The sequence below is a fragment of the Actinoplanes sp. G11-F43 genome (genome assembly GCF_050589265.1).
Taxonomy (GTDB): domain Bacteria; phylum Actinomycetota; class Actinomycetes; order Mycobacteriales; family Micromonosporaceae; genus Actinoplanes.
In genome coordinates, this window is record NZ_JBNZCE010000037.1 from 1 (window position 1) to 56,529 (window position 56,529).

The following is a 56,529-nucleotide window of genomic DNA, read 5'->3' on the forward strand; positions in this document are numbered from 1 at the left end:
CACGGTCGTTTCAACATCATCCGGTGAGGCCGAGGATGGTGAATGGCCTTGTCATTTCGCGGTTGGCCCAGCGGGTTGCTTCGGTGATGTCGGTGCGGCCGGCCAGGCGTAGGGCGTTGATGGCGAGGTTGCGCAGTGAGGCCAGGACGCGTGGTCCGGAGCGGGTTCGGACGCGGGAGTGGTCCTCGCGGTAGCAGGTGTCTCTGATGAAGTGCAGGGTTTCGATGGCCCACTGGCCACGGTTGAATGCGGCGATCTCGGCTGGTCCGGCGGTTTCGGCGGGGTGGCTGGTGATCCCGAGTTGCGCGACCGCGGACTGTTTACCGTCACTTGCGGTGACGTAGCGTTCGATCAGCCAGACCTGGTTGACGTGCGGGAACGGCAGGCCGGAGGGTGTGGGCAGGATCCGGATGGTGCGGCGGGTGGTGCGTCCGTGCCCGGTCTCGGTGTTCTCGTGACCGATCGGCGTGGTGGCCCAGGGCAGGGTGTCGAGGGCGTCGAACAGGGCGGCCCGGTTCTGCTTGACCGGGAACACGAAGTGGCCCCCTTGCTGGTGGATGAGCTCGGCGGTGGCTTTGACGGTGTGCAGGGCGTCGGCGGTGACGGTCACGTCGCGCAGATCGAGGGTTTCCAGGAGGGCGCGGGCGGCTTCGGGTTCGCGGGTCTTGGCGCCATCGGTCGGGGTCTGGGCGATGATGACGGCGGCCGGGTCCGGTCCGGGTGCGCCGGTCAGGGCGGACAGCAGGTGCAGTTGTTCGCCGCCGGGAGCGGCGGAGCCGCGGATGGTCTTGCCGTCCAGGCGGATCTGTGACGGTGTATCGCTGCCGGTGGGAGCCTCCTGACCGCCGCTGGCGGCGTGCTGGGTGGTGGTCCACGCGGTGATCACCGCGTCCAGGACGTCGCCGTCGGTGTCGGTGCAGACCCGCCACAGCGTGGAACGTGACGGTCGTCCGGCCGGCCGGGCCTCGGCCCGCAGGTACAGGCTGTCGAGGATGTCGGTGGGCACGTCGGCGACCCAGCCGCTGATCGCGGTGTAGCCCTTGAGCCCGGCGACGGTGGCCGCCGCGACCAGCGCGAGCACGACCGCGACCGGATGATCACGGCCCTGATCGGAGCGGCTGTCGCCGACGGCGAGCAACAGGTCGAGCAGACCATGACACGAAGGCGTGAACGAGACGTCCCCGGACGGCGGCACGAAAGACGGATCGGTGATGAGGATGGCAGACTGCGGCACGACGAAGCTCCGTTTGAACCAGATCCTTGAGAAGACCTGGACTCAACGGAGCTTCGTCCATATCCGACACGCCAACGCAGGCACCGTCACTCACCGCCACTATCGATCATGAAACGGCCGTGATCTCTGCTGAGCGAGTCGCCCGCGCGAGGGATTGACCGCAAGTGATCAGGCAGCCGAGAACAAAACTCTTTTCCGGTGGTAAAGCCTCCAAGATCGGCTACGGGAGAGGTTCCTATCGGGCAAATCGGGCGCGAGTGGTCGTCGATCGATGAGAAGAGGGCTCAAGGCGGTGGTGAATCGGCCAGAGGCGGCCAGAAAGTGATTGCTCGCGCGGGAAAGGAAGCCGCGAGCAGGTCGTAGGCCAGAGGGGAAGCTCGACATCCGGTCAAGCGCCGGGGCGACCTGACGCTGTAGACCGGATCGGTCGATCGAGGTCGGGCCGGAGCGTGTCGTGAAGCCGCTGCCTCGGGCGTGTCCGGTGCACCGTGACAGCTCGGGTGTGCCTGGGCCGTGGGTGTTTCCGGTGTGCTGCGACGGCTTGGGCGTGTCAGGTGTGCCGGCGCCCTGGGTTTTTCCGGTGTGTCGTGACGGCTCGGGCGTTTCCGGCGTGCCGGGGTAAAAGGTCGAGCGAGTGCCTGAAGTCCGGAGGTGTGCCGTGAGGCCGCTGGCTCATGCATGGGCGGTGCGGCGGGGCAAAAGGGGTAAACGAGTAGTGCGAGTGCCGGGTGGTGCGAGTGCCGGGTGGTGCGAGTGCCGGGTGGTGCGAGTGCGAGGTGGTGCGAGTGCCGGGTGGGTGGGTGAGTGGTGGGTGGGACGGAGTGAGCGTGGGTGGGGTGGGGTGAGCGCGGGTGGGCGAGTGGTGGGCCGGGCGGATGTGCGTCGGCCCACCGTTCGCTGGGGGTGGCCTGATCGACCCGGCTGGATGGGCCAGCCGGGTCGATCAGAGTGCGGGGCGCGGCTTGACGGCCAAGGCGTTCGCCGCGGACGTCTCGTTGATCTTTAGGCGGTTACCGTCGGCGACCACGTGGCTGTTCGGGAAATTCGCGGAACGTAACGCCAAGGCGGCGCCCTCACGAATAGTCACCGTGCAGAATGTGGCGTCCTCTCGGAATAGACGGGTGCGGTCGATACGGTCGAGACGAATTTCGAAGTTGCGGTGTCGCAGATAATACCCGGGAAAGTTTACAGATTCGAAGGACACGCAGCCTTCCCGGGTGAGGCCGGATCGAACCCGGAAGTTCGAGTCAGCTCTGGCGGTATCGCTGCTCGTCGATCCTATCCGGTCCAGGCGGCCACGGTAGTCGTAGTGCCGCACTCTTTCGCCCGGTTGGTCGACGGATTCCAGGCCGACCGTGGTGCCGACCGTCAGGGACACCGGCGGGGCGGCCGGCGCTGTGGTCCCGGTGGGTTCGGGCTTCGCCGGGGCGGAGGTCTTCTTCGATGTGGAGGGGCTGGGGGCGGCCTTCGGCGACTGGCTGATGCCAGGCGTCGAGGTAGCGGAGAGTGAGGTCGCGGAGGGTGACGGTTCCACGCTGACCGGCACGTCAGTGGGGGTCTGGCCGGCGGCGGGGGTCAGCTCCAGCGGGGGCGGGGGCACGTCCTGGGGGAACGTGAACTCCGCGGCGACGGGGGCGGGCTTGCGTGCGGCGTCGATGACGACCGCTACCGCGGCGGTCGCCGCACAGGCGAGGCAGAGGGCCGCGACGAGGACGAGGCGGGGACGCATCGTCCCGGACTCGCGGACGCGGGCGAAATGGTCACGTGGTGTGGGGCGCCCGCTGAGAGCGGGTTGTGCGGTCGGCCGGATCGGTGCGGTGGTGTCGCCACCGGCCGAATACGGCGGAATCCAGCCGCCTACCCGCAAGCTGTTACGGGTGTTGTCTTCCGGCATGTAATTCGCTTCCTGGGGAACGTTCACATAGGTACTTAATTGTTCGATAAGGATCTACCCGACCAGCGGTCTCCGGGGCAAGTGGAAACGCTGTACCAATTGGCGTGGGAGCGCTACCAAATGAACCGCCCGGCGTTCGCGTCCGTACCTCCCGGGAGCCCTGGAGGAGAGCAGCGTGGACAGTCCAGCCGTACCGGACGCCGGTCGCACCGGTACTGACGTACCAGATAAGCCAGAAATGCCTGATATCTCGGGATTCTGGCCGGATGCGCCCCACCGGGTGGGGCCGCCCGCCGACCACTACGAACTGGAGGGTGCGGAGGCGACCCGGACCGATCCGGCCTGGCAGCCCAAGGTGGACAGCCGGCCCACCGTCGAGCTGAGCACCGGGCGCCCGACCATCGAGTTGCACATGCTCGGCCGCCCGCCGGTCAAACCGCGCCGCCCGCTCGGCCGGACCGTCGCCGCGGTGGCCGCCGGGCTGGTGGCGGTCGGCCTGGCCGCCTGGATGGCGAAGGGGTCGCCGTCCACGCCGTCGGCCGCGCCGGACCCGGGCGCACCCACGTTCGTGGCGCCGGACCCGGAGAATGGCCCGGACCAGGGGAACTCGCCGGTGGAGATCGAGACCACACCGCCCGCCCCGGCGGCCCCGGCGGCGGCCACCTTCGAGCTGGTCGACGGCACCACCGACCTGACCGTGACGATCGGCGACACCGGCGAGGCCTGGTTCACCGCCACCGCCCCGGACGGCGGCGCGGTCCGGCCGCGGGCCGAGTTCGGTGACAGCGGCGTACGCCTCTTCGTCGACAAGATCAGCGAGACCGGCCCGGCCCGGGTGGACGTCAAGCTCAGCCCCGAGGTGGCCTGGTCGGTGCTGATGCGCGGTGGGGTGCGCACCGGCTCGTTCGATCTGACCGGCGGCCGGATCGACCGGATCGACCTGCTCGGCGGGGCGGCGGCGATCGACATCGCGCTGCCCGAGCAGAACGCCGTCGTGCCGGTGCAGATGTCCGGCGGGGTCAACGACTGGCGGATCAGCACGGCCGATCAGATCCCGGTGCGGGCCACGCTGCGCAACGGGGCCGGCGCGGTGGTGCTCTACGGCGACCGTACCCAGGGGGTGGATCGGGGCAAGGTGCTGACCGCCACCGACGGCACCGGTGGGCTGGACGTGATCGCCGACGAGGGAGTCGGCACCCTGACCGTGACCGCGGCCCGGGCCACCGGGACAATCGGCGGGTGACACGAGCAGCAGGCGACGCCGTACCCCCGGAGACCAGTGTCTCCCTGGACCACTTCACCGGGCTCTACCTGGCGAAGGACGACCCGTGGGACATCGGTGTCAAGTGGCACGACCTGCGCAAGTTCGCGGTCACCATGGCCAGCCTGCCGCGGGAGCGTTACCGGCGCTGCTACGAGCCGGGTGCCTCGATCGGCACGCTGAGCCGGATGCTTGCCGCGCGCTGCGACGAGGTGCTGGCCACCGACAGTGTCGAGGAGGCGGTCCAGCTGGCCCGGGAGAACACCGCGGATCTGCCGAACGTCACCGTCGAGCGGGCCGAGCTGCCGGCCGGCCTGCCCGGCGGTGAGTTCGACCTGATCGTGGTCGGCGACCTGCTCTACTACCTGTCCGCCGACGATCTGGCGGCCACCCTGACCGGGCTGACCCGGTGCCTGGAGCCGGGTGGCGACCTGGTCGCGGTGCACTTCCGGGACCGGGAGAACGGCGGCACCTACGACGGTTTCAACGCGCACGCCGCGCTGGCCGCCACCCCGGGGCTGGAGCCGGTGGTGCACCACGACGACGAGTGGTTCGTGCTGGACGTGCTGCGCCGTCACCCATAGGGGTGATAGCGCCCGAACGCGCGGTGTGCTGATAAAAGATCAAGTATGCCGGGCCGGGTACCGTTTGCCCGGATGAGAAGGTTACCTGCGCTCTGTTTTCTGGCAGCGATGGCCGTTCTCGGCGGCTGCACCTCGGACAAGAAGCCACCGGCACCGGTGGTGACTCCCGCGCCGCCGCCGGATGCCGCCGGCTTTTTTGTGGAACCCGACGCCCCGGCCGTCCAGCAGGTGGCGGTCTGGGAGGCGGAGGGCCGCAGCACCGACGCGGCGGCGCTGCGCCGGATCGCCGAGTCACCGGTGGCGGTCTGGTTCGCCAACGCCGACCCCGGTTATCAGGACCGGGCCCGGCGGCTGGTGAGCACGGCTGCCGCACACGGCCGGACCGCGGTGCTGGTGCCCTACTGGGTGCCGCAACGCGACTGCGGTGGGCATTCCGGCGGTGGCGCACCGGACGCGGCCGCCTATCGCGCCTGGATCGGCGAGCTGGCCACGGCCGTACGCGGCAATGATGTGGTGGTGATCCTGGAACCGGACGCGGTGCCGCATCTGATCGACGGGTGCGTGTCCGGCCCGGTCGCCGAGGAGCGGTACACGCTGCTCGGCGAGGCGATCGCGGCGTTCAAGCGGGAGCCGCGGGCGAAGGTCTACCTGGACGCGGGCAACCCCGGCTGGATCAAGGACGTGGACCGGGTGACCGCCACCCTGGAGCGGGCCGGGGTGCGCCAGGCCGACGGGTTCAGTCTCAACGTGGCCAACTTCGAGACCACCGAAGCCAACATCGCCTACGGTACGGCCATCTCCGACCGTCTCGGCGGACTGCCCTTCGTGATCGACACCAGCCGCAACGGCAACGGGCCGGCGCCGGTCGACGCGCAGGACTCGGAAGGTCACTGGTGCAATCCGCCGGGCCGGGCGCTGGGCCCGGCGCCGACCACCGATACCAAGACGCCGAGGGTCGACGCCTACCTGTGGATCAAGCGGCCGGGCGAGTCCGACGGGGCCTGCCTGCCGGACGCGCCGCCCGCCGGTCAGTGGTGGCCCGAGTACGCGCTCGGGCTCGCCACCAACTGACCTATTTGACGCGGACCCAGCGCGCCCGGGAGGGCGCGCCCTTCTCGTCGACCAGGAAGAGCATGTACCACCCGGAGGGGACCAGCCCGGCCTTCTCCGGGACGGTCACCGTCACCCCGCCCGGCGCCCGGCGTACGTCCAGCTCGATCGACCGCTGGTCGACGTCGGTGCCGTGGGTGACCGCACTGGGCCGGACCAGGCGGGCCGCGCTGATCCGGGCGGCGTCGCCGGTCGCGTACTGGGCGCTGCGCCCGCGTTCCACGGTGCGCGGCCCGCCGCCGAGGGCCGGACGCCGGCCCTGGAACAGGTACGGCGGGCTGTAGATCTCGATCCGCTGCTCGAACTTGCCGGGGTTCTTCCCGGTCACGTCGTAGATCGGGTCGCTGCCCATGGTGACCACCCGGCCGTCCGGCAGCAGCAGCGCCTCGGAGTGGTAGTTGCGCCCCACCGACGGTGCCGCGGCGGTGCGGAACTGCTCGCGTTCGGGGTCGAAGATGTGCGCGGTGAGCAGGTCACTGCGGTTCCTCCCCTGGTACGGCCCACCCCGGTACCCGGACGAGCCCCCGCTGGTGAACACGGTGTCGTCTGGCAGGACCACGGTGTTCAGGTACCGGGTCGGGGCCGGCAGATCGGGTCCGGGCCGGTACCGCGGCTGTCCGGCGTTCAGGTCGGCGATCGCGGTCCGGGCGGTGGAGACCGGCGAGTCCCCGACCGCGCCCCCACCGAGGATCATCACCTTCTGGTCCTGGGCCGGTGGCAGCATCACCGAGGCGCTGGTCTCGGTCATGTTCGCGTCCTTGAGCCCGGGTACGGTGCGGAACCGGTTCTTCTCGACGTCCCACAGGCCGGGGGTGCGGCCCTCGGTGTCCGAGCCGTAGCCGGCGTTCGAGCCGGAGAAGAAGAGCCTGTCGTCCTCGGTGAGGAACAGTGCCGGATAGGTGGGGAAGACCCGGTCGAGGCCGGGCGCGTCCACCCACTCACGGTCCTTGACCCGGTAGCGCTCGTTGTCGCCGGGCAGCATCCGGCCGAACTCGTCGAGCCCGGACACGGCCAGGATGTCGCCGTTCGGCATCGGGGACAGCGTCGGATACCAGCGGTGCTCGACCATGTCGCCGGTACGGACGTACCGCTCGGCCACCGGATCGAACTCGTACGACGTCCGGTCCCCGCCGTACTCCTGCTTCTCCCGGGTGATCTTCTCGGCGATGCCGTAGAGGTTGCGGGCGTCGGCGCCGGTCAGGCCGTCGATCGAGTACTGGCCGGGCTTGTCCACCACCGGCGTGTCCCCGGCCTCGGCGGCGTCCACCCACACCTCGACCTCACCGGCGTGCACCATGGTGTGCGCGCCGTGGGTCACCTTGCGGGCGGCCGGCACCGACACGTCGGCGCGGGTGACGTACACCCGGCCGTTGCCGCCCTGGAACCGGGTGCCCTTCGGGAAGGCGCGCGGCCCGCCGTCCGGGGACTCGTTCTTGATCTTCATGACCCCGGCGGCGAACTTGATGTCCGCCTCCAGCACCTCGTACGACTTGGTCCCGCCGGCCACCAGCAGATTGCCGTTGGGCAGGAAGGTGTGCCCGGCGCAGAACAGGTCGGTCGGGGTGTGCACGTCCTTGAACGTGTCGGTGCGCGGATCCCACAGGATGCTACGGAACGTGCCGGCCTCGAAGTTCTCCCGGTTGTTGCCGGAACCCGCGATGATCAGCACCTTGCCGGTCCGCAACATCGCGGCGTGGATGGCGTTGACCTTGAACGCGCTGGGCACCCGCAGCATCGACCAGTGCCCGTACCGCTGCTTGTACTCCTCTCTGTTGATCGTGAATTCGTGATAGCGATCGGCGGCGAAACCCACCAGCGGTTTGTTGACGATCACGACAGCGGCCATCAAGGGCACCGTCACCAGCATGGTGAGCACCCGCCGGGCCAGCGACGGCCGCCTGCGCGGGCTCATCGGGCCAACTCGATCATCAGTGGTTCCTTCTCTTCGGGGACTGCTTGCGGGGGAGTGCCCCGGCGTAGCGTCTGGAGCGCCCAGATCGCCGGGGGAGTGAGGCAGAGGGCCAGGTTGAGCGACGGCCACAGCCACATGAAGCCGTGCGCGTTGCCGGTCAGTGCGGCGACCACCAGCAGGACGGCGTAGAACAGCGCCCATTTCAGATGGGTACGGAAGGTGAGCAGGCCGTCCGGGCTGGCCGAATCACCCTTCGGGGTGACCACGAACCCGGCCGTACGGCGCAATACCGCCTGCAGGAACGAGGTGACGTAGATCGGCGCGCACAACGTGGACAGCAGCATCCCGGTCAGCCCGGACGATCCGGCGTCCTCGTGCGGGCTCACGTTGTGGGTGCGGTTCCACAGGTAGAGGCCGACCTGGAACAGGGCGGCGTCCACGTACAGCATCAGCCAGACCTGCTGCGGCACCTCGATCCCCTTGACGCCGAGCGCCACGTGCAGGGCCGCGGTCGCCGCGCCGAGCAGCCAGGCCACCGCGGTCAGCGGGTAGTACGCCATCAGCAGCAGGTAGTGCAGGGTCCGCCGGACGCCCAGCCTCGGCACCATCCGCAGGAACCCGGCGACGAACACCTCGTCGGTGCCCCGGGACCAGCGGTGCTGCTGACTGAAGTAGTCGGTCCAGGTGGACGGGCCCTCACCGACGGCCAGCACGTCCGGGGTGTAGACCGACTTCCAGCGCCGGCGGGTCAGCGGGTTGCGGGCGCTGTGCTGGGCCAGGCTGGTGGCCATGTCCTCGGTGATCGAGTCCTGCAGACCACCGATCGACTTCAGCGCGCTGATCCGGACCGCGTTGTTGGTGCCGACCAGCATCGGGATGCCCAGCTTGTTGCCGGCCCGCTGGAGCAGCGAGTGGAACAGGTACTGCTGCGACTCGGCCCACTTGGTGATGACGTTGTCGTAGTTGCCGTAGATCTGCGGGCCGATCACGAACGCCACGTCCGGGTCGCGGAAGTATCCGAGGAGCCGTTCGCAGAAGTTCTCCAGCGGCACATGATCGGGGTCGACCGAGACGAAGACGTCGTAGTCGTCGCCGTGCCGGTCCATCCAGGAGTTGTAGTTGCCGTGCTTGGTCTTGGCCTTGTACGGGCCGGCCATCATGTTCCAGTCCGGCACCCCGCGACGGCTGAAGTGGTGCGCGCCCACCCGCCGGCACATCGCCTTGACCTCGGGATCGTCGCCCTCGTCGAGCAGCCACACGTGGAACCGGCCGGGATGCCGGATCCGGCCGGCCGCCCGCAGGGTCCGCTCCACCATCTCGATCGGTTCCTTGCCGGGCACGATGGTGGTGAGGAACGCGACCCGCAGCCGGCCGTCCGGTGGCACCGGCACCGGGTCCCGGGCGCGCAGGGTGGCCAGGCACAGCGTCACCACGTTGACCAGCCGGAACAGTTCGATCAGCACGGTCGCGGCGATCATGACGACGGCCACCGGGGCCATCCGGTGGCCGGACAGGTCCACTTTGGTGAGCAGCCATCCGAAGAAGACGCTCTCGAACATGAAGGCGAATGCCGCTATCAGAGTCGACCGGATCGGGCGTCTCCGGGACAACGGCTTCAACCGGATCTGGTACTCCCCCTCGGGGGCAGGTTCGGGATCACCGGCCAGGCGGCTGAAACCTTGATAATCCGGCAGACGGGATACAACACGCTTTCCGGTCACGGAGGCAAGATAGCCGGAATTCGTAAAATCCGGGCATATGTCGTACGTCGTTCGTGTCGTGTCTCAGCGCCGCGCCCAAAATTTCGTAGCGGTCAGTAACAGAAATCGTCGAACCGACGCGCCCCGTCATCCGTTCTCTCTGTCAGGCGGGGCGGAAAAGTCTCGTGGTCGACCCGACAAGGCGGTGGCAATGCTGATCCTGTCCCTTCTCATCCTGGTTCTCGCCGCCGCCTGCGTGCTCGCGGTGCGCGGGGTGCGGGCGGACGTGTCCGCTGAGGTGGAGGAGCCGGCCGTGCCGGAGGTCCTGTACGCGCCGGAGAGCCTCGAAGGTGTGCTCTGTGCTCAGCTGATGGACGGAGACATCACCCGCGGTCAGTACATGCGGTCGATGGCCGGCATCGCCGCACGGGACGAGGAGCGGCACCCGCTCGCCGTCCCCGGCTACGACAGCTGACGTTGAGTGATCGCCCGGTGCCCGCGAGGGCGGGCACCGGTGCTCATCCGGCCCGGACCGCGTCGTCCTCCTTGGCCATCGCCTCCTGCCGGGCCGGCTCCTCCCGCAGGATCGCCGCGTTCAGCCACTCCTCCGGCACCGCGAACGCGTCGACAAGCGTCCGCATGTGCGGCCGCAGCTCACGCAGCAGATCGTTGACCACCGCGGTGATCGCCTTGGACCGGGCCGGGGTCAGCCGGCCGTGCTCCAGGAACCAGGCCTTGTCCGCCTCGATCGTGCTCAGCGCGTACAGATCACACACCTTCGCCAGCAGCGCGCGCGCCTCCGGGTCGGTGGTCCGGTCGATCCCCGCGACGAACGCCTCCAGAGTGACCCGGTCGATGTGGGCGAGCGCCGTCGACAGCACGTGATCCTGCACGTCGTTGAAGATCGAGAACGGGTCGTCCTTCTTGACCGCCGCGCCCTTGCGGAGCCGGCGGATCGCCCCGTCCAGCAGGTGCCTCTCCCGGTCCTCGAAGACCGCCAGATGCCAGCCCCGGTCGGTGACCGCGACCTCCTCGTCCCGGCCCGGAGCCGCACTGACCAGCCGCTGGATCAGCGACCGGGCGGCGGTGCGCTCCAGCATCATCTCCCGCACCTGCTCGGCGACGAACGTGGCCCGGCCCCAGCCGTCCAGCGACCCGAACGCGTCCCGGTAGCCGGTCAGCAGCCCCTTCGCGACCAGCTGCAGCAGAACCGTGTTGTCACCCTCGAACGTGGTGAACACGTCGGTGTCGGCCTTGAGCCCCGGCAGCCGGTTCTCGGCGAGATACCCCGCCCCGCCGCACGCCTCCCGGCACATCTGGATGGTGGCGGTGGCGTGCCAGGTCTGCACCGCCTTCAGCCCGGCGGCCCGCGACTCCAGCTCCCGCTGACGGTGCTCGTCGACCGGGTCGGTGCTCGTCTGCACCTCACCCATGGTGACGGCGAGCTCCTCCTGAGCGAAGGCGTAGGCATATGACCGGGCCAGCGCCGGAAGCAGTTTGCGCTGATGGGCCAGGTAGTCGTTGAGGACCACCTCACGGTCGTCACCGGGCCTGGTGAACTGCCGTCGCGTGTCGCCGTAACGCACCGCGATGGTGAGCGCGCTGCGGGTGGCCGCTGCCGCCGCCGCGCCGACGGTGACCCGGCCCCGGACCAGGGTGCCCAGCATGGTGAAGAAGCGGCGGGTGTCGTTCTCGATCGTGCTGCTGTACGTGCCGTCCGGGGCGACCTGCCCGTACCGGTCGAGCAGCATCTCCCGCGGCACGGTCACGTGATCGAACGAGATCCGCCCGTTGTCGACACCGAGCAGCCCCGCTTTCGCCCCGGCGTCACCGATGGTGACACCCGGCATCGGCTCGCCGTTCTCGTCACGGATCGGCACCAGCCAGGCGTGCACGCCGTAGCGTTTCCCGCCGGTGATCAGTTGCGCGAACACGACAGCCATCCGGCCGTCCTTCGCGGCGTTGCCGATGTAGTCCTTGCGCGCCGCCTCATGCGGGGTGTGCAGGTCGAACGTCTCGGTGGCCGGATCGTAGACACAGGTCGTGCGCAGCTGCTGCACATCCGAGCCGTGACCGGTCTCGGTCATCGCGAAACAGCCCATGAGATCGGCGGAGATGATGTCGCGCAGGTAGAGCTCGTGATGCCGGTCGGTGCCCAGTGACACGACGGCGCCACCGAACAGTCCCCACTGGACCCCGGCCTTCACCATCAGTGACAGATCGACCTGCCCGAGCATCTCCGCGGCCACCGTCGAACCGCCCGGATCAGCGGAACCGCCGTAGGCGACCGGGAACGCGGAGGCCACCCCGATGTCGGTCGGCAGCTCCCGGACCAGCCGGGTGATCCGCTCCCGGGCCTGCTCACCGGTCTCCCCGGGCACACTGACGAACTCGGCGCCGAGCCGCTCCCGCATGCTCCGCCGGATGTGCCCCCAGCGCCCGTCCAGCGCTTCGGTGAGCGAGGCGGTAACTCCGTTGATCATGCAACCCATATTACCCGCCAGTAACCTAAGCTGAACCCACCTGCGGGAAGGACCACAAAAACCATCCGCCGGTACGCCTACACCTCCCACCGAAGCCGACCCGTCCCGTGCCTACCCCGCGAGGCGACCGGTCCGTCCGGGCCGTGCCGCGACCGCCGGGCGTGAGCGATCCGTCACCGCTGGACCGCGCGCTCGTCGTGCGGGCCCGGTGACGGCCTCTAGGATGCGCGGATGGCCGTCATGGATGTCGAGAACCGGTCCGCGGGCCGGCTGGTGCTCTGGCTGGAACCGCTGGGCGAGGACTTCTGGCTGAACCCGGGCGAGAGCGTCCGAATCCTCTCCGATTACCGGGGTGAGGAGTCACCGTTCACCGTCGTCTACTGGGCTGACGAGAAGGACCGCGCGGCCGGCGTCGAGAACCTGACCGTCTCGATCGACCAGGGTGACTGCCGGAACACCACGGTGACCGACCGGTCAGGCACCACGTTGGACTGCGGCCACCAGCGTCCCGACGTGGGCGACACTCGATGACCCGAACGACTGACGGGACGTACATGCGGTTCAGAGGCGGCGTTCTTCTCCTGGCGACCCTGCTGCTGGCCGGCGCCTGCCGGGAACCGGATTCGTCCGGCTCTCCTCCGCCGGCCGGATCCGCCCCGCCGGCGGTTCCCGTCGATCCCGCCGCCTCCGCCCTGGTGAGTGCCGCCCCCAACGGCATCGAGAAGCTCGGCGCGGCGACGATCCTGAAGCGTGCCAAAGCGGCCCTGCGCGCGGCCCCGTCGTTCCGGTTCACCAGCGAGGGGTTCAGCGAGGAGGGCGGCCTGCGGCTGCCCCGGACGACGGACCTGCGGGTGTCCGGTGAGGACGTCCACGGCACCGTCACGCACGGCAGCCATCGGATGGAGTGGCTGTTCGTGGACGGCAACCGGTACGCGCGAGCGGACGCGGCGTTCTGGACCGCGACCTTCGGCGAACGCGAGGGCCAGATCGGCCGGGAACTCGTCGGCGACCGCTGGATGCTGGTGCCCCCGTCCCTCGACGGCCGGGTGATCACCGCGGACTTCGGCATCGGCGGCCTCCTCGACGACGCGTTCGACCCGGCGGGTGATCTCGGCACCGGTCCGCGGACCCGGGCGGGGGGAGTCCCGGTGATCACTCTGACCGACAGCCGGGACCCGGCGTCGGCGGTGCACGTCGCCACCGCCGGCAAGCCGTACCCGATCGCCTGGTCCGGCACCGGCGAGACCGGCCGGATCACCGAGATCGGCGTCCCGTTCCCACCCCTCGTGGCTCCCGCCGAGGACAACGTCTTCGAGTTGACGACCCTGACCGAGTCCGGCCGCCTGACCACACTGTGAACGCCGGCCACCATCTGCCGGTTCATCCCCGCGCCGCCGGTTCGTCGCGGCGCCATCGGCCGGGGTGGACCGTGCCGGAGGCTATCGCGGTCAGCTTGCCGGGGTTCGCCACGTTGTGGATGGCGCTGATCCGGCCGTCCGCATCCAGATCCAGGACCACCGTGGCGAGCACCCGCCCGGCCCCGGAGAAGACGATGCCGGAACCGCCGTTCACCCCGGCCACCACCGCTGACATGCCGGCCGCGGCGACACCCTCGTAGGACCGGCCGCCGAACGCCGCGAACCACGCCCCCACCCGGTCCGGCCCGGTGACCGGCCGGAACGCCTGCCGCACCTTGCCGCCGCCATCGGTCCACAACGTCACGTCCGGCGCGAGCAGTTCCATCAGGGTGTTGAGGTCCCCGCCGCCGGCCGCGGCCAGGAAACGCTCGGTCACCCGCCGATGCCGGTCCCGGGTGGCCGGGAACCGCGGCCGCCGCGCCCGCACGTGCTCCCGGGCCCGGTGTGCGGCCTGCCGGACGGTCTCCTCCGAGCGGCCCACCGCCGCGGCGATCTCGGCGTGACCGAACCCGAACGCCTCCCGCAGCACGAACACCGCCCGCTCCAGCGGGGTCAGGCTCTCCAGAACCAGGAGCAGGGCACTCGACACGGCCGTCACCGAGCCGGATCGTGCGGGCGGTCGCGTCGATCGTGTCCACCCGGGCGGTGACCAGGCTCGGACCCAGCACCTCCGGCAGGCTCCGGTGCTCGACCGGCTGGCCGGTGACGGCCTGGTGCAGCCGGAGCCGCTCGGTGAAATGCTCGTTCGCCTCCACCACGGTGATCCGCACGCCGCCGGGCCGCCGCCCGATCAGGCTGGTGGCCGCGGTCAGGCCGGCATATCCGGCTCCCAGAACGACGATCTCGTGCATCGGCGGCCACTCCTTCTCCCGGTGATAACCACGAGACGAGGTGAGGGCGCGAATCCGTGAACTGGAGTGGCACGGGTCACGTCTGAAGGTTCGCCGGGACGTAGCGGGCGTCCGGCGCCGTGGCCGTCTCCGGCTCGGTCAGCTCGGTGAACGCCGCCCACGGCATCCGGTCGACGGGTTCGGGACTGCCGGTCTCGGCGATCGCCCGGTAGGCGAGTGACGCGGCCCGCATCGCCGCCAGCAGCGCCGTCATCGGATGCAGCACCAGGCGGACCCCCGCGTCGGCGAGGTCGGCGTCGGTGGCCGGTTCCGGGCGGGCGGCGGTTCCGCTGCGATCCAGGACCAGCGGTACGCCGGGAAGCGCCGCGTGCACCTTGGCCAGGTCCGCGAGGGTGTCCACCCCCTCCGGGAAGACGGCGTCGGCGCCGGCCTCGGCATAGGCGCGACAGCGCACGATCGTCTCGTCGAGCCCGCGGGCCGGGTGGATCCTGGTTCGCGCGATGATCACGATCTCCGGCGCCTGCTCGGCCAGAGCCCGGATGGCCTCGGCCGTAGCGGTGATCCCGCCCGTCTCGGCGACTCCGGCCGTTGCGACGCTCCCGGTCAAGGTGCCCGACATCTCCCTCTTCTCGCTGGATCTCCGGCCGGGCCGGTCGGACAGGATCAGCCCTGAGACCCCGGCGCGGGAATACGCCAGAGCCGTCCACACCATGTGCGCCGGATCGCCGTAGCCGGTGTCCGCGTCGGCCAGCAGCGGCACACCGTCCAGTGCGGACGCCAGCGTGGACGCCCGGTCGGCGACCCGGGCGCCATGCGTGTGCTGCACGTCCGGCCGGCCCAGCATGGTCGCCGCGACGGCCGTGCCGGACAGGTGCACGGCCCGGTGCCCGGCCCGCACGGCGAGAGCCGCGGTGATCGGGTCGTGCACACCGGGCACATGAAGAACCCGGCCGGAGGCGAGGAGCGCGCGCAGTGCGGAAGCAGTCATGATCGGCTGTGTACCCCGATTCCGCCCCGGCCGCCACTCAGGCGTTGCGGGACAGCGTTTCGCACCGCGAAATCGCAGGCTAGAGTTCGGAAAAGTCCGTTCCGGTCGTGTTCCACGGGGGTTTCGCTGTGACAACGGGTGTCCTGAGAGAGGACGAGAGCCAATCCCGCTCCATCGCCGCCGTCGAACGCGCGATGGACGTCCTCCTCCACTTCGGCCGCACCGACCAGCCCGACCTCGGCGTCACCGAGATCGCCGCCGCTCTCGGCCTGACCAAGGCCGCCGTGCACCGCATCCTCACCGCGCTGCGCAGCCGCGACCTGATCACCGTCGACCCGGCCACCCGGCGGTACTCGCTGGGCCACGCCGCCGTCGCCCTCGGCCGCTCCTACCTGGCCCGCACCGACCTGCGCGCGCTGGCCGCCCCGGAACTCAAGCACCTGTCCGGGCGTGCCCGGGAGACCGCCGTCCTGTCCCTGCGGCGCGGCGACACCCGCCTCTACGTCGACCAGGTGGTGCCCGACCAGGAGTTACGCGTCGAGGTCAGCCTCGGCATCCCGGCCCCACTGCACGCCGGCGCCGCGGCCAAGACGTTCCTGGCCTTCCTGCCCGAGTTCGAGATCGACGGCTACCTGTCCCGGCAGGCGCTCCCGGCGATCACCGAGAAGACCGTCACCGACCCGGCGAGACTTCGCCGGGACCTGACGACGATCCGCAAACGTGGGTACGCGACATCAGCCGGCGAACGCCAGCCCGGCACCGCCTCGGTGGCCGCCCCGATCCTCGACCACGACGGGCGGGTGGTCGCGGTGCTCGGCCTGGCCGGCCCGGCGCCACGGTTCCGCCCGGAGCCCGGCACTCCCGTGATCACCGATCTGCTGGAGTCGGCGGCACGGGTCTCCGCCCAGCTCGGATACCGCCCGGCGTAGCCGTCCCGGGGCGGTGGCATGCTGGCCGGGTGACGTTCCGTGGCTGGCCGAGTGAGGCCCTGGAGTTCTACGAGGGTCTCGCCGCCGACAATTCGAAGACCTATTGGACCGCGCGTCAGGCGTTCTACGAGGAGCAGGTGCGCGGCCCCGGCCGGGAACTGCTCGCCGAACTGGAACCCGAGTTCGGCCCCGGCAAGATCTTCCGGCCGTACCGGGACGTGCGGTTCAGCCATGACAAGACCCCGTACAAGACGCATCTGGGGATCTGGCTGGAGTCCGGCTACTACGCGCAGCTCTCCGCCGACGGGCTGGCGGCGGGCGGTGGCATGTACCGGATGGCCCCCGACCAACTGGACCGATATCGCCGTACGCTCGACGACCCCCGCCTCGGCCCGGCCCTCCCCGACCTGCTCGCCGGTCTGGAGAAGGCCGGTGTCCGGATCCACGGCCACGACAGCCTGAAAACCTCCCCGCGCGGTTTCCCGAAGGACCACCCGAGAGCCGACCTGCTCCGGCACAAGGGCCTGACCACCTGGCAGGAGTGGGAGCCGGCCGCCTGGATGGGAACAGCAACCGCCAAAACCCGCCTGGTCGACTTCTTCCGAACCAGCCGCCCCTTGATCGACTGGCTGAACCACCACGTAGGCCCAGCCGCTAAGTAGCGAGCGCGCCGCCCCGGCGGCTGGACCGGCATGCAGGCCCGGCCGCCGGATGACGATCTCGGCGACCCGGCCGGACACCCTCACATCCGGCCGGACACCCCCATATCCGGCCGGGAGCCCCCGCACCCGGCACCGGGGAGCATCACATTCGGCCCGGAGAGCACCACTTTCCGGCCGGTGGCCTCGCGCTCGCCCGGCAACCACCACATTCCGGCCTGGAGCCCGTATTGAGTCTTCTGCTTGGTGGGGGTGGGCCTGTCGGGGACTCCCGCATTCGAGTGACGGGCCGGGTAGCGACTCCATCAAGAGCCGTCAGCCGCTGACGCCGCCCCGGCCCGTTCCGCTCCGTTCCGTTCCGGCCCCTTCCGTTCCGGTCCGTTCCGTTCCGGTCCGTTCCGTTCCGGCCCGTTCCGGCCCGGCCCGGCCCGTTCCGGCCCGTTCCGCTCCGGTCCGTTCCGTTCCGGCCCGCGCACTTTCCCGGTTCGTATGCGTTGGTCAGACCGGCAACGCCGGTGCGGGAACGCGACCGGTGGACCGTGATACCCCGCTGGGCCCAGGGCGTCTGCGCCTGCGAACGGCCGGCTACCGTGTGCCCGCACCGGTGCGGAGTGCAGTCACCCGGCCGAGGACTTGCGCGACACCCGGCCCTCCACCATGAAGAGGACTCTGTTCGCACGCGACCGTCGCATTTGCCCGGCGGTCGCCGGACGGTCCAGGGCGACGCCGGTCTCGCGTGGACCAGACAGGGCGTCCCGATCGTCGTGGAGCCGATTGGCGTACTCCCATCGGTTTTGAGAATCCACCCGCCCGCAGCCGGTCGCGAGCCTGCCGGGACGCGGACCGGGAAAGATTCGCCGGCGAGATCGCGTGGTGACTTCCGGTGTGGATCGCGCCGTTTCGCTCCACGCGGGTGTCAGCCGGAGCGGACCAGGCCGGAGCGGTAGGCCAGGATGACCAGCTCGATCCGGTTGCGGGCGTCCAGTTTGGTGAGCATCCGCGCCACGTGGGTCTTGGCGGTGGCCGTGCTGATCTGCAGACGCTCGGCGATCTCGGTGTTCGACAGGCCGTGCGCCACCAGCAGCAGGACCTCACGCTCCCGGTCGGTGATGCCGGACAGCGCCGGTGGCAGGTCGCGCTGTGGCTCGGGCCGCTCGGCGAACTCGCGGATCAGCCGCCGGGTCACCCGGGGCGCCAGCAGCGCGTCGCCGTCGGCGATCACCTGGATGGCGGTCAGCAGGTCGGCCGGTGGTGCGTCCTTGAGCAGGAAACCGCTGGCTCCGGCACGCAGCGCGGCATACACGTATTCGTCCAGGTCATACGTCGTCAGGATCAGCACCTTGACGTCACTGTGGGCGGCCACGATGCGCTGGGTGGCGTCGATGCCGTTGAGCCGGGGCATCCGGATGTCCATCAGCACCACGTCGGGCCGCTCCCGCGCGACCACCTCGACGGCGGTGACCCCGTCCCCGGCCTCGCCGACCACGGTGAGCCCCGGCGCGGTCCCGATCAGGACGCTGAAGCTGGCCCGGACCAGCGTCTGATCGTCGACGACCACGACCCGGGTCATGGCGCCGCGTCCGTGAGCGGCAGCCGCGCCCAGACCCGGAAACCGGACTCCGGTGGCGGCAGCGGCCCGGCGCTGAGATGGCCCCCGAACACCGCGACCCGCTCCCGCATGCCCAGGATGCCGTGCTCGGCACCGGATGGTCGCCCGGTGATGGTCGGTCGCCCGGGGCCGGGTGGCCGCCCGGTGACACGGGCGCCGTGGCCGCCGTCGCCACCGTGGCCGTCGTCGGTGACCTCGATGGTCAGTGCTTCCGGCAGGTAGTGCAGCACCACCTCGGCTCGGGCCGGACCGGCGTGTTTCACCACGTTGGTCAGTGCCTCCTGCACTATCCGGTACGCCGACAGCTCCAGCCCCGGCGGCAGCGCGCGCTGATCACCCCGGACCTGGACGTCGACCGGAACCCCGGCGGCGGTGGTCCGCTCCGCCAGCGTGCCGAGATCGGCCAGGCTGGGCATCGGATCCAGCTCCGGTCCGTCGCTGCCGTCCCCGTCGCCGCCGTGGTCGTCGTCGGTGCGCAGTGCGGTCAGCATCTGCCGCAGCTCGGCCAGGCTGCTGCGGCTGGTGTCCTCGATAGCCGTGAGTGCCCGCAACGCCTCCTGTGGTCGCATCTCGAACACATGCCGGGCCACCCCCGCCTGGATGGTGATCACGCTGATCCCGTGGGCCAGGACATCGTGCAGCTCACGGGCGATGTGCAGCCGCTCCCGGGTGACCGCCCGCTCGGCCGCCTGCTCGCGCTGACCGGCCAGATAACGCCGGTGGAGCCGGACCGCGATGCCGATCGCGCACGCCGTCACCATGGTGAGGCCACCGCTGAACGCCGGGCCGGCACCCGCCTCCAGGTCGAACCGGAAGGCCGCCAGATTGGCCAGCACGGTGGTGGCGACCACGACGACCGCCGCGCCGGCCGCGATCCACTCCGTCATCAGCAGCAGGATCGGGTAGACGGCCATCGCCCGGGCCAGGTCGGCATCACGGAGCACCCCGAACTGCGGTGCCAGCGCTGAGAAGAACAGCACCACACCGAAGACCGGGACCGGCCAGATCCGCCTGGCCGCGACCGGAACCGTCATCGACACCACCACCAGATAACCGAGCGCATCGTGCTCTGCGCTCCACAGCCCGACAGCAGTGAGCAGCGCCGCGATCATGCCGTCGATCGCTACCCAATGCCCCGGGCGCAACGGACGGGACTCCTTCGACACGCGCTCATGTTAGTCAGCGGGAGAGGGCGGGTCGTCAGCCCTGAGTCGTCATCCTCAGGGCTGACGGCGCCGTGCAGAGAGCATTCCGTGGGCCGATGACCGGGGCGTGCCCGGCGCGGCAGGCTTCACCGCATGCGAGCTCACACCATCGAGGTCTGTGGACTGACCAAGCGATACGGAGCGAAGGAGGCGGTGTCCGATCTGTCCTTCACGGTGCGGCCAGGCCGGGTGACCGGTTTCCTCGGCCCCAACGGCGCCGGGAAGTCCACCACGATGCGGGCCGTTCTGGGCCTGGACCGGCCCACGTCCGGGACGGCGATCGTGGCCGGCCGCCCGTTCACCGCGGCGGAGCGGCCGATGCGCCTGCTGGGCGCGATGCTGGACGCCGCGGCGGTGCACGGTGGGCGCACGGCGTTCCGGCACCTGCTCGGGCTGGCCCGCAGCAACGGCATCGGCCGGAGCCGGGTCGAGGAGGTGCTCGGCGCCGTCGGCCTCACCGATGTGGCCGGGCAGCGGATCAAAGGGTTCTCCCTCGGCATGCGCCAGCGGCTGGGCATCGCCGCCGCGCTGCTCGGCGACCCACCGGTGCTGATGCTCGACGAGCCGGTCAACGGGCTGGACCCGGATGGGATCCGCTGGATCCGCGGGTTCCTGCGGTCGCTGGCCGCCGAGGACCGGACCGTGCTCGTCTCCAGCCATCTGATGAGCGAGATGCAGGACACCGCCGACCACCTGCTCGTCGTCGGGCGGGGCCGGCTGATCGCCGACACCCCGATGGCCGACTTCATCCGGGCGAACGGCCGCGACCGGGTCCGGGTCCGCAGCCCGCACACCGCCTCACTGGTCCCGCTGCTGCGCGCGGCCGGGGCGGTGGTGGACCCACTCGACGACGGCGCGCTCGCGGTGACCGGCGTCGACAGCGACCGCATCGGTGACCTGGCCGCCGACGCCGGGGTGCGGTTGCACGAGCTGTCCCCACAGCGCGCCTCGCTGGAGGACGCCTTCCTGGAACTGACCCGTGACGCGGTGCAGTACCGCGCCGCCGAGCCGATGGGATCCGCCCGATGACCAGCTTCCGTGATGTCGTCGCCTCCGAATGGACCAAACTCTGGTCGGTCCGGTCCACCGCCTGGAGCCTGGTGGCCGCCGCCGCCACGGTCATCGGCGTGACCGTGCTGTCCGGCCGGGCCCTGCTCGGCTACCAGCCGGATGTCTCCTCCGCCGACGTGGTCGGTGTGGCGCTGGAGGGTGTCACCTTCGGCCAATTGGCCGTCTGTGTCCTCGCGGCGATGGCGATCACCGGGGAGTACGGGACCGGCATGATCCGGAACACCCTGTCCACGGTCCCGGCCCGGAGCCGCCTCCTGCTCGCCAAGGCGGCCGTCGTCGCGGCGATCGCGCTGGTCACCGGAGTGGTCGGCGGGCTGGGCTCGTTCCTGATCGCCCGGCTGGTGATGGGCGGCCCCGCCAGTGAAGTGAGCCTTGCTGACCCAGGCGTGTGGCGGGCGCTGACCGGGACCGGGCTCTACCTGGCCGTGCTCGCGGTGTTCGCCCTCGCGGTCGGGACCATTCTGCGGCACAGCGCCGCGACCCTCGCCACGCTGATCATCGGGGTGCTGATCATGCCGGTGGTGCTCACCCAGCTCGGCGCGGCGGGGAAAGCGGTGAGCCGCTGGTGGCCCAGCCATGCCGGATTCCAGCTGCTGCACGTCGACCGGCTCCCCGGCCAGCTCGCGCCGTGGGCGGGCTTCACGGTCTTCACCGCGGCCACCGCTGTCTTGCTCGGCCTGGCCGCCCTGCTCCTGACCCGGCGGGACGCCTGACCGGGGACGAGGTCTCGACGGTGGAAGGGCTGACGGTGAAAGGACTGACGGTGGAAGGACTGACGGTGGAAGGACTGACAGTGAGAGGACTGACAGTGAGAGGGCTGACGGTGAGGTCTTGACCGGGAGCGGGCGGGCGCATGTTGGCGGACTGGGTGCTCGCGTCGGCGGCCTGGGCCCGGCGTGGGCTCACCGTCTGGCGCGTGTGTGACGTCGTCGGGACGGGGCGGCGGACGTCTGAGCACTAGCCGGGCGGTGTGTGTGTTCGGCGGGGTTTCGGGGATGGGTTGACCCTGATGGCTGGTTGAGGAAGGTCGATTACCTGCAGAAACGTCGTGGAGACTGCGTCTGACCTGCCGTCGAACCAATCAACCATCAGGGTCTGAACCGAGCCACGAGTCGGCACACGAACGGAGACACCGAGCCCGGGAAGGTCTCCAGTGGGCCGATGCCGGATGTCCGCCGAGCAGACGAGCAGACGAGCGGATGAGTGGATTGGTGAGGTGGTTGGTGAGGTCAGTACTTGGCGAGTTCGGTTTCCAGAGTGGTGGTGATCTCTTTGACCCGGGTGGGGGTCAGGACCCGGTCGGCGCCGGTGTGGGTGGCTCGCCAGATGCCGGTGGCCGGGGGCTGGTTCTTGGCCGCGCATACGGCTACACGGCTCTCGCCGGGGGCCAGGGACAGGGGCACCTGGCAGGTCTTCACCGTCTTGCCCTTGCGGGTCAGGGTGATCGTTACCGACGCCTCCGTCTTCGCGCCCGACGGGACATAGGTGGCGGTCGGGGCGATTCGGTTGACGAAACCGATCCGGGCGGTGCAGGAGTCGGCGTCGCATGCTCGCAGCACGGTTCGGGTCTTCGCGGTGATGCGGGAACCGAGGTCGGCGGCCCAGGCCAGCTCGTTCGCGGTCTTGCGGAGCTGGGCGAAGAACGCGGTCCGGTCCGGTTCGTCGAGGGCGGCCGGCTTCAGGTCGTAGCCGGTACCGGTGACGCTGACCAGGGATGCCGGGTCGGTGATGCTCAGCGCGAAAGTCCGATCGCCGGCGGTGACCTGCTGCACGGCCACGTCACCGACGGTGGCCCGGGCGCCGGCGACCGGTGCGGCCATCTCGCCGGTGCCCGGTGCGGTCGTCTCGTCGGCGACCGGAGCGGTCGTCCCGCCTGTGGCCGGTGTGGCTGCTTCGCCCGTGGGCGGTGCGGTCGCGTCGCCGGTTCCAGCGCCGGGTGCGGCTGACTCGGCCGTGGCCGGTGTGGCTGACCCGGCCGTCGGCGGTGCGGTCGTGCCGCGGGTGGCGGGAGTGGCCAGGCCGGCGGTGAGGGCTGCGGGGCCGAACGTCTCGGTGAGGTCCAGGCCCAGGAAGGACTGGGGGACCAGGACCCAGCGGTTGGCGAACACGGTTCGGCGGTCGTCGGTGATTCTGCTCTGGGTCCAGAAGCCCTCGGCGGCCCGGATGAAGGCGCGGTCGCCGATCTCCAGGATCTCGCCGATCACGTCGGCTGACTTGATCGTTCCGAGGAGGGTGCCGTCCGCGGTCACCCGGGCGTCGATGTCGTAGACGGTGTCCTGGCCGCTCGCCGTGAACGTGCCGGTGTAGCGGGACGCCGGCGCCGCCGCCAACCCGGCGGCCAGGCCGGGCAGGGCGGCCACCGCGGCGCGGGCCGTCTCGGTCGCCGAGGCCGGCCGGTCGCCGCCGACCACCCGCGGGACCACGAACACGTTGAACGCGACGACGATGACCAGGGCGAGACCGATACCGGCCGCGACCACCCTGCGGCCGATCCTGCTCTTGGGCGCCTCGTCGCTCACTTTTTCGTCTCCTCGGGAGTTCGGCGGAAGCGATCAATCTAGTTGATCAACAATGACAGCAGGGAGCGCGATGACCTTAACGGTATGGTGAATCAACCCCATAGATCGTTGCGCATCCGTCGGGGCCCGGAGAGGGTCGGGTCATCCCAACGGAGGTGCTTTGTGGACTTGTCCCGAACGCTCGCCGGATTCGGTGCCGCGTTGCTCGTCACAGCCCTGATCGCCGACCCGGTGACGGCCGCCGCGCCCGGCGGCACCCCATCGGACCGGACCCCGTCCACCCGCGACTTCGGCAACGGGGCCGACCGCAACGAGATCGCCGCCATCGAGCGGCAGACGCTGTCGGACCAGGCCCTGTCCGCTCAGATGCTGTCGGCCCAGACGCTGCCGGACCAGATCCTGTCGGACCAGGGGCTGTCGGCCCGGACTCTGCTCGGCGGCCCGGGCGGTCCGGCCTGGAAGCTCAGCGGCAAGAAGGGCTACCCGCGGCAGTCGAGGCTGCCGGTCTGGCCGGAGAACCCGGACGACCGTTCGATCAAGCTGGGCCTGGTGCCGTACCACGCGATCGCCCCGCGGTTGAACGCCCTGCAGAAGTCCTCGGACCGCGTCTCCGCGGAGATCATCGGGAAGTCGGCCGGCGGCCGTGACCTGTATCTCGTCACGGTGACCGCGCCGGAGACCGCGGCCGAGGCGGCCCGGCAGGACCGCTGGCGCGCGCTGATCGAGGACGACCCGGTCGCCGCCAAACGGGACCGGGCGCTGAAGGCCGGTTACAAGACCCCGGTCTGGATCAACGCGAACATCCACGGCAACGAGTGGGAGGGCACCGACGGCGCGCTGCGGGTGATTCAGCGCCTGGCCACCGCGAAGGACACCGCGACCAGGGAGTTCCTCAAACGCAGCCGGGTGTACGTGACGGTCACCAACAACCCGGACGGCCGGGTCGCCGGCACCCGGGCCAACGGCGCCGGCTTCGACGTCAACCGGGACCACGCGACCAACTCGCAGCCGGAGTCCCGGGCGGTGCGCGACGTGGTGATCGGCACCCAGCCGTTCATCATGCTCGACGAACACGGCTACACCGGCACCACGCTGATCGAGCCGGCCACCCCGCCGCACGGGCAGAACTACGAGTACGACCTGTACATCAGGCACGCCCTGCCGAACGCCCTCGGCATGGAGAAGGCGATCCAGAAGCTCGGCCACCCGGAGACCACCCGCGCCGACATCCCGTTCCGGGACTACGCGCCCGGCGACTGGGACGACTGGCCGCCGATCTTCACCCCGATGTACGCGATCTATCAGGGCGCTGTCGGCCACACCGTGGAGATCCCGCTGCGGGTCAACAACGCCGACTACACCAACCTGCCGGTCGAGGAGCTGCAGCGCCGGGCCCGGATCAACACCGATGTGGCGGCGGCGACCATCGAGGCGGCCCTCACCTACGCCGACACCAACAAGGCGAGCCTGCTGGCCGGCCAGATCGAACAGTTCCGCCGCGGCTGGGCCGGTGAGCCGTCACCGGCGATCCCGGACGGTTTCGTCGACGGGTTCGGCCCCGAGGACCGTTACTCCACCACCTTCCCCCGGGCGTACGTCATCCCGGCCGGCACTCCGGCCGCAGCCCGCCTGGTCGACCACCTGATCGCCCACGACGTGCGGGTCAAGCAGGCGGTCACCGGTTTCTCGGTGAACGGCCGCCGTTACGGCAAGGGCACCTACCTGGTGGACATGCGCCAGCCGAAGCGTGGCCTGGCCAACGTGCTGCTGGAGGCCGGCCGCGACATCTCCGGCCTGGTCCCGCAGATGTACGACATCTCCGGCTGGAGCCACGGCCTGCTCTGGGGCGCCGCCGTCGACACCAGCCGTGCCGCCTACCCCCGGGTCGCCACCAGGACGGTGACCGGGGCGGCGGCCACCGGTGCGGTGGACGCCCCGCGCGGCCGGGAGCTCAGCCTCACCCTGCGCGACGGCAACGACGTCCGGGCGGTCAACGAGCTGCTGGCCCGGGGGATCAAGCTGCGGCGCACCGACGCGAGCACCGTCGTGGTCCCGGCCGAGGCACGGCCCGAGGCCGTCGCGGTCGCCAGGTCCACCGGCGTCCGTTTCGGCGCCGCCCCGCGCGGCGCCGAGGGTGAGGTGTTCGACCGGCCGGAGATCGCCGCAGCCGTCTCCGCGGACGAGCTGTTCGCCCTGAAGGAGATGGGCTTCACCGTGCGGACGGTGTCGACGGCCGTGCTCAACGCCGGTTTCGACCTGACCACCACGGACACGCTGATCGTCTCGTCCGGGCTGTCCTACACCGCCCTCAACCCCACCGCCAGGGCCTCGGTGGACGCCTTCCTGGCCCGGGGTGGTGGGGTGCTGACCCGTGGCGCCACCGGCGCGGCCTTCAACACGGCGGCCAGGGTCCTGCCGGCCACCGCGGTCTCCGGCCGTGGTGACGCCAACGGTGTGGTCCGTGTCGAGAACACCGGCCCGGTGGTCGGCGCCGGATCCCTGCCGTACTCCTTCGTCTACTCACCTCTCTGGTTCACCGGATCCGGATTCACCGTGGAGCAGCGGTACGGCGGGACCCCGCTGGTGGCCGGCCACTGGCTGCCCACCGCCGCCGGCACCAACGGCCCCGCCCAGGCGGCGGGACAGGCCGCGGTGATCTCCGGCAGCACGGCGGGTGACGGCCGGGCGGTGCTGTTCGGCACCGAGCCGCTCTTCCGGGCCCACCCGAAGGGTCTTTACGCCCAGTACGCCCGAGCTCTCCTCTGGACCGCCTCCTAGACGGCTAGACGGCCCCGCCCGGCCCGGTCGCACTCGCGGCGGGGCCGGGCGGCGCACCAGCCCGGAGAGCCGGCCGCCCGGTGGGGAGACCCTGTCGCCACCACCCCCGGCGACATCGGCTAGACATGGGCGGATGACCGACGATCTGCTGGCCGACTTCATCCGGGCCGACCGGGAACAGGACCTGGGCACCTACGGAATCCACGTCCACCGGACCGGCCGGCCACCGATCGAGCACCGATTCCGCTCCGACGACCGGGTCAACCTCTACTCGGTGACGAAGACGTTCACCGCCGTCGCCGTCGGGTTCGCCGAGGCCGAGGGCCGGCTGTCCCGCGACGACCGGCTGCTCGACCACATGCCCGAGCTGCGCCCGCTGGCCGCCGACGGATTCGAGGACGTCACCCTGGGCCACCTGATCACGATGATGAGCGGTTCCGGTCTGCGCTGGCACGCCCACGAGCGCATCGACGCGGCCGATCTGCTGCATGAGATCGTCGCCGCTCCGCTCGTCGCGAAACCCGGTGAGCGGTACGCGTACACCGGAACCGGTCCTTATGCGGTTGGCCGGGTGATCGCCCGGGTGACCGGTGCGGATCTCCACGCGTACCTGATGCCTCGTCTTTTCCGGCCGCTCGACCTGCACAATCCCGGCTGGCATCGTTGTCCGCTGGGTTTTCCCATGGCCGAGAGCGATCTGTTCCTGAAGACGTCGGAACTGGCCCGCCTCGCCCGCCTGCTGCTCCAGGAGGGCGAGTGGGAGGGGCAACAGATCCTCACCCCCGATTTTGTACGGGGTATGACCGCCGACCCGATCCCGACGGGCTATTCCGGTCATCTGTCCCACGGATACGGCTTCGGCGTGTGGATGGGACGCGACGGCACCTACCGGATGGACGGCGCCTACGGCCAGTTCGCGGTGATCGTCCCGGCGAAACGGGCCACGGTGACGGTGACCGCCCACTCGATGCGCGACGGCGACCTGCTGACAGCGGTCCACGACCTGGTCATCGAGCGCCTGTGAGTTGCGCTGCCCAGGCATGATGCAGCCGATGAGGATGACGATCGGGGCGGTGGCGGCGGCGGTGGTGCTCGCCGTCGGTGGGCTGTGCTGGTCGCGGTCGGGGCCGGAACAGTCGCCGCCACCCGATCCGGCGGTCGCCGCCGCCCTGGCGGACCGGCTGACCCCGCTGATCGAGGCGGCCGGGGCGCAGTCGCTGCCGGCCGGTCAGCGGGAGGCGTGCGGGGTCCGGGTCCTCGGCACCGAACCGGAGGTCACCACCGCGGCCGGCGCGACCACGGTGTACGCGTGGGCGCACTGCGCCACCCTCGGCGCCGAGGTGCGCGGCGAGTCGATCGCCCCGGTCCGGGTGATCCTCAGCCCGGAGGTGCGGGTCGAGGTGGCCGGCCCGTGGGACTACAGCGACGGCCGGATCGCCACGATGTTCCCGGAGCGCCTGCACGACGCCTTCCTCACCGGCGATCGCCCCGCCGGCCTGGAGGCCGCACTCCAGGCCCGGCTGTCGGTACGGCGCTGAGTGTGGTCGTGTCCGGCGCGGATCGCACCGGAGACGGCCACACGATCTAGACGCGCAGGGCCTCGGCGATGCGGTTGCGGGCGGCGTCGCGCAGGCTGGGTACGTCCGGGTAGTCGGCCGGATCCAGCGGTGGCAGGACCTCCACCCGGGCGTCGACCTGTTCGCGCAGCACCAGGCCGTGTTTGGGCAGCGCGCGGCCGGTGCCGTGGACGGCTATCGGGAAGACCGGGACCTGGTGGCGTACGGCAAGCTCGAAAGCTCCGTCCTTGAACGCCCGCAACCGACCGTCGTCGGTGCGGGTGCCCTCCGGGAACAGCAGCACCGGCGATCCCTGCCCGAGCAACTCACCGCAGCGGGCCATCATCCGGCGCACCGAGTCGCCGCGGCCCCGGACCAGCGGCACATACCCGTTGAGGCGCATGTTCCAGCCGATCACCGGCACCTTGAAGATCTCCACCTTCGAGACCCATTTGTACGGCCGGAAAAGGTCGAACAGCACCAGGATGTCGACGAGCGACGCGTGATTGGCCACCAGCACCGCGGCGCCCCGCCACGGCAGCAGCTCCCGCCCGGTGGTGCGCAGCCGCCACAGCGGGTTCAGCCGCACGTAGAAGACGGCCCACGCCGACGAGTACAGATGCAGTGCCACCTTGCGGCGATCGAACGGCGCGGTGACCGCCCACACCAGCAGCGCGCCGAGGAAGAAGACCGGGCAGGTCAGCACGATGACCGCCCAGTACAGATACGACAGGACCCGAAGCATCCCGCGAATCTATCCGGGCCTGTTCGCGTGGGACCGCCAGGTGGCGTACATGGTGGCGTAGCGGCCGCCGGCGGCCACCAGGTCGTCGTGGGCGCCCTGTTCGATGATGGTGCCGGCGTCGACGACGATCACCCGGTCGGCCCGGCGGGCGGTGGACAGGCGGTGGGCGACCAGGATGGCGGTCCGGCCCTCCAGCAGGCGCTGGATCGCCGCCTCCACCCGTAGCTCGGAGCGCAGGTCCAGGCTGGACGTCGCCTCGTCGAGGACCACCACCCGGGGCTCCGCCACGAAGACGCGGGCCAGGGCGATCAGCTGGCGTTCGCCGGACGACACCGACTGGCCCCGCTCGTGCAGGACGGTGTCCAGGCCGTCGGGGGAGCGGTCCACCAGGTCGCGCAGGCCGACCGCGTCCACCGCCGCCCACACCGCCGACAGCGGGGCGCCGGGACGGGCGAAGGTGATGTTGTCGCGGATCGTGCCGGCGAACAGGAACGGCTCCTGCGGCACCACCCCGACCTGCCGGTGCAGGCTCTCCAGGGTGACGTCACGCAGGTCGTGGCCGTCGATCAGCACCGCACCGTGGTCCGGGTCGTAGAGGCGGGTCACCAGCTTGGCCAGGGTGGACTTGCCGGCGCCGGTGGGGCCCACGCAGGCGATGGTCTCGCCGGGGGCGATCTCCAGGGTGACGTCCCGTAGCACCGGGCGGCGGGGATCGTACCCGAATGTGAGGTTTCGCAAGGTCAGACCACCGCGGACGGTGGGCAGCGGGATCGCCTCCGGTCTCTGCCGGACCACGGGGGCGGTGCGCAGCAGGCCGCGCAGTTTGCCGAGGGCGGCGCGGGCCTGCTGATAGTTGGTGTAGAGCTGAACGAGTTGCTGGACCGGCTGGAAGAACGCGTTGAGGTAGAGCACGAACGCGGTCAGCTCGCCGATCGTGAGGGTGCCGCGCAGCACCATCCGGCCGCCGAGCAGCAGCAGCACGGCCAGGCCGAGCAGGCCGATCACCGAGGTGCCGGGGCCGTAGACGGCGTTGATCCGGCCGGTGTGGTCGTTGGCGTCGCGGTAGGCGCCGACCACCTCGCGATGGCCGAGCACGCTGCGGTCGCGCTGGTTGTGGGCGGTGATGACGCGGACGCCGTACAGGCTCTCGGTCAGGTGCGAGAAGAGGCCGGCGATCGCGTCGCGCTGACGGTTGTAGGTGACGTCCGCGGCTTTGCGGAACCAGAGCGACAACCACACCAGCGGGGGGACGACCAGCAACAGCGTGATCGCCGCCAGTGACCACGAGTAGTGGATCAGCACCGCGGTGACCACGACCATGGTCAGCCCGTGGATGAGGAACTGGGCGAACCCCTCGGCGAGCATGTGCTGCAGCGCCTCCACGTCGGAGGTCATCCGGGTCATCGTGACGCCGGCCTTCTCCCTGGTGTAGTAGTCCAGGCTCAGCCGTTGCAGGTGGGCGAAGACCCGGACCCGCAGATCCCGGGTTGCGTACGCGCTGAGCCGCCCGCTGGCCCGGATCCGGATCCCGGAGGCGAGGGCGGTGAGCAGCACCGAGACGAGGAAGGCGACGGCGGAGAAGACCAGCCACGGCACGTCCCGGGCCATGATGCCGTGGTCGATGCCGATCTGCACGAGCAGTGGGCCGATCTGCAGCAGCAGCGCCTCCAGCAGGACCGTGAGGGCCGCCGTGATCAGCAGGAGGGGCCGTCCGGACAGCAGCGACCAGAGGGTGAGGCGGCCGGTGTCCGGGGTCTGGGTGAACGGTTCGCCGGACGCCTCCCGGACCGGTTCGGTCGCCTCCAGACGAGCGACCCCGGCGGCCAGTTCCGGGGGGATGCCGCTGAACGGGTTGCCGCCGGAGCGGCGGGCTCCAGTGCCGCCCATTCCGGCGATCGCCCCCGAGCCGGGACCGCCGCCGGGCCCGCCGAATCCACCGCCGAACATGCTCACGCGGTCACCTCCGACGCCAGGACCCGGGCGTAGCGCGGCTCGCCGGCCAGCAGCTCGGTGTGGGTGCCGGTGGCCACCGCGCGACCGTTCTCGATCAGCACGACCCGGTCCGCGAGGCCGATCGTGGCGAGCCGGTGCGCGACCACGATGGTGGTGCGCTCGCGCATCAGGTCACGCAGCGACTCGTGGATCCGGTGCTCGACCCGGACGTCGATCGCGCTGGTCGCGTCGTCCAGGATCAGAATCGGCGGGTTGACCAGCAGGGCGCGGGCGATCGCCACCCGCTGGCGCTGCCCGCCGGAGAGGGTGTAGCCGCGTTCGCCGACCACACTGTCGTACCCCTCGGGCAGGTCGGTGATGAACTCGTGCGCTCCGGCCGCCCGGGCGGCCTCGGTCACCTGCTCGCGGGTCGCCACCGGATGACCGAAAGCGATGTTGTCGTGCAGCGACATCGAGAACAGGAACGGCTCGTCCGGCACGATGCCGACCCGCTCCCGCAACGTCGTCAGCGGGTAGTCGCGGACGTCGACCCCGTCGACCAGCACCCGCCCACCCGCGGTGTCGTAGAAGCGGGCGGCCAGCCGCGCCACGGTGCTCTTGCCGCCGCCGGTGGCGCCGACCAGCGCGACCGTCTCACCCGGCCGGACGTGCAGGTCCAGGCCGTCGAGGGCGAGAGTGCCGTCCGGGTACGTGAACCGCACCCCCTCGAACCGCACCGCACCCCTCGGCGGCGGGGTGACCGGGACGGCCGGGTCGACGATCTCGGCCGGCGTGTCCAGGATGTCGTAGACGCGCTGCGCCGACGCGGCCGCCCGCTGCCCCATCATGATGATCATGCCGAGCATCCGGAACGGCGGCTGCAACATCAGCACGTAGGAGTTGAACGCCACGATCGTGCCGACCGTGGCATCGCCGTCGAGCACCATCAGACCGCCGGTCAGCAGCACCATCGCCAGCCCGAGCCGGGGCAGGTTGTCCATCACCGGCAGCCAGCGGCTGCGCACCGCGGCGTCGGTGACATACGCCCAGCGCACCTTGTCGGCGGCCGCCGCCAGCAGGTTCACCTGCTGTTGTTCGGCCGCGAACGCCTTGACGATCCGGACGCCCTGGACGTTCTCGTCGACGACGGTGGCCATGCGAGCCAGCCGGGACTGGATCAGCCAGGACACCGGGAAGCTGGCCGCGCGCATCCGGACGCCCAGGAACCCGACGAGCGGCATGGTCAGCATCGCGACCACGGCCAGCGGGGCGTTGATCGACAGCATCAGGACGAAGGCGACGCCGGCGATGGTGCATTGGACCAGGATCGACGGGCCGAACGCCAGGTACATCTGGATGGCCCGGATGTCGCTGGTGGCCCGGGAGATCAGCTCGCCGGACTGGACCCGGTCGTAGAAGGCGTACGACATCCGCATCAGGTGTGTGAACACGATGTTGCGCAGGTCGTACTCCATGTCGTACGCCGTGCGCAGTAGGTAGAGGCGCGCCAGAAAGTTGATACCTCCCTGAGCTACGGCTAGCCCGCAAATGAGCCAGACATAAACCTCTAAATCGGCTGTACGTTGTACGAGAGCCCCGTCGATGGCCACCCGCACCAGATCGGGGATCTGCACCTGCACGATCAACCCGGCGAACGACAGCACCAGCGACGTGACGAGCAGCCCCCGGTGCGCGCGCACGATCGGCCAGGCGCGCCGCAACCAGCTCTTCGATGGGTCCGGATCGATGCCGGCTCGGGGTGCCCGGCGGGTGGCGGCGCTCAAGCGGTGGCTCCCTCGACGGTGTTGATGTTTAGCCTAGCTAACGACCTGCCGGGGGAGAATGCCTAAAACCACCAGTGACACGGACGATGGAGTCGTCATGTTCCGACGCCTGGCGGTCCTCGCCGCCACCGCCGCGCTCGCCGTCACCGGCACCGCCGTCCCGGCCCGCGCCGCGACCACCGCCTGCACCGCCACCGCCGGCGGCCCACGCTGCCAGGTGTGGACCGGCACGGTCGACTGGGTGCCGGACGGCGACACCCTGCGCGTACACCTGGACGGCGGCAAGGCCACGTCGCAGATCTCGGTGCGGGTGCTCGGCATCCAGGCGATGGAACAGCACGTCTACTCACCCAAGCCGGAACGGCGCCGGGGCGACTGCCACGCGCTCGCCGCCACCGCCCGGGTCGAGAAGCTGGTCAAGGCCGGTGGCAACCGGGTCCGGCTGACCTCGCTCAAGGCCGCCAGCGTGAGTGGCTCCCGTCCGCTGCGCTCGGTAGCTGTCAAGATCGGCGGGAAGTGGACCGACATCGGCCAGGACCTGGTCCGCGGCGGGCACGCTCTGTGGCTGCCGTTCCCCGGCGAGTGGGCGATGGACGGCATCTATCACGCCGCCGCGAAACAGGCCGCCGCCGCGGGCCGCGGGCTCTACGACACCGACGCGTGCAAACCCGGCCCGGCGCAGAACAGCGGCCTCACCCTGACCGTCAACCCGGACGCCGAGGGCGACGACGCCCAGAACCTCAACGGCGAATGGTTCAAGATCCACAACCCGTCGGCCGCGGCGGTCCCGGTGGCCGGCTGGTGGGTGCGCGACTCCGCGCTGCGCCGTTACACCTTCCCGGCCGGTACGGTCGTCGCGCCCGGCGGCGACCTCTACGTGCACGTCGGCACGGGCAGGGACACCGCCACCCGCAAATACTGGGGCCTCACCCAGCCGATCCTGTCCAACGCCGACCCGGCCAACCACAGCGTCGGCGACGGCGGCTACCTGTTCGACCCGCACGGCGACCTGCGGAGCTGGATGATCTACCCCTGAGGGCCGGCGTCGCCCTCCCGCCAGTGCCGCCGGCACAGCACCCGGTAGATCACCTCGGCCGCCGCCGACGTGTCACCGACCGCCACCTGCGCACCCGACCGGGCCACCCGCCCGTCCTCGATCCGGGCGTTCTGCCGGCCCCGGCGCCCGCACCAGCAGTTCACCTCGACCTGCAACGACACTATGTTGTCGGCCAGCTCCAGCAGCCGCCGCGACCCCGGGAACAGGTGCGACTGGAAGTCCGTGGAGATGGCGTAACAGTCGACGTCCACACACAGCTCGTCCACCGCCCAGGCCAGCTGCTCGACCTGCTCCGGCCGGAGGAACTGCGCCTCGTCGACGATCACGAACCCGCCGGGCGGCACCTCATCGGCGATCAGCGCCGTCAGCTCGGTGCCCTCGGTCACCTCGATGGCGTCCGCCGCCACCCCCAGCCGTGACGACAGCACCCCGAAACCGGCCCGGTCCATGCTGGTCAGCAGGATCCCGGGCCGGCCCGCCTCGCGGCGGTTGTACGCGTTCTGCAGCGCGAGCGTCGACTTGCCCGCCCCCATGCTGCCGTGGAACAGCGACAGCTCGTGGAAGACCGGTGCGAGGGTCCTGGCTCGGGGCACCACGGGGCTGGAAACAGTGACCGGGACCAATGGTGAGCCTTCCTCAGGACTTACGCGGGCCGGTACACGCTACCTGGCCTGTTCACCGACCGTCTCCCTGGCCGATGCCCGGTCGTCCGCCGCGGCCTCCGCGCGCCGGAACGGATCGCCGTACGCCCGGATCGCCTGGCGGGCGAACGCCTGCTGCTGGGTGGCCACCCGCTCCGAACGGCCACGCCCCAGGAAACTGACGAACCAGTGCAGCACCGCGGTCACCCGGTTCTTGAATCCGACCAGGTAGAACAGGTGCACCGCGACCCACACCACCCAGGCCGGGAAGCCGGACAGCCGCAGCTTCCACACACTCGCCACCGCCGAGAAGCGCGAGATGGTGGCCAGACTGCCCTTGTCGAAGTAGCGGAACGGCTGACCCGTCTCCTTCCCGGTCAGGCGCCGCTTGATCTGGTCGGCGGCGTGCCGCCCGCTCTGAATGGCGACCTGCGCCACACCCGGCAGCGGCTTGCCGTCCTCCCCGGCCAGGTTCATCATGTCGCCCAGCACGAAGATCTCCGGATGCCCGGGCAGTGAGGTGTCCGGCGCCACCATGATCCGGCCGGCCCGGTCGGTGGCCACCCCGGTCGCCGCGGCCAGCTTGCCGGCCAGCGGCGGCGCCGCCACCCCGGCCGCCCACACCTTCGTCATCGCCGGGATCCGCTCCCGCTCGCCGTTGAACTCCACCTCGATGCCGGTCGAGTCGACCGCCACCACCTTGGTGTTCGTCCGCACCTCGACACCCAGCTTGTCCAGTTCCGCCTCGGCCTTGCCCGACAGGTGGTCACCGAACGTGTTGAGCACCGCGCCGACCGCGTCCACCAGCAGGATCCGGGCCTTGCGCGAGTCGATGTGCTTGTACTGCCCGGGCAGGGTGCGGTGCGCCAGCTCGGCGATCTGCCCGGCCATCTCGGTGCCGGTCGGGCCCGCGCCGACCACCACGAACGTCATCCAGCGCTCGATCGTCTCCGGATCGGTGTGCAGGTCGGCGACCTCGAACGCGCCGAAGATCCGGGCCCGCAGCTCCAGGGCGTCGTCGATGCTCTTCATGCCCGGGGCGTGATCGGCGAACTGGTCGTTGCCGAAATACGACTGCGAGGCCCCGGCGGCCACGATCAGCGTGTCGTACGGCACGGTGTAGTCGATCCCCGGCCCCGCCACCGACACCACCTTGCGGTCCACGTCCACGTCCTGCACCCAGCCGAGCCGGACGTCCACGTTCCCCTGCCGGCGCAGCACCTCACGGATCGGCGGGGCCACCTCACCCTCGGACAGGATGCCGGTCGCCACCTGGTAGAGCAACGGCTGGAAGAGGTGGTACGCGGTCCCGTTGATCAGGGTGATCTCGACGTCCGCACGGCGCAGCGCCTTGATCGCGAAGAGACCGCCGAATCCGGCCCCGACGACTACCACTCGATGAGTCATCAGTACTCCCTCGTCTGGGTTCACTCTGGTATGCCCAGGACAAGAGCGGAAGTACCCGTACTCAGGTCAATCGGTGTGTGATGTGTCCCAACCAGCGGGCCACCACGGCCAGCTCCGCGTCGGTGAAACCGTCGGACATCTCCGCGTTCAGCTCACGGACCACCGACTTCGCCAGGCCGACGGTCTCCCGCCCGGCCGGGGTCAGGCTCAGCCGCACCGCCCGGGCGTCCGCCGGATCCGGTGTCTTCGCCACCAGGCCGCCCTTCTCCAGGCGGCTGACCAGGCCACTCATCCCGGACGGCGAGGCGCACATGGCCGCGCTCACGTCCCCGATCAGGGCGTTGTCGTGCTGGGCCAGATGGAACAGCACGCCCGCCCCGGCGGCGCCGATGCCGCTGTCGCCGGAGCGCGCGTCGATCCGCCGCCGCAGCGCGCGCTCGGCGGTCATCAGGTCGAAGACCAGGCGGCGGCTCACAGCTGCTTCTGCAACCAGGTCAGCAGGTTAGGCCAGAGGGTGGTACGGCCGGCACGTCGCATGAACCCATGGTGACCGATCCGGGGCAGCCCCGCCTCGGCCGGGGTCCAGGTGCGCCGCTCCGGCCTGGCGCCGGTCAGGTATCCGGCGAGCCGGTCCACCTGCGCCGGGGTGCCCCACGGATCGTCGCTCATGCCGACCGCCAGCACCGGCTGGGTGACCGTGGCGGCCCGCTCTGCGCCGCGCATCGCCGGGTCGTCGAAGAGATAGTTCGGCAGGCTGCTCCACCGGGCCCACTGCCGGATCGCGGCGGCCGGGACATCCTCACCCAGGCCCAGGCGGCGGGCCGGGACATAGCCGAGCAGCCCGGCGGAGAGAGGACCGACAACCTGGAGCAGCAGCCGTACGCGGGCCCGCTCCACCCGGTCCGGAATCGACCCCATCGACGCCACGTGCGAGGCGACCAGCGCGAACGCCGTCAGGTCCGGCCCGCCGTAGCCGAGGGTCAGCGCGTGCCCGCCCAGGCTGTGCCCGACGGCGAGCTGTGGCAGGCCCGGGTGCCGGTTCGCCGCCCAGGCGGTCACCGCCGGCACGTCCTGCTCGATCCACTCCTTCATGCCCAGGTGGCGGTGCGCTCGCGGGGAGCCGGACCGGCCGGTGCCCCGGTAGTCGTAGGTGACCGTGGCGATCCGGTTCTCGGCCAGGAACCGGGCGAACCCGCTGTAGAACCCGGCCGGGGTGGCGGTCGCCGCGTGCACCACCAGCACCGCCTCCGGCTCCCCGTCCGGCTCGAACAGGGTGGCGGCGATGGTCCCGATCTCCACAGAAGTATTTCGCATGCGACATAAATTAGGCGACGGCCACCACCCGGCCTACGGTCTGTGGCCATGATCTCCCGATGGCTCCGGGCATCCGCCCTGCTCACGGTCACCGCACTGGCCGGCTGTGTCACCCTCGGCGGGCCCGGTGAGCAGGCGCTCGACGACCCGTGCCCGGTGCCGAGCGGGCCGCCCACCGCGCCGCACCGGATCGCCATCGACCACGACGACCACCGGGCCGAGCATGTCGGGCACACCGCCGACGGCCGGCAGTTCTTCCTCACCCGGCCGTTCCAGCCGGACGGTACGGAATACGTCGCCCTCTATCTCTTCACCGCCGGCGGTACGTTCGACGAGGCGCTGATCGACCCGTACGACAAGAAGGTCTTCGGCAGCAGGCTGGCCGGACTGGGCCCGGTGACATACGGCAGGATCTCGGTGGAACCGTTCGCAGTGGACCGTTTCGGCACCACCTTCGGCCTGATCAGCACACCGCCGGAGGCCGCCGGGGACCTCTGGTGGGTGACCGCCGAGCCCGGCGACTACATGGCCTTCACCGCACCGTGGGACTGCGGGGACTACGACACATAGGGGGAGTCGTCGATGGCGGAATCACCGAGGATCCGGTCCGTCGAGTGGGGACGGATGGAGGTCGACGGGCTCGAACCGGGCAAGGACTTCAAGCTGTGGCCCGGCGGCGGGCGGCCGTGGGACTGGGGCGAGTCCGGCACCCGGCACCAGCCCGGCATCCTGCCCGGCGACGTCGCGGAACTGCTCGACCGGGGCGCCACCGTCGTCGTGCTGTCGCGCGGCATGGAGCTGCGGCTCGGCGTCGACCCGGCCACCCTCGACCTGCTGCGGGAGCGGGGGATCACCGTGCATCAGGCGGAGACCACCGAGGCGGTACGCCGCTACAACGAGCTGGCCGCGACCGAGCCGGTCGGTGGACTGTTCCACTCCACCTGCTGAACCGTCAGGATGTCCGGATGACCCACGTGTGCTTCACCCTTCAGGTCGATCCGGCGAAACTCGACGCGTACCGGGCGGCCCACGCGGCCGTCTGGCCGGACATGCTCGAAGCGCTGCACGAGACCGGCTGGCGGGACTACCGGCTCTTCCTGCGCGGCGACGGGCTGCTGGTCGGCACCCTGGTCACCGACGACTTCGCGGCCGCACAGGAGGCGATGGCCCGGACCGAGGTGAACGCCCGCTGGCAGGCCGCGATGGCCGAGTTCTTCCCGGCGCTGGGCGAGGCCCGGCCGGACGAGGGCATGCTCGTCCTGGACCAGGTGTTCCACCTGGAGGAGCAGCTGGACCGCCTCTGATCAGGCCCGCCACACCAGGACCGGCCCACCGGACGCGGCCCGGAAGAACGGGACCAGCCGGAGGTACGCGTCCTCCAGGTAGGACAGCGCCCAGTCCGCCTCCCACAGATCGTCCGGGTAGACGCCGATCGACTCCATCAGCGCCCGGTCGTAGTGCGCGGCCAGGGTGGCGAACGGCGTCGCATCCAGGAACGCGGCCGCCGTCGTCACCTCGGCCGCGGTCAACAGCCGGAAGTGCCCGGCGAACGGCTCCCCACCGTTGATCACGTCGACCGGGGGAGCCACGTCGAGCAGCAGGAAGTGCAGGCCGGCCCAGGCCCGGTCGGTGTGGGTGCCGGGCAGTACGCCGGCGTACTCCAGGGCCCCGATCGGGTCGTCGCTCAGCCGCCGCAGCTCGTCGAGCCCGGCCGGGCCCACCCGCCGGTAGTAGCTGATCACACTCATCGACGCATTATGCCCGTCCAGGAAACGCACAGCTCACCGGTGGATTCGGCGGCTTACTCTGGAATCCGGTGACGGTGAGTGGAGGAGACGGCGCGGTGGGCTTTGTCAAACGGATGGTCCTCGGCATGGTGGCCTCGAAGCTGCAGAAGATGTCCCACGGCCGGCACAACCCGGCGGTGGACGGCCTGCTGCGCGAGGTCAACTACCGGATGTACGGGCATCACGGCTACGGTCACCACGGCTACGGTCACCACGGCTATGGGCACGGCCACCACCCGGGGGCGTACGGCCACCACGGCCACTACCGCCATCACGGGCACTACCGGCACCACGGCCACTACCGCCGGCGCCGCTGGTTCTGATCAGGGGTGCGGTCCGGGTGCCGATAGGTAGGACATGAGCACCGGGCTGGAGCCGAGCACGGACCGGGACCGCCGGCGGGTCCGGGAACTGCGCGAATACCACCTGCTCGACACGCCGCCGGCGGCCGAACTGGAGGCGGTGGTGCGGGTGGCCGCCTCGGTGGCCGGCGTGCCGACCGCCACCCTGAACCTGCTCGACGACACCCGGCAGTACCAGCTGACCACCGTCGGGTTCCCCGGGCGGCAGTGCGACCGGACCGACTCGATGTGTGCCGTACGCCTCGATGAAGGGGTGTTCGTGCAGGTCCGGGACGCCCGCGTGGACCCGGCCTACCGGCACAACCCGTGGGTGACCGGCGAGCTGGGCCGGATCGTCTTCTACGCGTCGGCCCCACTGATCAGCCCGGCCGGCAACGTGATGGGCACCCTCTGCGTCTTCGACGGCGAGCCCCGGGAACTCAGCACCGACCGGGCCGCCCGGCTCACCGATCTGGCCGGGATCGTGGTGGCGTTCTTCGAACGGCGCCGGCACGCCCGGCTGGCCGCGGGGCTCAACGAGACCATCCGGGCCCGCGAGCAGTGGACCCGGACCGTGCTGGACAGCATCGACGAGGCGGTGGTCGCGGTCGGCGTGGACGGCCGGGTCAGCATGTTCAACCGGGCCGCCCGGGAGATCCACGCCCCGGACGTCGACGTCACCGCCGATCCGGCCGGCGCTGCCGCCCGCTTCCAGCTCTACCGGCCGGACGGGGAGACCCCACTGCCCGACGACGAGCTGCCGCTGCTGGTGGCGATGCGCAGCGGGGCGCCGGTGCAGGGCCGGGAGATGACCATCCGCGGGTCGCGGCGCGGCACCCGGTCGGTCCGGGCCAACGCCGCCCCGCTGCGGTCCGCGGCCGGCGAGGTGACCGGCGCGGTGGTGGCCCTGCACGACGTCACCGCCGAACACACCCGCCGCCGGATCATCGAGGAGGCGCACGGCCGGCTGGCCGCCGCCAACGCCGAGTTGCGCCGCTCGAACGCCGACCTGACCGACTTCGCCGGGGCGGTCAGCCACGACCTGGTCGCCCCGCTGGCCGCGGTCGGCGGCTACCTGGAACTGCTCGGTGACCTGGACACCGGCGGCCCCCGTGCCCAATCCTGGGTGTCGTCGGCGGCGCAGGCGGTGACCCGGATGCGTGACCTGATCGACGCACTTCTCGACTACGCGGCGGCCGGGAGCGCCCCGGTGCGCACCCGCCCGGTGCCCCTCGGCGACCTGCTCGCCCAGGTGCTGCAGGACCTCGGCGGGGACATCGCGGCGGCCGGTGCCCGGGTCGGCGTGCCGGCCGGCCTGCCCACCCTGACCGGTGACCCGGTGCTGATCCGGCAGCTGCTGCAGAACCTGATCAGCAACGCGATCAAATACCGGGAGCCGTCCCGGCCCTGCCGGATCGAGATCAGCGCCGGGGCGGACTCGGTGCTGATCGCCGACAACGGCATCGGGATCCCACCGGAGCGGCGTGACGAGGTCTTCGACATGTTCACCCGGGTCGACGGGGTGCCGGTGCCCGGCCACGGCATCGGGCTGTCCAGCTGCCTGCGGATCGCCGAACGGCACGGCGGGACCATCACCCTCGGCGACACCCCGGGCGGCGGCACCACGGTGCTGGTGACGTTGCCGGGGAAACCGTCAGATCATCGGTGACGCTGCCGATAGAGGCAGCGTGGATCTGGCTCATCGTGTGTCGGAACGGGAGCGACTGCGCCTCGACGCGCTGCACGAGTACCGCCTGCTGGACTCGCCGGCCGGTGACGAGCTGGAAGCGGTGGTCCGGGTGGCCGCCGTGGTCGCCGGAGTGCCGCACGCCACTCTCAACCTGATCGACGAGAACCGGCAGTGCCAGCTCACCACCGTCGGGTTCGAGGGCGGTGACTCCGACCGGTCCGACTCGATGTGTGCGATCCGATTCGAGACCGGACGATTCACGTACGTCCGGGACGCCAGCCTGGATCCCACGTACCGGGACAATCCGTGGGTGACCGGGGTCCTGTCCGGGGTCCGCTTCTACGCCTCCGCCCCGCTGGTCACGCCGGAGGGCCACGCCCTCGGCTCGTTGTGTGTCTTCGACCTGGAACCCGGCGAACTCGACGACGACCAGATCGCCCGCCTCAAGGACCTCGCCCAGATCATCCTGGCCCTGTTCGAACGGCGCCGGCAGGCCCGGATCAACGCCGAACTGGCCGCCCTCGCCGAGGAGCGGCAGCGCTGGACCGACACCCTGCTGGAGACCATCGACGTGGCGGTGGTCGCCGCCGACCAGGCCGGCCGGGTGACCCTGTTCAACCGGGCCGCCCGCGAGTGGCACGGGATGGACGCCGACCCGGACATCGCCCTCGACGACCTGTCCGGCCGCTATCAGCTGTTCGAGACCGACGGGACCACCCCGCTGCGGCCCGACCGGATCCCGCTGCTGCGGGCCCTGCACGACGGCGCCGTCAAGGACGCCGAGATCGTCATCAAACGGCCCGGCCGGGAACCGATGCAGGTCAGCACCAGTGGCCGGGCACTGACCGGGCCGAGCGGCACCCCGCAGGGCGCGGTGGTGGCCATGCACGACGTGACCAGCGCCCGCGCCCAGCAGCGGGCGATCGAGTCGGCCCGCCGGGAACTGGCCGCCGCCAACACCGACCTGCGCCGTTCCAACACCGACCTGAACAACTTCGCCGGGGCGGTCAGCCACGACCTGGTCGCCCCGCTCACCTCGGTCGGCGGCTACCTGGAGCTGATCGGCGACGAGGTGCAGGGCCGGCCCGCCCAGTGGGTGGAGGCGGCCACCCGCGCGGTCACCCGGATGCGTGAGCTGATCGGATCGCTGCTCGACTACGCGCAGGCCGGCAGCGCCCCGGTGCACCGGGTGCCGGTCGACTTGTCCGACATCACCGACCAGGTGCGCACCGATCTGCGCCCGGCCGCCCAGGCCGCCGGGGCGACCGTGGAGGTGCCCGGCGCGCTGCCGACCGTCGCCGGTGACCCGGTGCTGCTCCGCCAGCTGCTGCAGAACCTGATCGGCAACGCGATCAAATACCGGAACCCGGAGAACGATTGCCGGGTACGCGTCACCGCGGTCCACGAGGAGAACGGTGACTGGACCGTGGCGGTGGCCGACAACGGCCTCGGCATCCCCCCGGAGCAGCGGCGCCGGGTGTTCGAGATGTTCACCCGGCTCGGCACCGGCAGCGCCGGCGGCCACGGCATCGGCCTGTCCACCTGCTGGCGGATCGTGGAACGGCACGGCGGCGCCATCCGCATCGAGGAGACCCCCGGCGGCGGCACCACCGTCGCGTTCACCCTGCCCGAACGGTAGACACCACAGTTCACCTGATGGTCATGCTCCGTTGTGGCCGGTCGGCGGCCCGGCCCACCTATCGTGGTCGAACAGCTGAACGCACGGTAACGAGAGGCAGTCCGATGCGTGGCGCGGTACTTGAAGTGAACACCAGCTCAGACGGCAGTGTGGTGATCCAGCCACACGGTTCGGTCGGGATCGACGAGGCGGTGGAACTCCGGCAGCTCCTGGTGCACACGGTCCGCCGGGTGCGCCCCCTGCGCCTGATCGTGGACCTGGCCGACGTCCGCGAGCTGGACCCGATCAACCTGGGGTCCGTGGTGGCCGCCTGCGACCTGGGTGACGACCATCAGGTGGCGGTCTTCGTCGACAACCCGAGCAACACCGTGGCCGCCCAGCTGCACGCGGCCGGAGTGCCCGCCCAGCGGGTCCGGCAGACCTGACTGGTTTCGGACAGCGGTCATCGCTCGTTGGTCCGCTGTTAACCTGCGGGGACGTAGCATCCGGCGATGACCGCTGTTCTCTCCACCCGCGCCGACCTGGCCCGGACCGTCGCCGAGTCGCTGATCGGTGACAGCGGTAACCGCTGGAAACACACCGCCGGGGTGGCCGCCCGCGCCGCCGAACTCGCCGGCCGCCTGGGCCTCGACCCGGACGTCCTGGTCACGGCCGCCTGGCTGCACGACATCGGCTACGCCGAGCCGATCGCCCTGACCGGTTTCCACCCGCTCGACGGCGCGGTCCACCTGAGCGCCGAGGGCTGGCCGGCCCGCATCGCCGGCCTGGTCGCCTACCACTCCGGCGCCCGCTTCGTCGGCGCCGCCCGCGGCCTGGCCGCCGAGATGTCGGCGTTCCCGGACGAGCGCAGCCTGATGGCCGACGCCCTCACCTACGCCGACCAGACGGTCGGCCCGAGCGGCCTGCGCGTCGACACCGAGACCCGCTACGCCGAGATGCTGCTCCGCCAGGGCCCCTGCTCCTGGAACGCCCGCGTCGGCGCCGCCCGCCGTCCCCACCTCCGTGCGGTGACCGCCCGGGTGGAACACTCCCTGGCCGCCTGACCACCCGACCACGCGCCGGCGCCGGCAGAGATCAGGCCGATCCGGACGGCTTCATCGCCGGCGGTCCTTGCCTTGTGCGCCGGTATCGTCTCCGAGTGCTGCTGCGAGCAGATCCCGGTTCTCTTCGTCGAACGCGACCAGAAGGATCCCGCGGACGGCGGTAGGAGTCGACCGGATGGTGTTGACGGCGATACTCGCGGCGTCGTCTGGCGGGTAGCCGTAGACGCCGGTGGCGATCGCGGGGAAGGCGACCGTCCGGGCCTGTAGTTCGTCAGCGACCTGCAGGCTGCGTCGGTAGCAGGAGGCCAGGATGTCGGCCTCGCCGTAGCCGCCGCCTTCCCAGACCGGGCCGACAGTGTGGATGACGTACCGCACCGGCGGGTTCAAGTCGAAGGCGGGGGTGAACTTCGCATCGCCCGGATCGCAGGGGGCGATGGCTGCGCCGGCTTGTGCCAGTCGTGGTCCGGCGGCCCGGTGGATGGCGCCGTCGACCCCGCCGCCGCCGAGCAGAGACTCGTTGGCGGCTGTCACGATGGCGTCCACCTGCTGGCGGGCGATGTCGCCGAGAACGACTTCGATCGAGGTCATGCCTGATAGTGGCACCGTCGCGTCGCGCACATGCCGACGGGGTAGGACCAGAAGGCCGCCGCACACCATCCGCGGTGAATGAGCATGGCGGCGCTCCGGTAGGCGTCAGGCTGGATCGGTGGACACCCACGACCAGAGGCATCACCACGCGTGGCGGAATGACCAGCGGTCGCCCTCGATGATGGTCACCGCGCGCATGGTCCACACACGGACGCGCCGGAGACCCCCGTGGTGCGGGGCCTCCGGCGAGGCGGTTCCGTGCGGTGGATCAGGATGCGCGCAGGATCAGGTCGCCGTTCTCCGCGGCTCTATCCCGCTGGTGTTTCGTTCAAGTCCAGGTCGCGCAGGATGTTGTCGCTGTTCGGGTTTCCGCGCAGTTCGGTCAGCGATTTCAGGCGGCCCAGCAGGGTTGTGGAGGATGCTGGGCATTTTAGGTCTTGGATCGCCGACAAGGTTTTCTCAAAGCGTTGGATGCGGCTTTCGAGGTCTGTTCCGCTGGGAAGGTTCGCGTTTTTGAGCGCTACCTGCGCGTTTACTCGGGCTTGAGTGGGTGGGCAGCGTCCGGGAACGTTCACCCCGGTGGGGCCCACGCGGTCGGCCGTCGCGTTCGGATCGCCGGGGCTGAAACCCAGCGCCGGCACCAAAGCGTTGATGTCACCGGAGGCGGCTCCGGCATTCCCCGTCGCTCCACTCTCGGCCGGGTCACCGGATCCTGTGGCGGCGGCCTTGTCCGCTGGTGTTTCGTTCAAGTCCAGATCACGCAGGATGTTGTCGCTGTTCGCGTTTCCGCGCAGCTCGGTCAGCGATTTCAGGCGGCCCAGCAGGGTTGTGGAGGATGCTGGGCATTTTAGGTCTTGGATCGCCGACAAGGTTTTCTCAAAGCGTTGGATGCGGCTTTCGAGGTCTGTTCCGCCGGGAAGGTCCGCGTTTTTGAGCGCTACCTGCGCGTTCACTTGGGCTTGAGTGGGTGGGCAGCGTCCGGGAACGTTCACCCCGGTGGGGCCCACGCGGTCGGCCGTCGCGTTCGGATCGCCGGGGCTGAAACCCAGCGCCGGCACCAAAGCGCTGATGTCGCCGGAGCCGGCTCCGGCGTTGCCCTGTTCGGCGGCCTGGCTCATCCCCGTGCCGACCGCTAGAGCCGAGCCGAGCAGCGCTGCGGCGGCACCTCCGATCACCAGCTTGCGCGTCCGGCTGCTGACTCCGCGTCGTCGATACATGCACGGCCCCTTCTTCGTTTCGGTACTGCGTGTGCCGAGATGTACGAGCAGTGATGTGGCAGCAGTTCATGACGTAGAGCAAGCGTTCCTTAAAGTTTCTTTAAAGAGACTCCCGGGCATGCAGCCGCCTTCCGGCTTCCGCCTTCCTGGCTGAACGAGCCGTGTCGGTTGATCGCGGCGATACCGGCCGGCCAGGTCCATCACGACCACCGCCGTGATCCGTTTCGGGGAGGGCCCCGGCACGTCTCAGGGCGTCGGGACGGGTAGGGACCTCAGGAAGGTGGTCAGGGCCTCGCGGTATGGGGGCAGCGAGTCCAGGTCGATGTATTCGTCGGGGCCGTGCTGGCCGTGGCCGGCGGGGCCGAAGATGACCGCGTTCACGCCCTGGGCCGAGTAGAAGCGGCCGTCCGCCGAGCCGTGTTTGCGCAGGAGACCGCCCTGGTAGCCGACGGAGCGGGCGGCGTCGCGCAGCAGGGCCACCTCGGGGGCGGCCGGGTCGGCCCAGTGTGGGGCGCCCAGTGACTCCACCGTCACGTCCACTCCGGTGATCGTGTGCAGGTGAGTTTCGATCTCGGCGGGGGAGCGGCCGGCGAGGTCCGGGTCGGATGGCGGGAAGCGGATGTCGATCAGGGCGGAGGCGGTGTCGGGGACCACGTTGGCGGCCGTGTTCGGGGTATCGACCCGGGCCACGTTGACCGTTGTCGTCCACTCCTCGGTGGCCGGCACCGGATAGCGGGACAGCAGCCGGGTGACCGCCGCGGTGATCGTGGTCAGGGCGTTGGTGCCGAGCCACGGGTAGGCGGCGTGCGCGGTGCGGCCGGTGGCGGACAGCCGGGCCCGGATGATGCCCTTGGACTCGGTGACGATCTCCAGGGCGCTCTGTTCGCCGATCACCACGAAGCCGGCGCGGACGCCCTGGGCCACCTGGTGCCCGGTGCCGTCGAAGCCGCCGACCTCCTCGTCGGTGACCAGTTGCAGGGCGATCGGGTACGGGAGGGTGGGTGCCACGTCCCGGAACACCGACGCCATCACCACGGCGGCGGCTTTCATGTCGTGGGCGCCCCGGCCGTACAGCAATCGGCCTTTGACCTGGGGTTTGAATTGCTCGGGGGTGCCGGGGACGACGTCCAGGTGGGCGTTGAGGATGATCCGGGGCTCGCCGGGGGTGGCGATCAGGGCGCTGGGCCGGCCGCCGGAGGTGAAGTGGCGGGTGTCGAAGCCGGGGCCGACCAGGGCGAGCACCAGGTCGAGGGCTCGCCGCAGGTCGTCCGGCCGGCCGGCGGTGGAGGGGATCGCGATCAGATCGATCAACTCGTCCATGGGGACGAGACTAGGCCGGTTTCTTCTCCCCGGCCTCGACGGCGACGGCGAGCCGGTTGCCGGCGGGCGGCAGCGGGCAGGTGGCGAATTCGGAGTACGCGCACGGCAGGTTCGTGGCCCGGTTGAAGTCGATGGTGACGGTGCCGTCGGCGGCGGGCGCGTCGATCAGCAGGCTGCGGTTGGCGGCGTACGTGGTCAGCCCGGACGTCTCGTCGGTGAACAGCACCGACAGGGTGCCGGGCTGGTAGCCGTTGAACGCGATCAGTGACCGGGGCGAGCCGCCGAGGTCGAACTCGACGCGTCCGGGCGACTCGTAGACGTGTTCGATGCCTTCGGCGACCGAGCCCACGGTGGTCGGCTGCGGCTCGTCGAACGCCACGAACCGTCCGGTGACCTGCCACTTCTCGTCGGCGGGGTAGGCCGGGGTGCCGGTGTAGGCGGTGAGCACGGGGCTGGACGGGTGCCGGGGGCGGACCACGTCGTACCCACCACGCTTGGCGATTTCGATCTTGGCGTCACCGAAAGTGACCGTGACGTCGCCACGCTCCGGGATCGGCGGGAAGGTGTGCGTCCCCTTCAGAACGGTCTCACCGTGGGTCAGCGACTCACCGTCGGCGAGGGCCACCGTCACCCCGTCCGGCCCGGTGCTCCACTCGCCGGGCGCGCCGTCGAACCGCTGCGGGGTGTCCGTCAGCCAGTGCAGGCCGGTGATGGCGAGGAAGCCGTGCGGGTCGGCGCGCCGTTTCTCGTGGGCGGCGTGCCACTGGTCCCACTCTTCCTGGAACAGGATCGTCATGACAGTGACCTTAATCCCTACTTGTTGCGTGTGATATTGGCCGGGTGCGTGACATCTGCTAACTTCGGCGTCAGGTCATGAGTGCCAGCACGAAGCCCCGGCTTGCTGGCCGGCAACCCTTGCGTTCGCGATGGGGTGCCCCGGGTGAGGACCGGGCCGATGTCGCCCGACATCGGCAAACGGCGAACCCGTGGAGGCGCGGTCATGCCATCTTTCTCCCTCGACGTCATCAGCGACGACAGCGACTTCGCGCATCTCGACTACGCGGCGTCGGCCCCCTGTGTGCGGGCCGCGGCCGAGGCGGTTCAGGACCTTCTTCCGCGGTACGGCAGCGTGCACCGTGGCACCGGAGTGCGCTCACAGGCGTCGACCCTGGCGTACGAGCTGGCCCGGGACGTGGTGGCCGAGTTCGTCGGGGCCCGCCCGGACGACACGGTGATCTTCACCCGGAACACCACCGACGCCCTCAACCTGCTGGCCCGGGCCCTGCCCGAGGGCACCACCACCGTGCAGTTCGACGGCGAGCACCACGCCAACCTGCTGCCCTGGCCGAACCCGCTGCGCCTGCCCACCCCGTCCACCCCGGACGAGGCGGTGCACGCCCTCAAACGGGCCCTGGACGGGCTGGCCGGCCCGGTGCTGTTCACCGTCACCGGGGCGAGCAACGTGACCGGCGAGGTGTGGCCGGTGCGGGAGCTGGCCGACGTGGCCCACGCGTACGGCGCCCGGGTGGTCGTGGACGCCGCCCAGCTGGCCCCGCACCGGCCGGTCGACCTGACCGAGCTGGGCGCGGACTGGATCGCCTTCTCCGGGCACAAGCTGTACGCGCCGTTCGGCGCCGGGGTGCTGGCGGGGCGCTCGGACTGGCTGGACGCGGCCGGGCCGTACCTGGCCGGCGGCGGCGCCAGCGCCACGGTCGGTGACCGGCCCGGTGACCTGACCTGGGCGACCGGCCCGGCCCGGCACGAGGGCGGCACCCCGAACCTGCTCGGCGCGGTGGCCCTGGCCGCGGTCTGCGAGGCGCTGACCGCCACCGACCGGACCGCCCTGCACGAGCACGAGCAGCACCTGCTGGCCCGGCTGCGCGACGGCCTGGCCGGGGTGCCGGGCGCGGTCGAGGTGAGCGTCTTCGGCCCGGAGCACCCGCGGGTCGGGATCGTCTCGCTGGCGCTGCCCGGCCACGACCCGGCGGCGATCGCCCAGCGGTTGGGCCGTGAGCACAACGTGGGGGTGCGGGCCGGCCAGTTCTGCGCGCACCCGCTGGTCCGCCGGCTGACCGGTGGCGACGTCACCGGGGCCTGCGGGGACACCCCGGGCCTGCTGCGGATCAGTTTCGGTCTGGGCAGCACCACCGCCGACGTGGACCGGGTGCTGGTGGGGCTGCGGGAGACACTCGGCACCTGAGTTACAACCGTCCTGGTGCTGCGGGATCGCGCCGGCCCGGCCGATCCTCATCTCGTGGCGACGTGGACATCCCGATTCCGCGACTGGATTCCGACCGGTGGCGGGCTCAACGACGAGGACTGGGCGGGCCGGCACCGGCTGCTGACGGTGCTGCTCGCCGTCTTCATGGTGGTCGTCACCCTGGTCGGCCTGGCCCGGGGCGACGGCTACCTTCCCGGGCTGCTGATCACCGACGCGCTGGTGCTGCCCAGCCTGGTCGCGGCCCGGCTGATGCGGGCCCGGCGGTCCCGGTCGCTGGCGGTGGCCCTCGGTTTCGCGGTCACCTGCGCCGGGTTCGTCGCGCTGTGCGACGGCCTGACCGAGGCGCACTTCACCTTCTTCATCGCGGTCGCGGCGCTCGCCCTCTACCGGGACTGGGCGCCGTTCGGCGGCTTCCTGGTGGCCACCGTGGTGCACCACGCCGGATTCGGCACGGTGCAGAGCGGCCACACCTTCGGCCACGACCAGGCGCAGGCCCACCCGCTGGTGTGGGCGCTGGTGCACGGCTCCGCCGTGCTGGCCGCGGCCTCCTTCCAGCTGGTCGCCTGGCGCTTCACCGAGATCGAGGAGAAGCGCGCCCAGGAGAACCTGAGCGAGAGCCAGGCACAGCTCAGCGTCGCCTTCGACGAGACCCCGGTTCCGATGGTCATGTTCGCGCCGGAGGGCCGGATGCTGCGCACCAACGCCGCCTACCGGGAGTGGCTGCGCCTGCCGGACGAGCTGCCGGACGGCTTCTCCATCTACGACCTGCCGCTGACCGCGGTGAACGCCGGCGAACCGCCGATGCTCGAACTGCTCAGCACCACCCGGGAACCGGTCACCGTGACCCGGCAGTACCGCCGTGCCGACGACGGCTCGCTGATCTGGGTGCAGAGCCACGCCACCGGCCTGTACGGGGCGGACGGCGAGCTGAAGACGGTCTTCGTGCACCTCCTCGACGTGACCGCGGTCCGCAACCACGAGGCCGAGCTGAGCTACCAGGTCCGGCACGACTCGCTGACCGGGCTGCTGTCGCGCAAGGCGTTCGAGCACGACCTGACCGGGCTGCTGGACACCAGCGCGGAGCCGGTCAGCGTCATCTACCTGGACGTCGACCGCTTCAAGTCGATCAACGACGGCGCCGGGCACACCACCGGTGACGACGTGCTGCGCGCCCTGGCCGTACGCCTGGCCGAGGTGGTCCCGCCCGGCGCCCTGGTGGCCCGGCTCGGCGGCGACGAGTTCATCGTCGCCCTGCCCGGTCCGGCCGGCACCGGCCTGCGGGTCGGCAACAGCATCCTGGCCTCCCTGGCCGACCCACTGGCGGTCGGCGGCGTCGAGCTGCCCGTCGCGGTCAGCGTCGGCGTCACCACGGCGCACGGCCCGGCCGCCGCCGAGGACGTGGTGCTGGCCGCGGACACCGCGATGTACGCGGCCAAGCGCGCCGGCGGCAACCGGCTGCAGGTCTACACCGACGAGCTGCGGGTGCCGGTGCAGGAGAGGATCGCGGCCGAGGCCCGGGTCCGCCGGGCGCTGGCCGGTGACCCGCGGATCACCCTGCCGCTCTGGTTCCAGCCGGTGGTGTCCACCGCCACCGGGCAGATCGTCGGCGCCGAGGCGCTGGTCCGGATGCGTACCCCGGAGGGGGAGATTCTCAGCCCGTTTCATTTCATCGGCGCCGCCGAGGAGACCGGCCTGATCGTGCCGCTGGGCGAGCACGTGCTGCGCAACGCGGTCGACCACCTGCTGCACTGGGGTGACCGGCTGGGCTACATCTCGGTCAACGTCAGCCCGCGCCAGCTCGCCGAGCCGGACTTCGTGCCGATGGTGGCGAGCCTGCTGGCCGGCCTGCCCGGTTTCGACCCGTCCCGGATCGTCCTGGAGATCACCGAGACCGCGCTGCTGTCGTCGACCGTCGACGTCAGCGAGCGGCTGCACTCGCTCAAGCGGCTCGGCGTGCGCATCGCGCTCGACGACTTCGGCACCGGGTACAGCTCGCTGACCTGGCTCAAGTCGCTGCCCGCGGACATCGTCAAGCTGGACCGCTCGTTCGTGGCCGGCCTGGCCGAGGACGACCGGAAGGCCTCGATCATCCGGGCCGTGCTGTGGCTGGCACAGTCGCTGGGCATGTCCACGATCGCCGAGGGGGTCGAGGAGCGGGCCGACTGGGAGGCGCTGCGTGCCGCCGGGTGCCCGGCCGTGCAGGGCTACTTCATCAGCAAGCCCCGTCCCGCCAACGAGTTCGACCTGATGCTGGAGGCGTCCTACGAACGGGCCACCTTCGGGGGAGTTCATCTGGACGAAACCATGGGGACCGCCATCGCCGGTTAGAGTCCGGCCATCCTTGACAACGTAGATCCTTTCATCGGCACAGCGGCCACCGATCTGCCCCGGGCACACGGTCTCGCCGCTACCTGGTGGTGGCCGAAACCGCAGGTGGGTAACACCCACCCGGGGGCCACCTCCCCACTCGGCATGGTCTCCGCCTGCGCGTACTCCGGGGCGTACCCGACCGGCTACGGCCGGTACGCCAAGAACACCGAGGGTGTGCCGGAGGAGATGTTCGACCGGCTGCAGGCCAGCGGGTTCACGCATTTCCAGCAGTCCGGCACCGGGGCGATCCGCAAGTACTACAACTACGTGCGGGTCACCCCGATGGTGCAGCCCCTGGACGACCTGGGGCAGTCCTGGCCGCTGGAGGACGAGCGGGCCGAAGCCGGCTACTACGCCGCCAACCTGGACACCGGGGTGCGCTGCGAGATCACCGTGGGGGAGAAGGTCGCGGTCCACCGCTACACCTTCCCGGACCACCACAGCGCCCGGGTCGTGGTCGACCTGTCCTGCGGCGGCCTCGGCATCGACCTGGGCCGGACCATCCCGCTGCGGGCCCAGGCGGAGAGCATGGGCCACGGCCGCGCCCAGGGCACTGTGGTGATGGAGGGCATCCCGCTGTCGGTGTCCATCGAGGTGGAGAGCCCCGGCTGGCGGCAGATGCTGTGGTACGACCGCCGGCTCATCCCGGGCGGCACCCGGCTCGACTTCGACAGCATCCGGCACACCACGCTGCGCCCGTTCGGCATGCTCTTCATGGGCCCCACCCGGGCCGGGCAGACCATCGAGGTCCGGATGGGCTTCTCGCTGCGCGGCTGCGACCAGGCGCGGGCCAACCTGGAACGCGAGTGCGGCACCGGCGAGAACGCGTTCGAGCGGGTGAAGAAGCGCACCCGGGAGAGCTGGCGCGACCACCTGGGCCGGGTCCGGGTCGACGGCGGCACCCCGGCCCGGCGCACGGTGATGGCCACCGCCCTCTACCACTCGCTGATCAAACCGTGCATCGCCGACGACGAGAGCCCCAACTGGCCCGACCCCGGCCCGTACGCCTTCGACGTCTGCACCATGTGGGACATCTACAAGACGCAGATGCCGCTGCTGTCGGCGATCGCCCCGGACCGCTACAACGACCTGCTGGAGTCGCTGATCCGGGTCTGCGAGGAGGAGGGCAACTTCCCGATCGGGTACCGGATGGCCCGCGGCGCCGACCGGTTCTTCCGGCAGGCCAGCGCGCTCGCCCACACCGCCCTGGCGGACGTGCACGCGCTGCGCCGGCCCGGCATCGACTGGACCTGGGCGCTGGTGCACATGGTCGACGACCTGCGCCGGCTCTACGGCGAGGACTTCTGGGAGCACGGCATGGTGCACCCGATCACGCACACCCTGGATCTGGCGTACGCCCACCACTGCACCGCCCAGGTGGCCCGCGCCCTCAACGACCACCGGCTCGCCGCCGACCTGGAACGCCGCAGCCAGGGCTGGATCAACGCCTTCGACCCGTCCACCGGCCTGCTCAAGGACTCCGAGTTCTACGAGGGCGGCAAGTGGAACTACTCGTTCCGGCTGCTCCACGACATGGCCGGGCGGATCGAGCTGGCCGGTGGGGACCGGGCGTTCGCCCGGATGCTGGACCGGTTCTTCGGGTACGGCAGCGAGCCCGTCAAACAACCCGGCCGCTGCCCCGATCCGGCCGAGATGGCCGCCGGGTACGCCCTGAACCGGTTCGAGGGGCTGAACAACGAACCCGACATGGAGGTCCCCTGGGCCTACCACTACGCGGGGCGCCCCGACCGTACCGCGGAGGTGGTGAACTCGGCTTTGACCTGGCAGTTCGGCACCGGCCCGGGCGGCCTGCCGGGCAACGACGACTCGGGTGGGCTGAGCGCCTGGTACGTCTGGGCGTCACTCGGCCTGTTCCCGGTCGCCGGGCAGAACCTGTTCCTGGTCAACACGCCGGCGTTCGAGCGGGCCGCGCTCCAGGTCGAGGGCGGCGAGTTCGTCATCGAGACCAGCGGGTTCCGGGAGTCCCCGATCGGTGTCGACGGGATCGACCGCGACCCCGCCACCCAGTACGTCCAGTCCGCGACCCTCAACGGGAGGCCCCTGCACGCCACCCACCTGACCGCCGCCGACGTCCACAACGGTGGCCGGCTGCACCTGCGGCTCGGGCCCGAGCCCTCCACCTGGGGGCACGGGAGCCGGCCGCCATCCCTCTCCGATCCCCACCCTAAGGAACCAAGATGAGCCGACCCACCCGCCGACTCGTCATCGCGGTCCGCGCCGACCCGGTCATCTGCGGCCACTCCGGTGAGGCCCGTAACCTCGCCGAGGTCGCGCTCACCCGCGGCTTCGACGACGTGCGGCTGCTCACCTGGCCCATCCCGGCGCTGCAGGCGGCCGGCCTGCCGCTGAAGCCACTGGACCGGCTGCTGCCCTACAGCCCCGGCATCACCGTCGAACGCCCGGAGGCGGTCGGTGACTACCGGGTGCCGGACGGCCGCCACCTGGCCGGGCTCACCGGCCGCCTGGTGGAGTTGCTCTCCGAGGACGTGCCCACCGTCTGCCTGTCGATGTACCTGGTACCCCACACCCAGGTGATCAACGACGCGGTGACCGCGGTCCGGGCCGCCGGGTTCAGCCCCGAGGTGCACACCATCGCCAAGGCGGTCGGCTCGGACGTCACCAACGTGATCAAGTCCTGCCTGCGTGAGGGCCGGTTCGGGGCGGCCATGGTGCTGTTCACCACGTTCCTGGCCAGCGACGAGGTGGTGGCCGTCTCGGAGTACACCCGGGACGAGATCATCGCGTCGGCCGTCGAGGTGGACGAGCACTGCGGGACGTCGTTCGCCGTCCAGTGCCGGGAGCGGGTCACGGTGAGTTACCCGCCGATCGACGCGTCCGCGTTTCTGGGTTTGACGGCGGACGCGGTCGACGGGGCATTGGCCCGCCGAGGGCTGGAACGGGACAAATACGTCCTCTTCCTGTCCCGGGTGGCCCGAGCCAAGGGCATCTACGACCTGGTCATCGCCTACGGCCAGATGCGCTGCCGGGACGACGTGAAACTGGTCGTCGCCGGGACCGGCCCGGCCCTGGAACACGTGCGGGCGATGGCCAAGGAGGACGACCGGATCATCTTCCTGGACGACGTCGACGACGACGAGAAGCCGCTGCTGATGGCCGGGTGCGCGGCGTACGCGCTGCCCACCAAGCCGGAGCCGGACTTCGTCGAGACGTTCGGCATCGCGCTCGCCGAGAAGGCCCTGGCCGGCGGCGGGCCGATCATCACCACCACCACCGGGGGAGTCCTGGAGGCGGTCGGCGACGCCGCGGTGATCGTCGAGGCCGGTGACATCCACGCGCTGGCCGACGCGGTCGACCGGGTGGTCCTGGACATGAGCCCCGCGGACCGGCGCGACCTGGAGGTCCGGGCCCGCGAGCACGCCATGCAGTTCGACCGGGGCGCGGTCTTCGACGGGCTGCTCAACGTCAAACCCGATTGAGGTGTACGGGCGGACGGCTCCAGCCGTCCGCCCGGTTCCTTTTTAGATCCGGTGGGTAAGAACGGTTCCGTGATCAAGTGGATCCGGGACTACCTCAACCAGCGTGTCGATCCGGCGCCCAACCCGCTGCGGCTCACCGTTGCGGCGGTGGACGCCGAGATCGCCGCGCTGTGGGCGGGCCGGGATCCCTCGAACCGGCGCCGGGTCGACCAGCTCCTCGACGTGCGGGCGGTGCTGGCCCGCCAGCCGGCTGATCAGATCCGGCCGTCGACGGCCAGGCGCTCCAGCTTCGCGTATCCCTCGTTGACGCCGACCTCCATGCCGCTCTGAAGCCAGGCGTCCCGGCCCTCGAAGCTGTCCACCAGCGACTGCGCGTGCAGCCGGGTCCGGCCGTCACCGAGGTCCTCGAACCACAGTGTCTCCAGGGCCACGTCGTCGGGCTGGCCCTCGAAGGTGAAGGTCTGCACGATCCGGTCCGCGCCGACCTGATGGAACGAGCCGTGGAAGGCGAACTCCTGGCCGTCGTGCTCCGACACGTACCGCCAGCTGCCGCCGGTGCGGGCGTCCCAGTGGTCGACCTTGGTGGTGATCGCGTCCGGCCCCACCCAGAGCACGAACAGCTCCGGATCGGTGTGCGCGCGCATCAGCTGTGCCGGGGTCGCCGCGAAGTCCCGGGTGATCCGGATGATCGGCAGGTCCTTGTCGGCTTCGATGCTGGTCATCGCTCCTCCTCCATGCTCTCTTCGTTCCGCATTCGCTTGAGTACGTCGTCCAGCCGGGCGTAACGCTCCTCGGCCCGGCGCCGGTAGATCTCGATCCACGCCTGCATCCGGTCGAACGCCTCCGTCTCCAGGTGCACCGCGCGGGGTTGCGGCCCGGCCGGCCGGGTCACCAGGCCGGCGTCCTCCAGCACGCGCAGGTGCTTGTAGATCGCCTGGAGCGACATCCGGTACGGCTCGGCCAGCTGATTGACGGTCGCGTCCCCGCCGGCCAGCCGGGTCACCATGTCGAGTCTGGTGGGGTCGGCCAGGGCGGCGAAGACCCGCGACATCGTGTCCATCGGCCCTCTTTCAACTTCTTGGTTGAAACTCAACCTAGACCCGTCCTCGGCAGGTTGTCAACCGGATGGTTTAAAGCCTTCGCCGGGAAACGATCCGTAAACAGAAACTCGACAGTTGGTTACGTCCGGGCTCTAGGCTGAGCCGCACCCCGCTACCGCCGCCGGAGGGACCCACCCCGTGCACGACGAGATGCTCACCCACTTCGACGACTGCATCGCCCACATGCTGCTGCTCCGCGACCGCCTCGCCGCCGCCCGCCGGGTCGAGCCCGGAGAACGCCACGCCACCGTGCTCGCCGCCATCGCCGCCGCCGAACGATTCGCGGTCAGAGCAGATCAAACCCTGCTTGAGGTACGCCCCACCGCCGCCTGAATCCCGCCGGGAACCGCGTGCCGGTCAGGGGGCCAGCGGGGCTCGGGCGGTGAGGCCGTCCAGGACGTCGTCGGCGGGGCAGCGGCCGCGGTGGACGTACCGCTCGGTGAACTCGGCCACCGCATCGCGCAACTCGCGGGAGGTGTCCTGGCGGCTGAGCGCCGCGTAGGCCGCCAGGAAACAGTCCCGCGCGGCCGCCGCCAGCACCGGATCGGTGAGCGCGTCCCGGGCTGCCCGCTCCCACAACCCGGCCTCGCCGGCCAGGTGCGCGGTCGCCGCCGCGGCCTCCTCGGCGGCGCGTGGATCGTCCATCAGCACCGCGGCCACCGCCACCGGCACCCGCCAGCCGTCCCCCGGCTGCCGGTCGGCGACGTCCAGCTCCAGATGCCCGCGAGCCGCGACCGGCGGCCGTAGCCCGGCGAGGTGCCGTTCCAGCTCACTGTCGGTGATCCGGCCGCCGGCGCGCAGGCGCTGCCGGGGCGCGGTCCCACCGCGGCCCGGGGTGTCCAGCACGTAGGCGGTCCAGGCCGCCCGCGGATCGTCGCCCGGCAGAGGGGTGGCCCGGAGATCGCGGCGCAGCGCCTGGCGAACACTGCGCCAGCCGGTCGGCCGCCCGTGCCGCAGCGGCGCGTTGGCGAAGGCCGCCGCCAGCACCGGCGCCAGCGTGTGCGCGAGCCGCCACCGGCGGTTCAGGCCGAGCGGACCGTAGACATCCGATCCGGCCCGGTGCTCGCCCGCCCCGGCCGGGCTTCCTTCCGCCGGGCTTCCTTCCGCCCGGTTT

Annotated in this window: 53 protein-coding genes and 1 riboswitch (1 of these 54 only partly in view); of the genes, 28 read left to right on the forward strand and 25 right to left on the reverse strand. The window is 70.8% G+C overall.

Annotation, left to right across the window (positions count from 1 at the left end):
• Window positions 1-16: 16 nt before the first annotated feature.
• Both ACQ0O7_RS35330 and ACQ0O7_RS35335 read right to left on the reverse strand, forming a co-directional pair.
• A complete protein-coding gene (locus tag ACQ0O7_RS35330; protein ID WP_430788900.1) occupies window positions 17-1,234 on the reverse strand; it encodes an ISAs1 family transposase in 1,218 nt (405 codons plus the stop codon).
• A gap of 943 nt (window positions 1,235-2,177) precedes the next feature.
• Window positions 2,178-3,155 carry an AbfB domain-containing protein gene (locus ACQ0O7_RS35335; protein ID WP_430788902.1) on the reverse strand — a complete coding sequence of 326 codons (978 nt, stop codon included), beginning with the start codon at window positions 3,153-3,155 and terminating at the stop codon, window positions 2,178-2,180.
• A 211-nt stretch (window positions 3,156-3,366) separates the two neighbouring features.
• On the opposite strand from ACQ0O7_RS35335, the gene ACQ0O7_RS35340 reads away from it, so the two are divergent.
• From ACQ0O7_RS35340 to ACQ0O7_RS35350, 3 genes are all read left to right on the forward strand, one after another.
• Window positions 3,367-4,371, forward strand: a complete 1,005-nt coding sequence (locus ACQ0O7_RS35340; protein ID WP_430788904.1) for a hypothetical protein — start codon at window positions 3,367-3,369, stop codon at window positions 4,369-4,371.
• Complete coding sequence (locus ACQ0O7_RS35345; protein WP_430788906.1) at window positions 4,368-4,973, forward strand: class I SAM-dependent methyltransferase; 606 nt, start codon at window positions 4,368-4,370, stop codon at window positions 4,971-4,973. Before ACQ0O7_RS35340 ends, ACQ0O7_RS35345 begins: the two co-directional genes overlap by 4 nt.
• Before the next feature lie 72 nt (window positions 4,974-5,045).
• Complete coding sequence (locus tag ACQ0O7_RS35350; protein WP_430788908.1) at window positions 5,046-6,044, forward strand: glycoside hydrolase family 6 protein; 999 nt, start codon at window positions 5,046-5,048, stop codon at window positions 6,042-6,044.
• 1 nt (window position 6,045) lies between these two features.
• On the opposite strand, the gene ACQ0O7_RS35355 is transcribed toward ACQ0O7_RS35350, so the two are convergent.
• Both ACQ0O7_RS35355 and ACQ0O7_RS35360 read right to left on the reverse strand, forming a co-directional pair.
• A complete protein-coding gene (locus ACQ0O7_RS35355) occupies window positions 6,046-7,995 on the reverse strand; it encodes a galactose oxidase-like domain-containing protein (RefSeq protein ID WP_430788910.1) in 1,950 nt (649 codons plus the stop codon).
• The gene (locus ACQ0O7_RS35360; protein WP_430788912.1) at window positions 7,992-9,554 is read right to left on the reverse strand and encodes a glycosyltransferase family 2 protein; all 1,563 of its coding nucleotides are present in this window, start codon (window positions 9,552-9,554) and stop codon (window positions 7,992-7,994) included. Before ACQ0O7_RS35360 ends, ACQ0O7_RS35355 begins: the two co-directional genes overlap by 4 nt.
• 352 nt (window positions 9,555-9,906) lie before the next feature.
• Between ACQ0O7_RS35360 and ACQ0O7_RS35365 the strand changes: the two genes are divergently transcribed.
• On the forward strand, window positions 9,907-10,170 hold the full coding sequence (locus ACQ0O7_RS35365) for a hypothetical protein (RefSeq protein WP_430788914.1): 264 nt from the start codon (window positions 9,907-9,909) through the stop codon (window positions 10,168-10,170).
• Between the two features lie 43 nt (window positions 10,171-10,213).
• Here ACQ0O7_RS35365 and ACQ0O7_RS35370 read toward each other — a convergent pair whose 3' ends face one another.
• Window positions 10,214-12,178 (reverse strand): acyl-CoA dehydrogenase, encoded by a 1,965-nt coding sequence (locus ACQ0O7_RS35370; protein WP_430788916.1) that lies wholly within the window; start codon window positions 12,176-12,178, stop codon window positions 10,214-10,216.
• Between the two features lie 231 nt (window positions 12,179-12,409).
• On the opposite strand from ACQ0O7_RS35370, the gene ACQ0O7_RS35375 reads away from it, so the two are divergent.
• Both ACQ0O7_RS35375 and ACQ0O7_RS35380 read left to right on the forward strand, forming a co-directional pair.
• Window positions 12,410-12,709 (forward strand): hypothetical protein, encoded by a 300-nt coding sequence (locus tag ACQ0O7_RS35375; RefSeq protein WP_430788918.1) that lies wholly within the window; start codon window positions 12,410-12,412, stop codon window positions 12,707-12,709.
• Entirely contained in the window at window positions 12,706-13,536 is an 831-nt protein-coding gene (locus ACQ0O7_RS35380; RefSeq protein WP_430788920.1) for a hypothetical protein, read from the forward strand. Before ACQ0O7_RS35375 ends, ACQ0O7_RS35380 begins: the two co-directional genes overlap by 4 nt.
• Window positions 13,537-13,558: 22 nt before the next feature.
• Here the strand turns inward: ACQ0O7_RS35380 and ACQ0O7_RS35385 are convergent, their stop codons facing one another.
• Entirely contained in the window at window positions 13,559-14,194 is a 636-nt protein-coding gene (locus ACQ0O7_RS35385) for a sigma factor-like helix-turn-helix DNA-binding protein (protein WP_430788922.1), read from the reverse strand.
• Between the two features lie 329 nt (window positions 14,195-14,523).
• The gene (locus ACQ0O7_RS35390) at window positions 14,524-15,435 is read right to left on the reverse strand and encodes an isocitrate lyase/PEP mutase family protein (protein WP_430788924.1); all 912 of its coding nucleotides are present in this window, start codon (window positions 15,433-15,435) and stop codon (window positions 14,524-14,526) included.
• Window positions 15,436-15,563: 128 nt separating this feature from the next.
• Here ACQ0O7_RS35390 and ACQ0O7_RS35395 point away from each other — a divergent pair, with 128 nt between their 5' ends.
• Together ACQ0O7_RS35395 and ACQ0O7_RS35400 are read left to right on the forward strand one after the other, a co-directional pair.
• Complete coding sequence (locus ACQ0O7_RS35395) at window positions 15,564-16,364, forward strand: IclR family transcriptional regulator (RefSeq protein ID WP_430788926.1); 801 nt, start codon at window positions 15,564-15,566, stop codon at window positions 16,362-16,364.
• 29 nt (window positions 16,365-16,393) lie between these two features.
• Window positions 16,394-17,026, forward strand: a complete 633-nt coding sequence (locus ACQ0O7_RS35400; RefSeq protein WP_430788928.1) for a DUF2461 domain-containing protein — start codon at window positions 16,394-16,396, stop codon at window positions 17,024-17,026.
• A gap of 913 nt (window positions 17,027-17,939) precedes the next feature.
• Here the strand turns inward: ACQ0O7_RS35400 and ACQ0O7_RS35405 are convergent.
• Window positions 17,940-18,593 (reverse strand): response regulator, encoded by a 654-nt coding sequence (locus tag ACQ0O7_RS35405; protein WP_430788930.1) that lies wholly within the window; start codon window positions 18,591-18,593, stop codon window positions 17,940-17,942.
• Entirely contained in the window at window positions 18,590-19,798 is a 1,209-nt protein-coding gene (locus ACQ0O7_RS35410; RefSeq protein WP_430788932.1) for a sensor histidine kinase, read from the reverse strand. The genes ACQ0O7_RS35405 and ACQ0O7_RS35410 overlap by 4 nt, the downstream gene beginning before the upstream one ends.
• Window positions 19,799-19,930: 132 nt before the next feature.
• On the opposite strand from ACQ0O7_RS35410, the gene ACQ0O7_RS35415 reads away from it, so the two are divergent.
• Window positions 19,931-20,866 carry an ABC transporter ATP-binding protein gene (locus ACQ0O7_RS35415; RefSeq protein ID WP_430788934.1) on the forward strand — a complete coding sequence of 312 codons (936 nt, stop codon included), beginning with the start codon at window positions 19,931-19,933 and terminating at the stop codon, window positions 20,864-20,866.
• On the forward strand, window positions 20,863-21,621 hold the full coding sequence (locus tag ACQ0O7_RS35420) for an ABC transporter permease (protein WP_430788936.1): 759 nt from the start codon (window positions 20,863-20,865) through the stop codon (window positions 21,619-21,621). Before ACQ0O7_RS35415 ends, ACQ0O7_RS35420 begins: the two co-directional genes overlap by 4 nt.
• Window positions 21,622-22,137: 516 nt before the next feature.
• Here the strand turns inward: ACQ0O7_RS35420 and ACQ0O7_RS35425 are convergent.
• Window positions 22,138-23,427, reverse strand: a complete 1,290-nt coding sequence (locus ACQ0O7_RS35425; protein ID WP_430788938.1) for a hypothetical protein — start codon at window positions 23,425-23,427, stop codon at window positions 22,138-22,140.
• Between the two features lie 162 nt (window positions 23,428-23,589).
• Between ACQ0O7_RS35425 and ACQ0O7_RS35430 the strand changes: the two genes are divergently transcribed.
• From ACQ0O7_RS35430 to ACQ0O7_RS35440, 3 genes are all read left to right on the forward strand, one after another.
• Entirely contained in the window at window positions 23,590-26,205 is a 2,616-nt protein-coding gene (locus ACQ0O7_RS35430; protein ID WP_430788940.1) for a M14 family zinc carboxypeptidase, read from the forward strand.
• A gap of 133 nt (window positions 26,206-26,338) precedes the next feature.
• Entirely contained in the window at window positions 26,339-27,229 is an 891-nt protein-coding gene (locus ACQ0O7_RS35435; protein ID WP_430788942.1) for a serine hydrolase domain-containing protein, read from the forward strand.
• A gap of 28 nt (window positions 27,230-27,257) precedes the next feature.
• Window positions 27,258-27,743, forward strand: a complete 486-nt coding sequence (locus tag ACQ0O7_RS35440; RefSeq protein ID WP_430788944.1) for a hypothetical protein — start codon at window positions 27,258-27,260, stop codon at window positions 27,741-27,743.
• A gap of 46 nt (window positions 27,744-27,789) precedes the next feature.
• Here the strand turns inward: ACQ0O7_RS35440 and ACQ0O7_RS35445 are convergent, their stop codons facing one another.
• The 3 genes from ACQ0O7_RS35445 to ACQ0O7_RS35455 are packed head-to-tail and all read right to left on the reverse strand — an operon-like array spanning window position 27,790 to window position 32,222.
• Entirely contained in the window at window positions 27,790-28,506 is a 717-nt protein-coding gene (locus ACQ0O7_RS35445) for a lysophospholipid acyltransferase family protein (protein ID WP_430788946.1), read from the reverse strand.
• 9 nt (window positions 28,507-28,515) lie between these two features.
• On the reverse strand, window positions 28,516-30,453 hold the full coding sequence (locus ACQ0O7_RS35450) for an ABC transporter ATP-binding protein (protein ID WP_430789022.1): 1,938 nt from the start codon (window positions 30,451-30,453) through the stop codon (window positions 28,516-28,518).
• A 2-nt stretch (window positions 30,454-30,455) separates the two neighbouring features.
• Window positions 30,456-32,222, reverse strand: coding sequence for an ABC transporter ATP-binding protein (locus tag ACQ0O7_RS35455; RefSeq protein ID WP_430788948.1), 1,767 nt, complete (start codon window positions 32,220-32,222; stop codon window positions 30,456-30,458).
• 97 nt (window positions 32,223-32,319) lie between these two features.
• On the opposite strand from ACQ0O7_RS35455, the gene ACQ0O7_RS35460 reads away from it, so the two are divergent.
• The gene (locus ACQ0O7_RS35460) at window positions 32,320-33,258 is read left to right on the forward strand and encodes a lamin tail domain-containing protein (RefSeq protein ID WP_430788950.1); all 939 of its coding nucleotides are present in this window, start codon (window positions 32,320-32,322) and stop codon (window positions 33,256-33,258) included.
• Here the strand turns inward: ACQ0O7_RS35460 and ACQ0O7_RS35465 are convergent.
• The 4 genes from ACQ0O7_RS35465 to ACQ0O7_RS35480 all read right to left on the reverse strand — a co-directional run bounded on the left by ACQ0O7_RS35465 (window position 33,249) and on the right by ACQ0O7_RS35480 (window position 36,641).
• The gene (locus tag ACQ0O7_RS35465; RefSeq protein ID WP_430788952.1) at window positions 33,249-33,872 is read right to left on the reverse strand and encodes a thymidine kinase; all 624 of its coding nucleotides are present in this window, start codon (window positions 33,870-33,872) and stop codon (window positions 33,249-33,251) included. The two genes, ACQ0O7_RS35460 and ACQ0O7_RS35465, sit on opposite strands and share 10 nt — an antisense overlap.
• Window positions 33,873-33,941: 69 nt before the next feature.
• The gene (locus tag ACQ0O7_RS35470) at window positions 33,942-35,327 is read right to left on the reverse strand and encodes an NAD(P)/FAD-dependent oxidoreductase (protein WP_430788954.1); all 1,386 of its coding nucleotides are present in this window, start codon (window positions 35,325-35,327) and stop codon (window positions 33,942-33,944) included.
• Between the two features lie 61 nt (window positions 35,328-35,388).
• Complete coding sequence (locus ACQ0O7_RS35475; RefSeq protein WP_430788956.1) at window positions 35,389-35,802, reverse strand: MarR family winged helix-turn-helix transcriptional regulator; 414 nt, start codon at window positions 35,800-35,802, stop codon at window positions 35,389-35,391.
• Window positions 35,799-36,641, reverse strand: coding sequence for an alpha/beta hydrolase family protein (locus tag ACQ0O7_RS35480; protein ID WP_430788958.1), 843 nt, complete (start codon window positions 36,639-36,641; stop codon window positions 35,799-35,801). The genes ACQ0O7_RS35475 and ACQ0O7_RS35480 overlap by 4 nt, the downstream gene beginning before the upstream one ends.
• Window positions 36,642-36,689: 48 nt before the next feature.
• Between ACQ0O7_RS35480 and ACQ0O7_RS35485 the strand changes: the two genes are divergently transcribed.
• From ACQ0O7_RS35485 to ACQ0O7_RS35495, 3 genes are read left to right on the forward strand one after another with little or no spacing between them, the layout of a single operon-like run.
• Entirely contained in the window at window positions 36,690-37,211 is a 522-nt protein-coding gene (locus ACQ0O7_RS35485) for a hypothetical protein (RefSeq protein WP_430788960.1), read from the forward strand.
• Window positions 37,212-37,223: 12 nt separating this feature from the next.
• Window positions 37,224-37,589: an Mth938-like domain-containing protein gene (locus ACQ0O7_RS35490; RefSeq protein ID WP_430788962.1), complete on the forward strand. Its 366-nt coding sequence runs from the start codon at window positions 37,224-37,226 to the stop codon at window positions 37,587-37,589.
• Window positions 37,590-37,606: 17 nt separating this feature from the next.
• Window positions 37,607-37,945 (forward strand): L-rhamnose mutarotase, encoded by a 339-nt coding sequence (locus tag ACQ0O7_RS35495; protein ID WP_430788964.1) that lies wholly within the window; start codon window positions 37,607-37,609, stop codon window positions 37,943-37,945.
• On the opposite strand, the gene ACQ0O7_RS35500 is transcribed toward ACQ0O7_RS35495, so the two are convergent.
• Complete coding sequence (locus ACQ0O7_RS35500) at window positions 37,946-38,389, reverse strand: DUF1877 family protein (protein WP_430788966.1); 444 nt, start codon at window positions 38,387-38,389, stop codon at window positions 37,946-37,948.
• Window positions 38,390-38,484: 95 nt separating this feature from the next.
• On the opposite strand from ACQ0O7_RS35500, the gene ACQ0O7_RS35505 reads away from it, so the two are divergent.
• The 5 genes from ACQ0O7_RS35505 to ACQ0O7_RS35525 all read left to right on the forward strand — a co-directional run bounded on the left by ACQ0O7_RS35505 (window position 38,485) and on the right by ACQ0O7_RS35525 (window position 43,141).
• The gene (locus tag ACQ0O7_RS35505) at window positions 38,485-38,751 is read left to right on the forward strand and encodes a hypothetical protein (RefSeq protein WP_430788968.1); all 267 of its coding nucleotides are present in this window, start codon (window positions 38,485-38,487) and stop codon (window positions 38,749-38,751) included.
• A 34-nt stretch (window positions 38,752-38,785) separates the two neighbouring features.
• Window positions 38,786-40,438 (forward strand): sensor histidine kinase, encoded by a 1,653-nt coding sequence (locus ACQ0O7_RS35510; protein ID WP_430788970.1) that lies wholly within the window; start codon window positions 38,786-38,788, stop codon window positions 40,436-40,438.
• A gap of 19 nt (window positions 40,439-40,457) precedes the next feature.
• Entirely contained in the window at window positions 40,458-42,098 is a 1,641-nt protein-coding gene (locus ACQ0O7_RS35515; RefSeq protein WP_430788972.1) for a sensor histidine kinase, read from the forward strand.
• 125 nt (window positions 42,099-42,223) lie between these two features.
• A complete protein-coding gene (locus ACQ0O7_RS35520; RefSeq protein WP_430788974.1) occupies window positions 42,224-42,523 on the forward strand; it encodes a hypothetical protein in 300 nt (99 codons plus the stop codon).
• Window positions 42,524-42,589: 66 nt separating this feature from the next.
• On the forward strand, window positions 42,590-43,141 hold the full coding sequence (locus ACQ0O7_RS35525) for an HD domain-containing protein (RefSeq protein ID WP_430788976.1): 552 nt from the start codon (window positions 42,590-42,592) through the stop codon (window positions 43,139-43,141).
• A gap of 51 nt (window positions 43,142-43,192) precedes the next feature.
• Here the strand turns inward: ACQ0O7_RS35525 and ACQ0O7_RS35530 are convergent, their stop codons facing one another.
• From ACQ0O7_RS35530 to ACQ0O7_RS35545, 4 genes are all read right to left on the reverse strand, one after another.
• Window positions 43,193-43,729, reverse strand: a complete 537-nt coding sequence (locus ACQ0O7_RS35530) for an O-acetyl-ADP-ribose deacetylase (RefSeq protein ID WP_430789024.1) — start codon at window positions 43,727-43,729, stop codon at window positions 43,193-43,195.
• Window positions 43,730-44,037: 308 nt separating this feature from the next.
• A complete protein-coding gene (locus ACQ0O7_RS35535; RefSeq protein ID WP_430788978.1) occupies window positions 44,038-44,946 on the reverse strand; it encodes a hypothetical protein in 909 nt (302 codons plus the stop codon).
• Window positions 44,947-45,192: 246 nt separating this feature from the next.
• Window positions 45,193-46,266, reverse strand: coding sequence for a M20 family metallopeptidase (locus ACQ0O7_RS35540; RefSeq protein ID WP_430788980.1), 1,074 nt, complete (start codon window positions 46,264-46,266; stop codon window positions 45,193-45,195).
• Window positions 46,267-46,276: 10 nt separating this feature from the next.
• Window positions 46,277-47,062, reverse strand: coding sequence for a DUF1684 domain-containing protein (locus ACQ0O7_RS35545; RefSeq protein WP_430788982.1), 786 nt, complete (start codon window positions 47,060-47,062; stop codon window positions 46,277-46,279).
• Between the two features lie 73 nt (window positions 47,063-47,135).
• Window positions 47,136-47,250: riboswitch (SAM riboswitch) on the forward strand.
• Between the two features lie 16 nt (window positions 47,251-47,266).
• On the opposite strand from ACQ0O7_RS35545, the gene ACQ0O7_RS35550 reads away from it, so the two are divergent.
• The 5 genes from ACQ0O7_RS35550 to ACQ0O7_RS35570 all read left to right on the forward strand — a co-directional run bounded on the left by ACQ0O7_RS35550 (window position 47,267) and on the right by ACQ0O7_RS35570 (window position 54,645).
• The gene (locus ACQ0O7_RS35550; protein ID WP_430788984.1) at window positions 47,267-48,466 is read left to right on the forward strand and encodes an aminotransferase class V-fold PLP-dependent enzyme; all 1,200 of its coding nucleotides are present in this window, start codon (window positions 47,267-47,269) and stop codon (window positions 48,464-48,466) included.
• A 54-nt stretch (window positions 48,467-48,520) separates the two neighbouring features.
• The gene (locus ACQ0O7_RS35555) at window positions 48,521-50,815 is read left to right on the forward strand and encodes a putative bifunctional diguanylate cyclase/phosphodiesterase (RefSeq protein WP_430788986.1); all 2,295 of its coding nucleotides are present in this window, start codon (window positions 48,521-48,523) and stop codon (window positions 50,813-50,815) included.
• A 33-nt stretch (window positions 50,816-50,848) separates the two neighbouring features.
• Window positions 50,849-53,059: a glycoside hydrolase domain-containing protein gene (locus tag ACQ0O7_RS35560; RefSeq protein ID WP_430789026.1), complete on the forward strand. Its 2,211-nt coding sequence runs from the start codon at window positions 50,849-50,851 to the stop codon at window positions 53,057-53,059.
• On the forward strand, window positions 53,056-54,315 hold the full coding sequence (locus ACQ0O7_RS35565; protein ID WP_430788988.1) for a glycosyltransferase: 1,260 nt from the start codon (window positions 53,056-53,058) through the stop codon (window positions 54,313-54,315). The genes ACQ0O7_RS35560 and ACQ0O7_RS35565 overlap by 4 nt, the downstream gene beginning before the upstream one ends.
• A gap of 69 nt (window positions 54,316-54,384) precedes the next feature.
• Window positions 54,385-54,645, forward strand: a complete 261-nt coding sequence (locus ACQ0O7_RS35570; RefSeq protein ID WP_430788990.1) for a hypothetical protein — start codon at window positions 54,385-54,387, stop codon at window positions 54,643-54,645.
• Here the strand turns inward: ACQ0O7_RS35570 and ACQ0O7_RS35575 are convergent.
• Window positions 54,570-55,037 (reverse strand): SRPBCC family protein, encoded by a 468-nt coding sequence (locus ACQ0O7_RS35575; protein ID WP_430788992.1) that lies wholly within the window; start codon window positions 55,035-55,037, stop codon window positions 54,570-54,572. The two genes, ACQ0O7_RS35570 and ACQ0O7_RS35575, sit on opposite strands and share 76 nt — an antisense overlap.
• A complete protein-coding gene (locus ACQ0O7_RS35580; protein ID WP_430788994.1) occupies window positions 55,034-55,375 on the reverse strand; it encodes an ArsR/SmtB family transcription factor in 342 nt (113 codons plus the stop codon). Before ACQ0O7_RS35580 ends, ACQ0O7_RS35575 begins: the two co-directional genes overlap by 4 nt.
• Before the next feature lie 178 nt (window positions 55,376-55,553).
• On the opposite strand from ACQ0O7_RS35580, the gene ACQ0O7_RS35585 reads away from it, so the two are divergent.
• Window positions 55,554-55,748 carry a hypothetical protein gene (locus tag ACQ0O7_RS35585; RefSeq protein ID WP_430788996.1) on the forward strand — a complete coding sequence of 65 codons (195 nt, stop codon included), beginning with the start codon at window positions 55,554-55,556 and terminating at the stop codon, window positions 55,746-55,748.
• 24 nt (window positions 55,749-55,772) lie between these two features.
• Here ACQ0O7_RS35585 and ACQ0O7_RS35590 read toward each other — a convergent pair whose 3' ends face one another.
• Window positions 55,773-56,529, reverse strand: the 3' portion of a protein-coding gene (locus tag ACQ0O7_RS35590; protein WP_430788998.1) for a glutamate-cysteine ligase family protein. The gene runs 449 nt beyond the window's last position; only the last 757 of its 1,206 coding nucleotides appear in the window; its start codon lies off the right edge, out of view; it ends in the stop codon at window positions 55,773-55,775.

Coding starts and splice junctions, on each gene's coding strand:
- ACQ0O7_RS35510 (WP_430788970.1), top strand. CDS start 38,786: ATGAGCACCGGGCTGGAGCCGAGCACGGACCGGGACCGCCGGCGGGTC.
- ACQ0O7_RS35355 (WP_430788910.1), bottom strand. CDS start 7,995: ATGAGCCCGCGCAGGCGGCCGTCGCTGGCCCGGCGGGTGCTCACCATG.
- ACQ0O7_RS35545 (WP_430788982.1), bottom strand. CDS start 47,062: ATGACGATCCTGTTCCAGGAAGAGTGGGACCAGTGGCACGCCGCCCAC.
- ACQ0O7_RS35575 (WP_430788992.1), bottom strand. CDS start 55,037: ATGACCAGCATCGAAGCCGACAAGGACCTGCCGATCATCCGGATCACC.
- ACQ0O7_RS35420 (WP_430788936.1), top strand. CDS start 20,863: ATGACCAGCTTCCGTGATGTCGTCGCCTCCGAATGGACCAAACTCTGG.
- ACQ0O7_RS35340 (WP_430788904.1), top strand. CDS start 3,367: ATGCCTGATATCTCGGGATTCTGGCCGGATGCGCCCCACCGGGTGGGG.
- ACQ0O7_RS35365 (WP_430788914.1), top strand. CDS start 9,907: ATGCTGATCCTGTCCCTTCTCATCCTGGTTCTCGCCGCCGCCTGCGTG.
- ACQ0O7_RS35480 (WP_430788958.1), bottom strand. CDS start 36,641: ATGCGAAATACTTCTGTGGAGATCGGGACCATCGCCGCCACCCTGTTC.
- ACQ0O7_RS35530 (WP_430789024.1), bottom strand. CDS start 43,729: ATGACCTCGATCGAAGTCGTTCTCGGCGACATCGCCCGCCAGCAGGTG.
- ACQ0O7_RS35440 (WP_430788944.1), top strand. CDS start 27,258: ATGAGGATGACGATCGGGGCGGTGGCGGCGGCGGTGGTGCTCGCCGTC.
- ACQ0O7_RS35450 (WP_430789022.1), bottom strand. CDS start 30,453: ATGTTCGGCGGTGGATTCGGCGGGCCCGGCGGCGGTCCCGGCTCGGGG.
- ACQ0O7_RS35535 (WP_430788978.1), bottom strand. CDS start 44,946: ATGTATCGACGACGCGGAGTCAGCAGCCGGACGCGCAAGCTGGTGATC.
- ACQ0O7_RS35540 (WP_430788980.1), bottom strand. CDS start 46,266: ATGGACGAGTTGATCGATCTGATCGCGATCCCCTCCACCGCCGGCCGG.
- ACQ0O7_RS35485 (WP_430788960.1), top strand. CDS start 36,690: ATGATCTCCCGATGGCTCCGGGCATCCGCCCTGCTCACGGTCACCGCA.
- ACQ0O7_RS35490 (WP_430788962.1), top strand. CDS start 37,224: ATGGCGGAATCACCGAGGATCCGGTCCGTCGAGTGGGGACGGATGGAG.
- ACQ0O7_RS35390 (WP_430788924.1), bottom strand. CDS start 15,435: ATGACTGCTTCCGCACTGCGCGCGCTCCTCGCCTCCGGCCGGGTTCTT.
- ACQ0O7_RS35405 (WP_430788930.1), bottom strand. CDS start 18,593: ATGACCCGGGTCGTGGTCGTCGACGATCAGACGCTGGTCCGGGCCAGC.
- ACQ0O7_RS35495 (WP_430788964.1), top strand. CDS start 37,607: ATGACCCACGTGTGCTTCACCCTTCAGGTCGATCCGGCGAAACTCGAC.
- ACQ0O7_RS35415 (WP_430788934.1), top strand. CDS start 19,931: ATGCGAGCTCACACCATCGAGGTCTGTGGACTGACCAAGCGATACGGA.
- ACQ0O7_RS35435 (WP_430788942.1), top strand. CDS start 26,339: ATGACCGACGATCTGCTGGCCGACTTCATCCGGGCCGACCGGGAACAG.
- ACQ0O7_RS35445 (WP_430788946.1), bottom strand. CDS start 28,506: ATGCTTCGGGTCCTGTCGTATCTGTACTGGGCGGTCATCGTGCTGACC.
- ACQ0O7_RS35350 (WP_430788908.1), top strand. CDS start 5,046: ATGAGAAGGTTACCTGCGCTCTGTTTTCTGGCAGCGATGGCCGTTCTC.
- ACQ0O7_RS35370 (WP_430788916.1), bottom strand. CDS start 12,178: ATGATCAACGGAGTTACCGCCTCGCTCACCGAAGCGCTGGACGGGCGC.
- ACQ0O7_RS35375 (WP_430788918.1), top strand. CDS start 12,410: ATGGCCGTCATGGATGTCGAGAACCGGTCCGCGGGCCGGCTGGTGCTC.
- ACQ0O7_RS35380 (WP_430788920.1), top strand. CDS start 12,706: ATGACCCGAACGACTGACGGGACGTACATGCGGTTCAGAGGCGGCGTT.
- ACQ0O7_RS35470 (WP_430788954.1), bottom strand. CDS start 35,327: ATGACTCATCGAGTGGTAGTCGTCGGGGCCGGATTCGGCGGTCTCTTC.
- ACQ0O7_RS35565 (WP_430788988.1), top strand. CDS start 53,056: ATGAGCCGACCCACCCGCCGACTCGTCATCGCGGTCCGCGCCGACCCG.
- ACQ0O7_RS35550 (WP_430788984.1), top strand. CDS start 47,267: ATGCCATCTTTCTCCCTCGACGTCATCAGCGACGACAGCGACTTCGCG.
- ACQ0O7_RS35360 (WP_430788912.1), bottom strand. CDS start 9,554: ATGTTCGAGAGCGTCTTCTTCGGATGGCTGCTCACCAAAGTGGACCTG.
- ACQ0O7_RS35525 (WP_430788976.1), top strand. CDS start 42,590: ATGACCGCTGTTCTCTCCACCCGCGCCGACCTGGCCCGGACCGTCGCC.
- ACQ0O7_RS35580 (WP_430788994.1), bottom strand. CDS start 55,375: ATGGACACGATGTCGCGGGTCTTCGCCGCCCTGGCCGACCCCACCAGA.
- ACQ0O7_RS35460 (WP_430788950.1), top strand. CDS start 32,320: ATGTTCCGACGCCTGGCGGTCCTCGCCGCCACCGCCGCGCTCGCCGTC.
- ACQ0O7_RS35500 (WP_430788966.1), bottom strand. CDS start 38,389: ATGAGTGTGATCAGCTACTACCGGCGGGTGGGCCCGGCCGGGCTCGAC.